General features: G+C 40.9%; 44 protein-coding genes. 27 read left to right on the top strand and 17 right to left on the bottom strand.

Annotated elements, in window-relative coordinates; all coding sequences use genetic code 11:
* Nucleotides 1–135: 135 nt before the first annotated feature.
* The gene (locus HHO41_RS18955; protein ID WP_169101625.1) at nucleotides 136–1,665 is read right to left on the bottom strand and encodes an FAD-dependent oxidoreductase; all 1,530 of its coding nucleotides are present in this window, start codon (nucleotides 1,663–1,665) and stop codon (nucleotides 136–138) included.
* Nucleotides 1,666–1,807: 142 nt separating this feature from the next.
* On the opposite strand from HHO41_RS18955, the gene ybaK reads away from it, so the two are divergent.
* The 5 genes from ybaK (at nucleotide 1,808) to HHO41_RS18930 (ending at nucleotide 5,743) form a co-directional block, all read left to right on the top strand.
* On the top strand, nucleotides 1,808–2,284 hold the full coding sequence (ybaK, locus tag HHO41_RS18950) for a Cys-tRNA(Pro) deacylase (protein ID WP_169101623.1): 477 nt from the start codon (nucleotides 1,808–1,810) through the stop codon (nucleotides 2,282–2,284).
* A gap of 155 nt (nucleotides 2,285–2,439) precedes the next feature.
* Nucleotides 2,440–3,540 carry a PRK06851 family protein gene (locus HHO41_RS18945; RefSeq protein WP_169101612.1) on the top strand — a complete coding sequence of 367 codons (1,101 nt, stop codon included), beginning with the start codon at nucleotides 2,440–2,442 and terminating at the stop codon, nucleotides 3,538–3,540.
* 146 nt (nucleotides 3,541–3,686) lie between these two features.
* Complete coding sequence (locus HHO41_RS18940) at nucleotides 3,687–4,004, top strand: hypothetical protein (RefSeq protein WP_169101610.1); 318 nt, start codon at nucleotides 3,687–3,689, stop codon at nucleotides 4,002–4,004.
* Nucleotides 4,005–4,153: 149 nt separating this feature from the next.
* Complete coding sequence (locus HHO41_RS18935; protein WP_169101608.1) at nucleotides 4,154–4,813, top strand: DNA alkylation repair protein; 660 nt, start codon at nucleotides 4,154–4,156, stop codon at nucleotides 4,811–4,813.
* 69 nt (nucleotides 4,814–4,882) lie between these two features.
* Nucleotides 4,883–5,743 carry an HAD family hydrolase gene (locus HHO41_RS18930; protein ID WP_169101606.1) on the top strand — a complete coding sequence of 287 codons (861 nt, stop codon included), beginning with the start codon at nucleotides 4,883–4,885 and terminating at the stop codon, nucleotides 5,741–5,743.
* Nucleotides 5,744–5,825: 82 nt separating this feature from the next.
* On the opposite strand, the gene HHO41_RS18925 is transcribed toward HHO41_RS18930, so the two are convergent.
* The 10 genes from HHO41_RS18925 to HHO41_RS18880 all read right to left on the bottom strand — a co-directional run bounded on the left by HHO41_RS18925 (nucleotide 5,826) and on the right by HHO41_RS18880 (nucleotide 15,413).
* Nucleotides 5,826–6,476, bottom strand: a complete 651-nt coding sequence (locus tag HHO41_RS18925) for a TetR/AcrR family transcriptional regulator (protein ID WP_169101604.1) — start codon at nucleotides 6,474–6,476, stop codon at nucleotides 5,826–5,828.
* 57 nt (nucleotides 6,477–6,533) lie between these two features.
* A complete protein-coding gene (locus HHO41_RS18920) occupies nucleotides 6,534–7,574 on the bottom strand; it encodes an ABC transporter permease (protein WP_169101602.1) in 1,041 nt (346 codons plus the stop codon).
* Nucleotides 7,571–8,302 carry an ABC transporter ATP-binding protein gene (locus HHO41_RS18915; RefSeq protein WP_169101600.1) on the bottom strand — a complete coding sequence of 244 codons (732 nt, stop codon included), beginning with the start codon at nucleotides 8,300–8,302 and terminating at the stop codon, nucleotides 7,571–7,573. The genes HHO41_RS18920 and HHO41_RS18915 overlap by 4 nt, the downstream gene beginning before the upstream one ends.
* Before the next feature lie 352 nt (nucleotides 8,303–8,654).
* Nucleotides 8,655–9,560: a FixH family protein gene (locus tag HHO41_RS18910; protein ID WP_169101598.1), complete on the bottom strand. Its 906-nt coding sequence runs from the start codon at nucleotides 9,558–9,560 to the stop codon at nucleotides 8,655–8,657.
* A 14-nt stretch (nucleotides 9,561–9,574) separates the two neighbouring features.
* Nucleotides 9,575–10,198, bottom strand: a complete 624-nt coding sequence (locus HHO41_RS18905) for an ABC transporter ATP-binding protein (protein WP_169101596.1) — start codon at nucleotides 10,196–10,198, stop codon at nucleotides 9,575–9,577.
* A complete protein-coding gene (locus HHO41_RS18900) occupies nucleotides 10,195–10,992 on the bottom strand; it encodes an ABC transporter permease (RefSeq protein ID WP_169101594.1) in 798 nt (265 codons plus the stop codon). The genes HHO41_RS18905 and HHO41_RS18900 overlap by 4 nt, the downstream gene beginning before the upstream one ends.
* Nucleotides 10,956–12,302 (bottom strand): nitrous oxide reductase family maturation protein NosD, encoded by a 1,347-nt coding sequence (gene nosD, locus HHO41_RS18895; RefSeq protein ID WP_169101592.1) that lies wholly within the window; start codon nucleotides 12,300–12,302, stop codon nucleotides 10,956–10,958. The genes HHO41_RS18900 and nosD overlap by 37 nt, the downstream gene beginning before the upstream one ends.
* Complete coding sequence (locus HHO41_RS18890) at nucleotides 12,299–12,865, bottom strand: hypothetical protein (RefSeq protein ID WP_169101590.1); 567 nt, start codon at nucleotides 12,863–12,865, stop codon at nucleotides 12,299–12,301. Before HHO41_RS18890 ends, nosD begins: the two co-directional genes overlap by 4 nt.
* Before the next feature lie 187 nt (nucleotides 12,866–13,052).
* Nucleotides 13,053–14,921 carry a Sec-dependent nitrous-oxide reductase gene (nosZ, locus tag HHO41_RS18885; RefSeq protein ID WP_169101635.1) on the bottom strand — a complete coding sequence of 623 codons (1,869 nt, stop codon included), beginning with the start codon at nucleotides 14,919–14,921 and terminating at the stop codon, nucleotides 13,053–13,055.
* Nucleotides 14,922–14,945: 24 nt separating this feature from the next.
* Nucleotides 14,946–15,413: a cytochrome C gene (locus tag HHO41_RS18880; RefSeq protein ID WP_169101588.1), complete on the bottom strand. Its 468-nt coding sequence runs from the start codon at nucleotides 15,411–15,413 to the stop codon at nucleotides 14,946–14,948.
* A gap of 228 nt (nucleotides 15,414–15,641) precedes the next feature.
* On the opposite strand from HHO41_RS18880, the gene HHO41_RS18875 reads away from it, so the two are divergent.
* Nucleotides 15,642–16,391: a Crp/Fnr family transcriptional regulator gene (locus HHO41_RS18875; RefSeq protein WP_248278538.1), complete on the top strand. Its 750-nt coding sequence runs from the start codon at nucleotides 15,642–15,644 to the stop codon at nucleotides 16,389–16,391.
* A gap of 197 nt (nucleotides 16,392–16,588) precedes the next feature.
* Here the strand turns inward: HHO41_RS18875 and bshB2 are convergent, their stop codons facing one another.
* The 3 genes from bshB2 to pdxK form a co-directional block, all read right to left on the bottom strand.
* Nucleotides 16,589–17,254, bottom strand: coding sequence for a bacillithiol biosynthesis deacetylase BshB2 (gene bshB2 / locus HHO41_RS18870; protein WP_169101586.1), 666 nt, complete (start codon nucleotides 17,252–17,254; stop codon nucleotides 16,589–16,591).
* Between the two features lie 151 nt (nucleotides 17,255–17,405).
* On the bottom strand, nucleotides 17,406–17,753 hold the full coding sequence (locus HHO41_RS18865) for a YojF family protein (protein WP_169101584.1): 348 nt from the start codon (nucleotides 17,751–17,753) through the stop codon (nucleotides 17,406–17,408).
* A gap of 179 nt (nucleotides 17,754–17,932) precedes the next feature.
* Nucleotides 17,933–18,772: a pyridoxine/pyridoxal/pyridoxamine kinase gene (pdxK, locus tag HHO41_RS18860; protein ID WP_211171233.1), complete on the bottom strand. Its 840-nt coding sequence runs from the start codon at nucleotides 18,770–18,772 to the stop codon at nucleotides 17,933–17,935.
* 508 nt (nucleotides 18,773–19,280) lie between these two features.
* Between pdxK and fdhD the strand changes: the two genes are divergently transcribed.
* The 13 genes from fdhD (at nucleotide 19,281) to HHO41_RS18795 (ending at nucleotide 32,666) form a co-directional block, all read left to right on the top strand.
* Nucleotides 19,281–20,045, top strand: a complete 765-nt coding sequence (fdhD, locus tag HHO41_RS18855; protein ID WP_169101582.1) for a formate dehydrogenase accessory sulfurtransferase FdhD — start codon at nucleotides 19,281–19,283, stop codon at nucleotides 20,043–20,045.
* A 15-nt stretch (nucleotides 20,046–20,060) separates the two neighbouring features.
* Nucleotides 20,061–23,084 carry a formate dehydrogenase-N subunit alpha gene (gene fdnG, locus HHO41_RS18850; RefSeq protein ID WP_481747105.1) on the top strand — a complete coding sequence of 1,008 codons (3,024 nt, stop codon included), beginning with the start codon at nucleotides 20,061–20,063 and terminating at the stop codon, nucleotides 23,082–23,084.
* Nucleotides 23,084–23,908 (top strand): 4Fe-4S dicluster domain-containing protein, encoded by an 825-nt coding sequence (locus HHO41_RS18845; protein ID WP_169101571.1) that lies wholly within the window; start codon nucleotides 23,084–23,086, stop codon nucleotides 23,906–23,908. The genes fdnG and HHO41_RS18845 overlap by 1 nt, the downstream gene beginning before the upstream one ends.
* On the top strand, nucleotides 23,901–24,620 hold the full coding sequence (locus HHO41_RS18840; protein WP_169101569.1) for a formate dehydrogenase subunit gamma: 720 nt from the start codon (nucleotides 23,901–23,903) through the stop codon (nucleotides 24,618–24,620). The genes HHO41_RS18845 and HHO41_RS18840 overlap by 8 nt, the downstream gene beginning before the upstream one ends.
* Before the next feature lie 246 nt (nucleotides 24,621–24,866).
* Nucleotides 24,867–25,700, top strand: a complete 834-nt coding sequence (locus HHO41_RS18835) for a formate dehydrogenase accessory protein FdhE (protein ID WP_169101567.1) — start codon at nucleotides 24,867–24,869, stop codon at nucleotides 25,698–25,700.
* Between the two features lie 55 nt (nucleotides 25,701–25,755).
* On the top strand, nucleotides 25,756–26,358 hold the full coding sequence (gene mobA, locus HHO41_RS18830; protein WP_169101565.1) for a molybdenum cofactor guanylyltransferase: 603 nt from the start codon (nucleotides 25,756–25,758) through the stop codon (nucleotides 26,356–26,358).
* A gap of 36 nt (nucleotides 26,359–26,394) precedes the next feature.
* The gene (locus tag HHO41_RS18825; RefSeq protein WP_169101563.1) at nucleotides 26,395–27,627 is read left to right on the top strand and encodes a molybdopterin molybdotransferase MoeA; all 1,233 of its coding nucleotides are present in this window, start codon (nucleotides 26,395–26,397) and stop codon (nucleotides 27,625–27,627) included.
* Nucleotides 27,628–27,641: 14 nt separating this feature from the next.
* A complete protein-coding gene (locus HHO41_RS18820) occupies nucleotides 27,642–29,567 on the top strand; it encodes a molybdopterin biosynthesis protein (RefSeq protein WP_169101561.1) in 1,926 nt (641 codons plus the stop codon).
* 70 nt (nucleotides 29,568–29,637) lie between these two features.
* Nucleotides 29,638–30,102 (top strand): molybdenum cofactor biosynthesis protein MoaE, encoded by a 465-nt coding sequence (locus tag HHO41_RS18815; protein ID WP_169101559.1) that lies wholly within the window; start codon nucleotides 29,638–29,640, stop codon nucleotides 30,100–30,102.
* Nucleotides 30,095–30,328, top strand: coding sequence for a molybdopterin converting factor subunit 1 (gene moaD, locus HHO41_RS18810; protein ID WP_169101557.1), 234 nt, complete (start codon nucleotides 30,095–30,097; stop codon nucleotides 30,326–30,328). The genes HHO41_RS18815 and moaD overlap by 8 nt, the downstream gene beginning before the upstream one ends.
* 4 nt (nucleotides 30,329–30,332) lie before the next feature.
* A complete protein-coding gene (locus HHO41_RS18805; RefSeq protein ID WP_169101555.1) occupies nucleotides 30,333–31,364 on the top strand; it encodes a thiazole biosynthesis adenylyltransferase ThiF in 1,032 nt (343 codons plus the stop codon).
* A 155-nt stretch (nucleotides 31,365–31,519) separates the two neighbouring features.
* A complete protein-coding gene (locus tag HHO41_RS18800; protein ID WP_169101553.1) occupies nucleotides 31,520–31,807 on the top strand; it encodes a DUF5327 family protein in 288 nt (95 codons plus the stop codon).
* Nucleotides 31,808–32,294: 487 nt separating this feature from the next.
* Entirely contained in the window at nucleotides 32,295–32,666 is a 372-nt protein-coding gene (locus HHO41_RS18795) for a DUF423 domain-containing protein (protein WP_169101551.1), read from the top strand.
* 49 nt (nucleotides 32,667–32,715) lie between these two features.
* Here HHO41_RS18795 and gerQ read toward each other — a convergent pair whose 3' ends face one another.
* The gene (gerQ, locus tag HHO41_RS18790; protein ID WP_248278537.1) at nucleotides 32,716–33,222 is read right to left on the bottom strand and encodes a spore coat protein GerQ; all 507 of its coding nucleotides are present in this window, start codon (nucleotides 33,220–33,222) and stop codon (nucleotides 32,716–32,718) included.
* A gap of 276 nt (nucleotides 33,223–33,498) precedes the next feature.
* On the opposite strand from gerQ, the gene kduI reads away from it, so the two are divergent.
* The 5 genes from kduI to HHO41_RS18765 all read left to right on the top strand — a co-directional run bounded on the left by kduI (nucleotide 33,499) and on the right by HHO41_RS18765 (nucleotide 37,869).
* Nucleotides 33,499–34,329, top strand: a complete 831-nt coding sequence (kduI, locus tag HHO41_RS18785) for a 5-dehydro-4-deoxy-D-glucuronate isomerase (protein WP_169101549.1) — start codon at nucleotides 33,499–33,501, stop codon at nucleotides 34,327–34,329.
* A gap of 56 nt (nucleotides 34,330–34,385) precedes the next feature.
* Nucleotides 34,386–35,162 (top strand): 2-dehydro-3-deoxy-D-gluconate 5-dehydrogenase KduD, encoded by a 777-nt coding sequence (kduD, locus tag HHO41_RS18780; protein ID WP_169101547.1) that lies wholly within the window; start codon nucleotides 34,386–34,388, stop codon nucleotides 35,160–35,162.
* Between the two features lie 34 nt (nucleotides 35,163–35,196).
* Nucleotides 35,197–35,646 carry a NanQ anomerase/TabA/YiaL family protein gene (locus HHO41_RS18775; RefSeq protein ID WP_169101538.1) on the top strand — a complete coding sequence of 150 codons (450 nt, stop codon included), beginning with the start codon at nucleotides 35,197–35,199 and terminating at the stop codon, nucleotides 35,644–35,646.
* 218 nt (nucleotides 35,647–35,864) lie between these two features.
* Complete coding sequence (gene kdgT, locus HHO41_RS18770) at nucleotides 35,865–36,857, top strand: 2-keto-3-deoxygluconate transporter (protein ID WP_169101536.1); 993 nt, start codon at nucleotides 35,865–35,867, stop codon at nucleotides 36,855–36,857.
* 64 nt (nucleotides 36,858–36,921) lie between these two features.
* Nucleotides 36,922–37,869 carry a sugar kinase gene (locus tag HHO41_RS18765; protein ID WP_169101534.1) on the top strand — a complete coding sequence of 316 codons (948 nt, stop codon included), beginning with the start codon at nucleotides 36,922–36,924 and terminating at the stop codon, nucleotides 37,867–37,869.
* Between the two features lie 134 nt (nucleotides 37,870–38,003).
* On the opposite strand, the gene HHO41_RS18760 is transcribed toward HHO41_RS18765, so the two are convergent.
* Nucleotides 38,004–38,768 (bottom strand): IclR family transcriptional regulator, encoded by a 765-nt coding sequence (locus tag HHO41_RS18760; protein WP_169101532.1) that lies wholly within the window; start codon nucleotides 38,766–38,768, stop codon nucleotides 38,004–38,006.
* Nucleotides 38,769–38,923: 155 nt separating this feature from the next.
* On the opposite strand from HHO41_RS18760, the gene HHO41_RS18755 reads away from it, so the two are divergent.
* A complete protein-coding gene (locus tag HHO41_RS18755; RefSeq protein WP_169101530.1) occupies nucleotides 38,924–39,568 on the top strand; it encodes a bifunctional 4-hydroxy-2-oxoglutarate aldolase/2-dehydro-3-deoxy-phosphogluconate aldolase in 645 nt (214 codons plus the stop codon).
* A gap of 90 nt (nucleotides 39,569–39,658) precedes the next feature.
* Nucleotides 39,659–40,498 carry an aldo/keto reductase gene (locus tag HHO41_RS18750; protein WP_211171230.1) on the top strand — a complete coding sequence of 280 codons (840 nt, stop codon included), beginning with the start codon at nucleotides 39,659–39,661 and terminating at the stop codon, nucleotides 40,496–40,498.
* 45 nt (nucleotides 40,499–40,543) lie between these two features.
* On the opposite strand, the gene hemQ is transcribed toward HHO41_RS18750, so the two are convergent.
* Nucleotides 40,544–41,290, bottom strand: a complete 747-nt coding sequence (gene hemQ / locus HHO41_RS18745) for a hydrogen peroxide-dependent heme synthase (protein ID WP_169101528.1) — start codon at nucleotides 41,288–41,290, stop codon at nucleotides 40,544–40,546.
* 292 nt (nucleotides 41,291–41,582) lie between these two features.
* Between hemQ and pta the strand changes: the two genes are divergently transcribed.
* On the top strand, nucleotides 41,583–42,554 hold the full coding sequence (gene pta / locus HHO41_RS18740) for a phosphate acetyltransferase (RefSeq protein ID WP_169101526.1): 972 nt from the start codon (nucleotides 41,583–41,585) through the stop codon (nucleotides 42,552–42,554).
* Nucleotides 42,555–42,692: the final 138 nt, after the last annotated feature.

Below are 42,692 nucleotides of genomic sequence, written 5' to 3'. Positions count from 1 at the left end.
TTGATAAACATTGTAACATTTGGTAAGCCGTATGCCTTAATAGGGCACGTACGGTTTGATAAGGGGGAAGCCTCGAGAGAGGTTTCCCTACTTTATTATGTTATTTATGGGCCGTATCGATGCCTTTGATATTGGCTAGTCAAGTTTTTGTAGGGGATGTTCCGCTGGACCTTCAACCACATCACCATCGATTGAAAAACGAGAGCCATGGCACGGACAATCCCAAGAGCGGTCGCCATTATTCCACTCGAGCTCGCAGCCCATATGAGTACAAGTCGTATCAACGATGTGCAAACATCCCTGTTCATCCCGATAAGCTCCAGCTCGTTTGCCGTTAACGGTTACGACTGCACCTTCATCATCTGCAAGGTCCTCGGGTTGACGCTTAATCAGCTCCACTTTGCCTTTGATTAGATGCTTAGCCACATCAAGATTATCCTTGACCAGCTGTTTGAGATCAGGAGTGGCATGGAATCGGGTTGGTCGATATAGCGCTTCATAAGGGCTTTCATTACTTAGAATCAGATCGGTCAACAACTGTGCGGCCACTGTCCCATTTGTCATACCCCATTTTCGATAGCCTGTTGCGACGAAAATATGATCATGGTTCTCCGTAATCTTTCCTACATAAGGGACCTTATCGGAAGTCGTTAAATCCTGGGCCGACCAGCGATAGGGGATTTCTTTTATCCCAAATGTTTCTTCTGCAAAGGTCTCTAGTGCTTGATAATGCTTAAAGGTATCAATTCCCTGGCCTGTCTTATGGTGATCGCCACCAAATAGGACAAGCTTGTCACCATTTATCGTCGTATAACGGAGTGAACGTGTCGGCTGCTCGGCGTTGATATACATTCCACCAGGAAATTCTTTCTCTGTTTTAACAGCTAAGACATATGAGCGGTCGGCATGCATTCTTGCAAAATAAAAACCGGTTTTATCCTCGAATGGGAAATGGGTGGCGATAATCATTTGGTCGCAGGAAAGCTTAGCGCCATTTTTCGTCAGCACCTGTGCCCGTGGTGGTCCGGTTGTAATATCAATTGCTGGTGTATGTTCAAAAATAAGTCCGCCTTTGGCCGTAATCTCATTAATAAAATAGATCAAGTATTTCAATGGATGAAATTGAGCTTGATTTTTCATCAGGATTGCCCCGTTTACAGAAAAAGGGAGCGGGGTGGAAGCTACGTATGCACCTTCAATGCCCAATTTTTCGTAAGCGTTCATTTCATTGACTAGTTGTTGAAGATAATCTGCTGACTGAGTATAGATGTATGCATCTTCTTCTTGAAGCTCACAGTCAATTTGCTGTTCAACGTTCTTCACAAAGTCCATTGCGAGTTTATTTGCTTCATAATAAAGCTTTGCGCTGTCGACACCAAGGGTTGTGATCAGTTCATCATAAATAAGCCCATGCTGGGCCGTAACCTTTGCGGTTGTACTGCCAGTTGTCCCATTTAATAGTCTTCCGGACTCGACTAAACCGACCTTTACGCCCTTTTGCGCTAATAAATAGGCACTTGTAATGCCGGTAATTCCGCCTCCGACAATGGCAACATCAACATGTACATCTTCCTCCAAAGCAGGAAACTCGGGAATCGTAACTGATTCGAGCCAGTATGCCTGTGGATATTGGGGCAATCGCCCTGAGCCGTAGCTTTGCACCATTTAATATTCCTCCTAAGTTGTCTTATAAAAGATAATTTTTCCTATTTGTGTAAAATCATGTACAAGTAAGAGGAAATTAAAGTTTGCTCCATTTGATCAATTCGATATACTGTTTTTGTAGAACATTAAAGGAGCGGAAAAAATGGCCCAGCCCAAAACAAATGCAATGAGGATACTCGATTCTCAAAAGATTAACTATCAAACCTATACTTATGATAATAAGGACGGAAAAATTGATGGGGTTTCCGTCGCCGGGAAAATTAATAAAGACGTCATGATGGTTTTTAAAACGCTTGTTGCCAAAGGGACCGGCAAAAATATTTTTGTGTTTGTTATTCCGGTTGAACGGGAGTTAGATTTAAAGAAGGCTGCTAAAGCTGCGGGTGAAAAGAAGGTCGAAATGCTGCCGGTAAAAGATATACAAGCTCACACTGGCTATATCCGCGGAGGCTGTTCACCAATCGGCATGAAAAAGCAATACCCTACCTTCATCGATGCCCATGCGACTAACCTCGAAACGTTGGTCGTCAGTGGTGGGAAAATCGGCATGCAAATAGAGGTTGCAGTTGATAGCTTAACCGAGGTAACATCAGCAACAGTGCTGGATTTAGTTAAATGATCTTTAGGACTTAAGAGTCTCCATTTGGAAGACTCTTATTTTTTTGGAATGAAAATCACATTTAAAATCCTACAGAGTAGGCAATCACCTACAAAGAGGCGTTTGCATAAAGTGAAGGGAATGTAAGTACTTTTGACAACTGAGGGAGTGTGGGTATGACGGCACGGGTATTAAATTACTATGCAGGTGGTAATACAGCACGGGGCTTTCATAGTTTATTTGAATCAAGCTTACAAGACTTAGAAAAATTATTTATTTTAAAAGGTGGTCCTGGCACGGGGAAATCAACATTAATGAAGCGAATTGGTGAGGCATTCTCCACCCAAGGCTATGATGTTGAATATTTACATTGCGCTTCTGACAACGGCTCAATTGACGGTGTTAAAATTCCGGCGCTTAAGGCTGGCATCGTTGATGGCACCGCACCGCACATCATCGAACCGAAGGCCCCCGGGGCAATCGAAGAGTATGTAAACTTGGGTGTAGCTTGGGATACTGCAAAACTAGCAGCACAAAAAGACAAAATACAAGAGTTGTCTAAAAAAAACAGCGCTTCCTATCAAAAGGCTTATAGCACTTTTGCTGAAGCCCTAAGGGTCCATGATGAATGGGAGAAAATCTATATTGAAACCATGGATTTTGAAAAAGCCAATCAGTTTACCGCACAGCTTATTGACGAGTTGTTAGGCAATCGGCGCAGCAGTGGCGAAACCATTGTACGCCATCGGTTCTTAGGTGCAGCCACGCCAAAGGGAGCGGTTGATTTTGTCCAAAATTTAACCGAAGAGATACCTAATCGTTATTTTATTAAAGGACGTCCGGGCTCAGGCAAGTCAACTTTGCTGAAAAAAATAGTTGCTCATGCTGAAAAGAGAGGATTTGATGTGGAGGTTTACCATTGCGGGTTTGACCCGAATAGCCTTGATATGGTAATTATTCGTGAATTAGGCTTCGCTATTTTTGATAGCACCGCTCCACATGAATATTTTCCAAGTCGCCATGGTGATGAAATCATCGATATGTACGCACATTTAATTACACCTGGGACTGATGAAAAATATCATGAAGAAATCACTGAAATATCGGGTCGCTATAAAGCAAAAATGAATGAAGCAATTGGCTATTTAGCGGAGGCAAAGTCGCTTCATGACGAACTTGAAGCCCTCTATCGACCAGCAATGAACTTCAAAATGCTAGACCAAATTACCCAGGAAATACAATCAAAACTATTTGGACTGGTAAAACAGACCAAGTAGACAAAAGGTGTCACCTAAAGCCTAAGGCAGCCTTCCTAAACAAATTTTTTGAGCAGATCAGTCAGTGATGTTATCCGCATCACAGTTTTTTTTTCAAAACGTTTGTAAAATAAAACTGAATCTTAAATGTTTAGGAGGTTGCGCCTTTGTTCAAAATACTGCTGGTCATACTCATCCTGATCACTTTTTTCCTGTTAAGCTTGTTTATTGATGGAATGATGAAGTTACATAATGAAGAAGAGGCAGGGAAAAGAAATGTAATCAGAGAAGGAATCGAAGGATATTTGGACCAAACATTCGGATACGGAGCAGTTAAACTTTTTAACACGCTTATCGATGCAAATGGTAAATTAATTCACGTTGTGTATAAACCAACCTACGAATGGTTTAAAACGCCAACATATCATTGGTATGAAGTCTATGCAACCGATAATGGCTATGAACACGTAGAAATATCAGCTTAAATATTCATAACAAAAAGGAGCATCTCGCACTGTGCAAGGTGTTCCTTTTTAATTTACCAGTATTTGCGTTACTATTTAAACAGGATATGAGAAACTATTACGTTAATTTGGCAAGGTAATTAGCTTCACTTAAGGAGGGAGTAAACATAATGGAATTAGAGACTGTCACAACCGCTCTAGAACAGCGCCGCAATCCAGACCAAGCAGTGCCAATGGCAAAATATATGAAAAATCAATTTCCGTTTCTGGGGATCAAAACTCCTGAGCGAAGAGCGTTAGCTAGGGTAGCATTTAACAAAATTGGCATTAAAAATCAGCCGTTTGATGAAGCATTTGTATTGGCTTTGTGGGAGCAGGCTGAGCGAGAATACCAATATACGGCAATCGATTATTTAACAAAATTTGTGAAGCAGCTAAAGAAGGAACATATTGGATTATTAGAAACCTTAATTACAACAAAATCGTGGTGGGATACGGTTGATTTACTGGCGTCCAATCTCGTTGGTCCGCTTGTTATGCAGAATAAGGAATTAATCCCTCAGGTTATTGAGGGGTGGGCAACTCACGACAATATGTGGCTACGGCGTTCAGCTCTTTTATTCCAACTTAAATATAAACTGGCAACCGATTCGGCCTTGCTTTATCGTTACATTATTGCCAATGGGGACAGCGGTGAGTTTTTTATCCAAAAGGCAATCGGTTGGGCGCTTAGAGAATATTCTAAGACAAATCCTGAATCGGTAAGGCAGTTTATCAGCCACCATACTTTAAAGCCGTTGAGCGTGCGTGAAGGTTCGAAGTATATTTAATAAGTTTTTACTCCTTTTGTGTTATTATATTGAGATAATAATAATTCAGATTGAGGAGTTTATATATATATGATTAAATGCATCGCAAGTGATATGGATGGGACATTATTGACGGGTAAGGGGAGTATTTCTGAGAAAAATCAACAGGCGATTAAGCTTGCTCAAAAGCAAGGGGTTGAATTTGTTGTGGCGACTGGACGTTCTTATCAGGAGGCCCAGTATGCGCTGAAACAAGTCGGAATTACCTGCCCAGTCATTTGTGTAAATGGGGCAATGTTGGTTGACGAGGCAGGAAAAATCTTTGCTTCAGAGGTACTATCTATAGAAAAAGCACTACAGATTGCGAACATTTTGGCTGGGTCAGATATATATTTTGAGATTTACACAAATAAAGGTACGTACACGAATAATTTAGAAAAGGCTGTCTCCGTGATGATTGATGTTTATACTAGTGCCAATCACAACTTTACAAGAGAGCAGGTAGAGGGAGTCGCCAAGGGGCGTATTTCAGAAGGCTTAGTTCATCATGTAGCAAGTTACGATATGATTTTGAGTGATGAAAGCACGGAGATTTATAAATTACTAGCCTTTTCTGCTGATTTGGACAAACTTGTGGGTGTTCGAGAAGGGTTAGCAGAACTTACGGACATTGCAGTTAGCTCATCGGGAGCAGGAAATTTGGAAATTACATCAATTCATGCTCAAAAAGGAATTGCTCTGCAAAAGTTTGTCGCAAGAAAAGGTATTACTCTTAGTGAAACAATGGCAGTTGGCGATAACGATAATGACATATCGATGCTCAAGATCGTCGGCCGGGCTGTGGCGATGGGCAATGCCCCCGAACATATTAAAGCTCAAGCACATTTTGTGACTGACTCGAATGAACATGATGGTGTTGCAAAGGCAATTTATGAAGCATTGGGAATGTAGCTTAAGATATGCAATTTCCAAATGTTTCATGTGAAACAAAGAGAGTCTTAAACCAAATTTGGTTTAAGACCCTTTTTCATTTTTATGCTTTTGCGGCAAGTCCATGCATAATGAATTGAATCGTGCGCTCGATTTCAGCATCTTCGTCCCAATTGACTTCAGTAAAAAGCATGTAGCGACCAATTAAATAGCCGAAAATCGTTGACGCAATTAACCGAACAACACTATAAGGTGGCAGCTCAATAATCTCACCTTTAGCTTGATAATGGATGATGAGCCCTTTCATGCGCTCATAAACCTCGGGTAAAATATGAGTTTTAAATTGTATCTGTAGCTCAGGCTGAAACGGCAGTTCCTGGAGCATGATTTTAAAAAGTGAAAGATTTTGTTGGATAAAGTTTTTGCGATTTTCGACCATTGCTTTAAGGAAATCTTCAAAACATGGATAATCTGTATTAATAACCCTGCTAATATCCTTAATGATAAACGGAGCAAGGAATCTTGCCATGGTAGGTGCAACGATTGCCATTAATAAATCTTTCTTTGTTTTGTAATGGCGAAAAATTGTCCCTTCCGCAACTCCTGCTTTTTTGGCAATCTCACTAGTTGACGTCGCTGCATACCCTTTCTCAGAAAATGAATCAATCGCTGCCAGAAGGATCTGCTTTTGTTTTTCGGTTAAATCATCTGCATCCTCAAACCATTGCGAAAGCAATAAGTCTTGATCATTCATGACGGGCTCTCCTAACTAACAACTTATTTCTCCTTATTTTAACATGTAAGTATGAATCTAAACCTTGCGATACTTTCTTAACGCGAGAATATTAAGCGTAATGAAGAGCACAGAAAAGCCGATTAATACCAAGACATCCTGGTAAATAGATTCCCAGCCCAGTCCGCGCACCATTACATCACGGAGCGCATTAGCTGCATAATAAAGCGGTGTCACCAGGCCAATCCAACTTAACCAATCGCTAATTGTCTCAAGATTAAATAAGCCTGAGAAAAACACCTGAGGCACTACAACAAGCGGAATAAATTGAATCATTTGCAGTTCGTTATTGGCAAATGCTGATAAGAGTGTTCCGAGTGTTAAGGCAGACATCGATAGCAGTAAAATCACGAGTAACACGAACCAAAATGTGCCAACCATCTCCATGTCTAAAATATAAATGGAATAGCTTGCGATAATCGTAGCTTGGAGCATGGTAAAAACCCCGAAGCCCAAAACATAACCAATTACGATTTCCCATTTGCGGAGAGGGCTTGATAGCAAGCGTTCAAGCGTACCGCTCGTGCGCTCACGTAAGAACGACACCCCAGCAATTAAAAAGACAAAGAAGAAGACGAAGAATCCTAAAAGGACCGGACCAAAGTAATCAAATTGGCTTAAATCTGCTGAGCCGTGTAAGTAATCGATATCGGGTTCAATCGCTGGATTTTGCATTCCTTGAGCGGCCTGAAGCGGTTTAAAGGCAGCCTGAACCCAATTCATTACGGCACCATTAATCGATGGATCGCTGCCTTCAAGCATGACTGCAGGAGCACCATTGCTAAGCTCTACATATCCGTCAATTTTGCGATCCTCCAACGCTTTTTCTGCTGCCCCGCTCGAATCATACTGCTTTATTTTTGCATCACCCAAATCAAGCTTTGCTTCAACCTGATCAGGAATGTCGACCAAACCGACATTTGGGATATAATCATCACCGTTAAAGACTAAATCCATCATCGTTAAAATTAAAATTGGAGCCATAATCATTAATGCCATCGTCCGTTTATCGCGAACGATTTGCCGTAAAATCCGTATCATTAAGGCTTTAATTCTCATAATTGAGCACCTCCGTAAGCAAGGAATGCGTCTTCGAGTGTTGAGGTATTGGTGTCATTTCTAAGTTCAGCTGGTGTTCCAACGGCAATCAGCTCACCATTTCGAATCATCCCAAGGCGGTGGCATTTTTCTGCTTCATCCATCACGTGAGTCGTTACAATAATTGTGACGCCCTTTTGGTTGAGTTCGTAAAAGCTATCCCAAATGCTTTTTCTAAGCAATGGATCAATCCCGACCGTTGGTTCATCAAGGATAAGGAGCTCAGGCTCGTGTAAGAGCGCAGCTGCCAGCGAGAGGCGTCGCTTCATGCCCCCAGAATAATTGAAAACGAGCTTATTTAAATCATCGTGGAGGTTGACGATTTCCATCACTTCTTTAATTCTCGCCTCCTGTTGTTTTCCTTTCAGACCGTAGAGGGAAGCAAAAAATTCTAGATTTTCCTTAGCGGTAAGCTCACCGTATAATGCGTCAGACTGAGCCATATAGCCAATCCGTTGCATAAGCGCGAGTGAAGGCATTTTTTTATTAAAAACAAAATTCTCCCCGGTGGTCGGTATATCGAGGCCAGCAAGCTCTTTGACTAATGTCGTTTTACCGGCACCTGATGGACCGAGGAAACCAAAAATTTCCCCTTTCACAATCTCGAGGGAAACATGTTTTAATACCTCTTGTTTACCAAATGATTTTGAGACGTCTTTGATACTAACAATACTTTCTTGTTTGCTCATGGTTTGTCACCTCGTTTTATTTGGGAGTGAGTAATCACTCACTAAGATAATAAAATAAAAATGATGGTTTGTAAAGTGAGTAATCACTCACCGAGTTAATGAGGCTCGGGTTTCGGTTACGGACATTGGTTCCGCTATTTTAATGAAACCTGTATTATTTGTGATGTTATCGGACATCAGGTTCGTTATCCATTGAATAATGGGGATGTTTCGGTAGATTATATGTCAATAAGGTCATCTGTGTCCGCTAAATGTAAAAAACAGCTGAATTTAACAAAATAAGGTCATCCATGTCCGCTTAGCACCCTACCCGGCATCCCGCACCCGGCACCCCACACCCCACACCCAAATCTTACAAAATCACAATATCCAACGAGCTTACTTGTGAGACTAGTAGATCTTCGTATTCCTTTTGTGCCAAGAAGTTGATCTCCTGCTCACCGACATTCGGATTTTCTTTTTTCACCTTTTCGGTAACATCCTTCTGGACCTTTTGCGTCAATACAATATATTCATATTGGCTTTGTTCCTTGCGCCAAAATTTATCCTCGCCAAACTTGCTGATCAAGTCTTTGGCAACCTCGGATTGTTCGTACTTTGACCGAATTGCATCAATTTCTTTGGTAATTTCTTCAGCTGAAGCGGTATGGCCTTTATCTTTTGCAAGCATCGCCATTGAGCGCAATCGGATAATTTGCGTTAGCAGCTGATTTTGATTTTCTGATTGCTTTTCCTGCTCGTCCCAGTGAGCCATCCGTTGCTCGAGCTCAGCCCCTTTGTAACTCTCTTGGTCGGCCTCGCGATTAATCGCGATGTGGAGCTTATTGATAAAGCGGTAAAACTCCACATCGTCAGTATTTATCGGCTCGCCGTTGATGGTTGCAACGCCTTGTACTTTTTCAACTTCAACCTCGACGACCTTCTCGATCGTATAGCCTTCTTTTTTCATAGTGAACGTTGCTTCGAATTTTCCAGACATCGGGAATTCAGCCTTACCGGAATAAACCCCGTCACCCTGCTCCTCAAGCTTCATATCTACGCTGCCATGGCTCATGGAGGTCATCTCCATATGTACTCTCATATTTAAATCAGTCACAGGCTTATTATCCTCAACTACCTTCACTTCAATCGGAGTTTCAGCACCTTTTGTATAGCGGAGTGGCTCAGTGAAAGAAACGGTCCAATCATCACCTTCACTACAAGCACTTAACAACATTACCAATCCTAATAAAATAAAGCTTAATATTCTTTTCTTCATAAGCGTTAGCCCTCCTAGGCATTCATGGCCATAAATTCTTCAACTGTATATTTTTCAAGCTTTTGGTTTTCTAAAAATGCAACATGAGTACAAATTTGGTTGATTTCATCGAGATGATGGGAGGAAAGCAAAATGGTTTTATCAGTCAATGATTTTAATACCTCAAGAATTTCCTTGCGCCCAATCGGGTCAATGCCACTAGTTGGTTCGTCCAAAATTAAGATTTCACTGTTCTGATAAAGCGTAATTGCCAGCCCGAGCCGTTGCAGCATACCTTTTGAATAACCCTTCACCTGAATGTGACGGTCCTCCCATAATCGGACTGACTGCAAGAGCTGCTCAACTCGCTCAAAATCTATTTTTTTATCAACGGCTTCTGCAAAAAATTTCATGTTCTCTAGACCCGTTAAGGATGGATATAACATGAATTTTTCGGGAAGATAGCTTATTTTTCCGCTAATCGTAATTTTTCCTTTATGTACAGGCAGTAGCCCCAATAGGCTATTTATCAGGGTCGATTTGCCAGCGCCATTTCGGCCAACCAAAGCCGTTATTTCATTCTTTTCTATTCGCAAATTTACATCATTTAAAACCTGTTTATCTCCGAACGATTGGTGTAAGTTTTGAACTACGATCATTCTGCAGCCTCCTTCCGGTGGAACACAACGGCCAAAATATATGAGAGCAATACTAGCATAGTGGTATTGATCAACAAGAACACACCAGGTTTTAGCCACATAAACGATTTTAAAAGCTTTGACATATGCTCAAATGAGTATACCCCAAGTGACGATTCCAAGAAGATTCTAGATGCTTGAAGCGGATTAAGGAAATAGATGCTTGAGAACACCTTAACATTTTCATAAGAAACATCAGAAAGAAATGATAATAAAATAAAGTCGTTTAGGAAGAAAAAGTAAAACCAAAGCGCTATCGTAAACCCGACGATTTGCATTTTGGAACGGCTTATACTGCCAATCATGATTCCTATTTGGTTGTAAATCATCAATAAACAGATTAGTGAAATTAAGAATGTAAAATAGCTTGCAAACTCCAGTTCAAATAAGAACTTGAGCGGGACAAGATAAATTAAAAACCATAAAAAGATCGGCCCGATTAGACATGCATGTATGGCCAAACTTTTCTTTAATAAGAAGCTTTTGTAGTCATCGCGCCGTGTCAGCAGCATGATGAGTGTTTTTTGTTCCTTTTCCTGAAAAACCGCAAACGCCCCTAAAAACAAACAAAGTATCGGAATAAAGTAAATGAAGGCATCAAACAAATTGATTAAGAGTACATAAAAGCCTTGCTCAAAGGAAAGAGTGGAAGCATTAAACAATAAACTGACCGACACAAGCAAGATAATTGCCAATGAGAGCCAGAAGCCCTTTCCTCTTATGTTTTCCTTCCATTCCTTCCAAATATAATGCATAGTGGATATCTCCCTTTTAGTAAAATAACCGCTACAATCACGACTCCTAGAGCTAACAGCCATTGCCAGTGACCTGTAGTTTTATCATCACTTACCAACGGATGTGGGTCCTCAAACATTGTTTTTGATTGATTAAAGTATTGATTGATTTTTTCATAGATACCAATCGCAGGGCTTTTTAAAAATAAATAAGTCAATTCCTGATCTTCAATGAGCTCATATAATGAAGATTGATAAGTAACCGGTCCATCACCCAGCCCATCCTGATTAAGATCGAGAACAGGAAATTCATCTCCCCAAGCGTTGCCTTTATTGTCCTTTGTCCAAACGTTGTTTTGACCCTGGCCGCCAAGTGTGAACACGGGAATCGTATTTTTAGTAATCTTATTTAACGTAAAGGTCTGATCATTGGAGCTGGCCCAGAGCTCGATCCCGATTTGGTTGCGCATAATCGTATTATTTTGGATTAAGTTATTGGTGGATTGATCGATATATAGCCCACGCTGATTAAGGATAAACGAATTATCAGTAATTTTTGTATCAATGGCTGATAGTAAAAATAGCCCAAATGACTTGTGACCATAGTTGAAAATAAAACGATTATGTTTTAGCGAGTTACCGCTGGACTCCATAATTGCTGCCCCGCCAGTATTAAAGGTGAACGTATTTCCTTGGAAATCATTATTGTTGGAATACATAAAATGCAAGCCGTAGCGCGTTTCACTCAATTGGTTATTTACGATGGAATTATGATTGGCATAGTCAAAAAACATGCCATCGCGTGTGCCGTTAACTGTATTATTTTTCAAAAGATTATCGTTTGAGTAATAAATATGTAAGCCGTTGCCTTGCTTGGCGATGACGTCGTGACCAAGTCCCGTTATGGTGGAGTTCGAGATAGTATTGTGGTGGGACTGGCTCAAGTAAATGCCATGAAATGAGTCGGTAACTGTAATATGATCGACAAGATTTCCGTTGCTGTGCAGTTTAATTGCCGCATATTCCTCTGCCGAGTTGCGGTTCATGCTGCTATTGGTAACGGTTAAGTTGCGCAGGATAACGTTTGGAGCGGTAACAGAGATGACATTCCCCGTACCGTCTCCTTTAATAACCGTCTGCTTTTTGCCGTTGATCTCGATTGGTTTATCAATGACAATATTTCCTTCATATGTCTTGTTGTCAAGCTGGAGTACTGCCCCATCCTCAGCAGAATCAATCATGGCTTGCAAACTTTCAGCAGCAAAGCTCTCCGTTGGCATTGCAACGATTAGTATTGAAATGAAGATGAGGAGGAGCAGATAGTTTTTCATTTTTTTCGATCCTTCCAGAGCGGTATTAAAATCATGATAAATGCCGCAACAATTAGATATGATCCGATTTGTAGCAAACTGTGGGTCGTGAAATTTGCGACGATATTATCGCCAATGATTGGCGGAATGAATGGATCCATTGCGATTGGAGCTTTTGGATCGAGTTCTGTCCCGAAGCTCACAAGCCAACGTCGTAGGTCCCACACGCCCAATGCACCGCCTACAGCAAATAATATGATGGTCCCATATAAATAAGCCCGTTTGCGGATTAACGCTGCAGATAATACGATAACAGCTAAACCGCCAATGAGAAAACGCAAATATTGTAATTCCGGAAAGCTTTCTTCGCTAAATTTTTTCATTCCGATATAATGGTTCAAGGCATTGATATTATCAATTTGCCCATCAAGCTTATCTGGATAAACAATAATATTTAAGCCTTCAGGATATTGCGGTGCGTAAAACTCCATTTTCCACCATGGGAAAAATAGTGAAGCAGCAATTAGTAATGCTGAAATAGCGATCATGATACTTGAAACCAGTGATAATTTTTTCCCGTTCATAGTCAAAATGCCTTCTTTCTTTATCATTCATCCACTTTTCTAGAGAGAAAAAAGAGGCTGGTCTAACTATGGTTATTTCCCTTTAAGTAAGTCAACGATAGAGCTCCTGTTTGAGCTATGAGTAAATCGACTTATTTGTGGGTCTAACCTTAATAGTTTTGAGCCAGCCTCTTTGCTTTATTCATACTTATTTTGGTTTAACTAAAAGATATCCTGACATTTCTTGGTGTAATGCTGAACAGAAGTTTGTGCAATAAAGTGGGTAAGTCCCCGCTTTATCGGCAGTAAAGACTAGTGTATTAGTTTGTCCAGGCTGGACTTCCATATTTAAATCGTATTTGTTAATTCCGAAACCATGGGTAATATCTTGGTCCATGTCAATATTGGTTAAGTGTATAAATACTTTATCACCTTGGTTTACTTCGATTGCATCAGGACGCTTCGCTTTTGCATCAAAGATGAATTTTGAGCGCATTGCGATGCCGTAAACGTGTACTTCATTGCCTTTACGTTCGATTCTTGTATCTTCTTGTTTGTAAACTGCTAAGTTATTTTTCTCATTCTTCGGATAAACCGTAATCGTCTTAATTTTGTCAGCCTTAATCATTTGCGCGTAGTGCGGTTCAGGGTCTACCGGTGCAGACTGGATTATCTTCATTTTTGAACCGGATAAATCAATTAATTGCATGGACTCTGGATGTGAAGGACCTACAGACAAATAGGAATCCTTAGCAATTTTATTTAGCGCAACTAAATATTTTCCATCTGGAGAAGCGGTATCTCCTTCAGCGGCTGCTGAATGACCTGGTGAATATTGAACTGGAACACGGTCTAACGTTTCACCTGTTTTTGGATTCCACTTCACAATTTCAGAAGAAATGAACATGGTTGTATAAGCCATACCTTTATCGTCAAATTGCGTATGAAGTGGTCCAAGTGCGTTTTCTGGATCAACTTCGCGTTCCATTACAGATTCATAATTTAAAACAGGAATACCGTTACGTTCTCCGTCAAAGTCACCCTTTTCAACGGCTTTGAATGCTTTTTCAAAAGAGAACACTGTCATCGCTGGTGCTAATTTTCCAGAAGCAATAAAGTATTTACCGTCTGGAGTCACATCAACACCGTGTGGAGATTTTGCAACTGGTACTAGGTAGATGCCGCCTTTGTGCTTTTCTGGGAAAATCATTTTTTGACCAGTGACTTCATCGTACTCACCGTTAGCTACTTTCTTCTCTAGTTCTTTCCAGTTAAAAAGAACGATATAGTCACGGTCTGCTTGAGATGCATTGATTTCAAGATTTGTTGTTGATTCTTCAGTATTGTAAGTGGTCATAACAGCCCAGTCTTTAGAAACCTTTTTACCAGCATCTGATAAATCATAAGACCAAGGTGGAAGAGCCACCTGATAAGCAATACTTAATTTTTCTTTTTCTTGATCAAATGTTACAGCGGACATGACCCCACGGTATTTCTCACTGTAATCATCCAAGCTTGCATATTCACTGCCGATTGGAACAGCAAAGCGAGTCGGTAGGAACATATACTCAGTGTTTTCTGTAACAAACGCTGCACAGTGTGGACCACTTGTATTAGGAACATTGATAATGTCTTTCGTTGTGAACGTTTCCAAGTTTACTGCAGCTGCACGACTATTTGCTACGTCTGTTGCGAACAAGTATTTACCATCATATTCACCGTTTGTTTCAGAAATGGCTGGGTGATGGAGGTCGCCCCAAGTGTAGCCACCAAGCATTTCTTTAGAATGTTCATCATAGCCATAACCTGTTGCGGAATCTGGTGAGAATACTGGAATCGTTCTGATTTTACGCATTGATGGAACTCCGTAAACGAACATTTGACCAGAGTGACCACCAGAAGCCATTAAATAGTACTCATCTTTTTCACCAAAAGGAACATACACTTTTTCAGCATTTGATTTATTATCTGCTGATGTTACTTCTGTTTTAGCTCCTGAAGAAAAGTTACCAAACATGACGGTTGCTGCGAGTATTCCAGCAACGAGTCCAGTTGATATGGGAATCCAGCTTTTCATCAATTAAGCACCACCTTTAGTTGATTAGTTTGCTTCTGCTGCTTTTTGAAGTAATTCAGTAATTTTATTAATTTCATCATCTGTTAATGGATTTCCGCCAATAACACCGGACATGACGGCAGATGTTGGTTCTTTTAAGAATTCATTAATTGGTTTACCATGCTTTCCTTCAACATTATTAAAGGCTTGTGAAAGGTCTGGTCCTGTAGCACCACCGCTTAAATCAAGAGATGAAATGGAATGACAGCCAATACAGCCTTTTTGCTTTAGGATTTCTGCTTCAGCAGGTACGGTTGTTGCAGTGCTAGTCGGTTCTTCCTTTGTTGCTTCTGTTGATTCCTTTGTGTTGCTAGCTTCCTCTCCGCTTGTGTCGTCGGAGCTTGCGGTTGCTTCGGTTTGGCTATCCTTACCGAGCATGACATCAAAGACTAGATATCCTATTCCAAGCCCAATTAAGGCACTAATAAGAAAATAGATTGAAGCTTTTTTCAAGTTGTTCTCCCCCCTAGACTTAGTTACATGAATCATCTTAACGCGCAGATGGGTGAATTATTGTGACGTAGTTCACAGTAAAGCAGGGGATATATGACATTTCTGTGACCGTTTGACTATTCGGACAAATCACTAAAAAATTTTCAGAAATTACAAAAATGTGAACAACGTCACTTTTTCACAATTAGGATTTCGTTACAATAAAGAAAAATGTGGTGGATGGAAGGAATGGGGAATATGAGCCATGATTTAATTGACTCGGCTTTATCTGTCCAAGAGAAAACATCGGTTGAAGAATTTTTAGGTAAGGTGGAAGTGTTTAAGAAGCTTCCAAAAAAGTCTTTTAATCTTCTAGGTAATCGGATCATTAAAAAAGCGTTTCGAAAAGGAGAACAAATCATCTCGGAATTTGAAGAAGCGCAAGGGGTGTATTTTGTTCATTCTGGAATTGTCAAATTGACCAAGCAGGACGATCAAGGAAATGAAATCATCGTTTGTATAAAGAAAAATGGTGAGATTTTTGCGGAAGCTTGTCTTTTCAATCAATCAGGTGCGTTTTATCCGGCGACGGCGCGGATGGTTCAGGCTGGGGAGGTTTATTTTCTCAATACGATTGACCTAGAAGCTGAATTAATGAAATCACCTGAAATGGCAGTGCAAATTATTGGATATATGAGCGAAGCGTTGCGGGATATGACAACGATTATGCGTGATATTGCCTTACTTGACGTTTACACCAAAACCATGCGGACGCTTGAACGACTTGCGCAGAAATTTGGGGCAAACTCGTGTAATCGGATGTACATTGAAATTCCGTTAACGGTACAGGAGTTTGCGTCGTTGGTTGGAACGTCTCGGGAAAGCATTAGTCGCGTCTTTTCTAAGTTGAAAAGGGACGGTATTATTGATATTCAAGGCAAGAAAATCATCATCTTAGATTGGTGCCATTTTTGTGCGCTGACACATAATCGGGGTTAGGGCTAGGTAAACACAGAAGTACCCAATTCATTTACCTAAGAGGAGAAAAGGGAGTCTAGGTAAATGCAAAGTGGTGTGTTTGTTTACCTAGAGCCAGAATGATTGTTCCAGGTAAATGCAAAAGCCCGATTCATTTACCTAGTACACAAAAATATCTCTAGGTAAATGAACGGGCTTCAGGAAACGCCAATTCTCATTTAAAACTGATAAGTCCAAAATCGTTCAGTCAGCATTCTGGCAATGACCTCCGGATCATTTTCATTGAGTTTATCAGACATGGTCGCAGCTGTTAGTTGCGTTTGGGACAAATGGGCTTTAATGGCGTTTATTTTGATATCTGCCACCGAACTTACATTGTTGACAATATCTGGTTCGCCAATTTCCTGCTCGCAGTTTTTCGAAAAGGCAACACAGTGGAGCTTTGGTCGCTCCTTGGCTGGCAGCTTTCCAACAGCTCGGACAACAGCAACTCCTGTTGCATCGTGATCGGGATGGACAGCGTAGCCAGGATAGAAGCTTATCACAAGAGACGGTTCCACCTCAGCTATCAATGAAGTCATCATCTCCGTAAGCATGTCATCATCTTCAAATTCTATCGTTTTATCCCGCAGGCCCATCATTCTTAAATCCTTGATTCCAAGCACATTGGCTGCATTGATTAATTCTTGTTTGCGGATTTTTGGTAGTGATTCCCGCGTCGCAAAAGGAGGGTTTCCCATATTCCGACCCATTTCCCCAAGCGTTAAGCAGGCGTAAGTAACGGGGGTTCCGTTCGCAACATGCTGGGCAATCGTCCCTGATACGCCAAATGCTTCATCATCTGGGTGCGGAAAAATCACTAATAATTGACGCTCTTTTTCCATTTGGAAAACTCCTTTCTATTATATTTAGATGTCTAGCTCCAGCGGCTAGGGGCTCGGGGTCACAAGCCAATCAGTCCAGAAGGTCAAAGAACGACCTTCTAGCCTGCTCGTCTTGTGCCTGTCGCCCCTGAGCAAGCCGCTTACGCTTTTCTTATTCAAAAGGTATTTTGCTTAGCTCGAGCGCTACGGCAAGCTTGCCTTCGTTATCATGACCGGCTAGCAAGATGCGCCCCTCGCTATCAATTTCAAAATGAGTTAGTCCCTCTCCGTAAACCCAACCGATTCCTATTTTGAGACCGACTCGGTACGGACCGGTTCCAACGATTTTCCCATGTTCATATTGTACTAAGGCATTACGAATGTAGGCACCAGCAGAAAGAAAAGATTCATTATAATGGGAGGCGTATGCTCCGTTCGTAGTTTCAAGATGGAGATAGACCTCTTGATTCGCGAGGTGGTCAATCGCTTCTTGAACCTTTTCTGCATTGATTGGTTCCATAAGTTCAACTCCTTCCTGTTCCCTTTCAAAACAACTGATGATTCAGCTTCATTAATTTGACATATTTACATCTTACTAAAAACAATATCGATTTGCGAAAAATAAAGCATCGACGGGTAAAATTTCCAAAGTAAAACAGGACCTCACATCAGGTCCTGTCCCAAAATATATAATTGCAATTATTTACTTAATTGCTCAGCCTCTGAAGCTCCGGCACCATATAAGCGATAGGCTTTGTGCATCGTTGGCCCGACATATTCATTTAGCTTGAAGCCGTGGCGAATCGCTTCTGTAATGAAGTCTTTAGCGATTTTTACCGCTTCCTCTACGGATTTCCCTTTAGCTAACTCGGCAGTAATCGCAGCGGAATATGTACAGCCGGCGCCATGAATATAGGTAGTGTTAATTCGGTCAGACTCTAATAATTGATAATTAACCCCGTCAAACAATAAATCAACTGCGTTCTCATGTGCAAGCTTGCTGCCGCCTTTGATTAACACATACTTGGCACCGAGCTCGTGAATCTTTGCTGCCGCTTCTTTCATCGCCTCAATTGAGCGAATCGGGCTCACTTTTGCTAATTGACTTGCTTCAAATAAGTTAGGTGTGACGACTGTTGCCCGAGGGACAAGGACTTCCCGCAAAGCTTCTGCTGTTTCCGGATGGAGAACTTCATCCTCGCCCTTGCAAACCATCACGGGGTCGATAACCACTCGATCCATTTTACTTTCATCTATTTTCTTTGCTGCTAATTCAATAATTTCAACTGAGCCAAGCATTCCTGTTTTCATAGCATCGATGCCAACGGACAATGCCGTCTCAAGTTGCGCTTCCAATGTTTGTAAAGCAATTGGGAATACATTATGATGCCAATGGTTTTTGGGGTCCATTGTCACAATTGTCGTTAGGGCAGTCATACCATATACGCCACGTTCCTGGAACGTTTTTAAATCCGCCTGAATCCCCGCGCCTCCGCTCGTATCTGACCCTGCAATTGTTAATACTTTTTTCATCACCATATTCAAAATCCTCCTTAAATCAGCCACAATCATATCGTTTTTATTATATCAGTATTATTTACTGCTAATAAAATTTCCTTTCGCTCATATGGGGGTCTTTGAAAAAAAATCTTCAAAAACGAAATAAAAAATTGCGCAAAATGTCAATATTTTAGGATAAGCGTGAGAAAAGTTACTGTGATAATTTGGAACTGATATTAAGATTAAGAGGCAAGTAGATATCATTATTTCCATTAAAAATATGGTAAAGATTATTATCGTGACAGTTCACGAAATATCCAAATAATTGTCACGAAATTGATAAGTTCTTGTCACATTGAAACCGTTGCCACAACTTGTTATTGCTGTACATTAAGACTAAGGGATTGGTTTTTTCTATTGCACCAGTGGTTAAGGTTGTTGTGTGTGACTTTTATCGCAGTCATCCAAATTGCTAATCTCTATGATGGAAAAGGGAAACCAAATCAGCATATCCCGTCGGTGTTATGTGCCATAAAGGGGTGAAGTTATGAACAGAAAAGGCTGTCCAGAGGAATATCCGATTACCTTAACTGTAAACGGATATGAAATCGCTGTATTTCAATTAACAAGTTTCGACTTAATTGATTGGGCTTATGGATATTTATTTTCTGAAGGTTTAATTGACAAGGTTGAAGACGTAGAAGACGTTACAGTGAATGAAGAAATGGGTACGATTTATGTAACCCTCAACGAGGCATTTGATAGTGAAGTGTTTTTTACAAAAAAGAAACACTATACAGCTGGCTGTGGTAGAGGTGTGACTTTCTTCTCGATGACAGATGTCAAAAGCTTTGACAAAGTAAATTCACATCAATCCTATCAATTAAGCTATCTATTAAAAAAGCGAAGTCAATTCGCACAAGAGTCACCAATGTATTTAGTTTCCGGCGGAATGCATGGAGCTTGTATCGTCAATGAGGATGGCAGTATTGTCGTTCGCGAGGATATCGGGCGCCATAACGCTGTTGATAAAATAATCGGTCATGCATTACGAAATCGATTGGATCCAAAGAAACTTATTCTATTAACGACTGGCAGAGTCTCCTATGAAATGCTGTCCAAAGCAGCGAAATTTGGCTTTGCGGTAATTGGCTCGCGTACAGCTGCAACAAAGCAAGCGGTTCAGCTCGCCAAATATCTAAACATTGAAGTCGTTGGCTATTTAAGAGGAAAAATGGCAATTGCCTATACTTCTTTTGGCAGAGTGATCAATGATCTTGAGAAATTGAAAGTTGGGGGTTCTTCCTATTAATTTAGGGTTTTATAGATGTTCTACAACAGTAGTAGAGGGGGCAGAAAGATGGATTTTACAAGAAGACAATTTTTGAAGTTGTCTGGTGCTACAGCCCTTACAATGGCCGTAGTCGAGCTTGGCTTTGATGATAAAAAAGCTAAAGCTAGCACAAAAGAATTTAAAATTGCAGCATTAAAACCAACACCAACCATTTGTCCATTCTGTGGAGTAGGCTGCGGTATCTTGGTATATGCCAATGAGACTGACGTTGTCTACACAGAAGGGGATCCAGACAATCCGATCAACGAAGGAACCCTATGTAGTAAAGGTACGACTGTTCGCCAGATTTTTACTTCAGACAAGCGTGTTAAGAAACCTATGTATCGTGCGCCAGGTGCTGATAAGTGGAAAGAAGTCGAGTGGGAGTGGGCGATGGAGGAGATTGCGAAGAAAATTAAAGATACTCGCGATCGCAGCTTCATCACACAAGAAAATGGTATTACTGTAAATAAGGTAGAAACAATTGCTAGTATGGGTGGAGCAGCATTGGATAACGAGGAAGTTTATCTTCTAAGTAAACTTATGCGTGCTGGATTAAACCTAACCTATATTGAACACCAGGCTCGAATATGACACAGCTCAACGGTTGCCGGTCTGGCGCCTACAGTTGGTCGTGGAGCAATGACAAACCATTGGATCGACCTTAAAAACACAGATGTAGCTTTAATCATGGGTGCAAACCCAGCTGAAAACCATCCGATTAGCTTTAGATGGTTAACTCAAGCCAAAGAACGCGGCGCTAAAATCATTTCTGTAGACCCTAGATACACAAGAACATCTAGCCAATCTGATATTTATGCACCAATTCGTTCTGGAGCAGATATCGCGTTCTTAGGTGGAATGATTAATTACATTATCGAAAATAAGTTATACCATGAAGAATACGTAGTAAATTACACTAACGCTTCTTTAATCGTTACAGATGATTATTCATTTGAAGATGGTATCTTCAACAGCTACGATGAAAAAACAAGAAGCTATGATAAAACAAAATGGGCATTCAAGAAGGATGCGGAAGGTAAGCTAATTCGCGACAATACGCTTTCTGACCCTCGCTGTGTGTTCCAATTAATGAAAAAGCATTATTCACGTTACGATGTTAATACAGTTGTCGAGGTAACAGGTACACCGAAAGAAGATTACTTGAAAGTTGTTAAAGCGTTTGCTGAAACAGGTAAGCCAGGCAAAGCAGGTACCATCCTCTATGCAATGGGTACAACTCAGCATACTGTAGGTTCACAGAACGTACGTTCATACGGTATTATCCAGCTATTACTTGGAAACCTTGGTCTTCAAGGTGGTGGTATCAACGCAATGCGCGGTGAATCAAACGTTCAAGGTTCAACTGACTTCGGTTTACTATATGGTAACGTTACAGCATATATGGAAACTCCAACTGCAACACCTGAAGAAGCTACTTATGCGGGCTTCTTGAAGAAGGTAACGCCAGCTGCGGGTTACTGGACTAATAAACCAAAATTCTATACAAGCTTGTTGAAAGCTTACTATGGCGACAACGCACAAGCTGCAAATGAATTTGGATATCATTACATGCCGAAATTAACACCTAAGAAAGATTATTCTCACATGAGAATTTTCGATGCAATGTATGAAGGTAAAATGGAAGGCTTAATGATGTTTGGTACAAACCCAATCGTTGGTGGACCAAACGCAGGAAAAGAACAAGAAGCAATGAGCAAGCTTAAATGGTTGGTTGCCATTGACCTTTGGGAAACTGAATCATCTGCTTTCTGGCAAAAAGAAGCAGGCGCCAATCCGTCTGAAATTGATACAGAAGTATTCTTCTTACCAGCATGTTCATCATTTGAAAAAGAAGGATCTATTTCAAACAGCGGACGTTGGATGCAATATCGTTGGCAAGCAATTAAGCCAAAGCACGAGTCAAAAGGCGACCTAGAAATTATTCATGAATTAGCACTAAAGTTAAAAGAGCTATACAAAAATGAATCAGGTCCAGCTGCTGCATCATTAAATGCGATGACTTGGGATTATGGAACTGGTAAACACATTGACATCGATTTAGTATGCCGTGAAATTAACGGATATGAAATGGGTACTAAGAAGCTTGTTCCAGGTTTTGCAGCGCTTAAAGATGATGGTACAACTGCAAGTGGTTGCTGGATTTACTCTGGTTTCTACCCGGATGAAACCAAAGGAAATCTTGCGAAACGTCGCGACAACAAAGATACCGGAAATGGTAACTATCTAAATTGGTCATTCGCATGGCCAGCAAACCGTCGTATTTTAGGAAACCGTTGTGCGGCTAAGCCAGATGGAACTCCATGGTCAACTGAAAACAACAAAGCTGGAATTTGGTGGGATGCTGTACAAAATCTTTGGGTTGGTAATGACGTACCTGACTTCCCGAAAGATCGCGGACCAGAAGCACCAGGTGGTAAAGATGCATACTTCATGAATCCAACAGGATTAGGCGGATTATTTGCACCAATGAACGATGGTCCATTCCCAGAGCACTATGAGCCATATGAAAGCCCTGTTTCCAATGGACTCTCTAGCGTTCAATTGAACCCTGCTACTAAGTTCGGTGTGAAGGAGTTCATGACACAAGGTGATGCTTCGAAATATCCAATTATCGCTACAACTTACCGTGTTTCTGAACACTGGCAAGCCGGTGCAATGACTCGTAACCAGCCTTGGTTATCAGAATTAGCACCACACATGTTCGTCGAAATTGGTGAGCAACTTGCTAAAGAAAAGGGTATTAACAATAAAGACAGAATCGTAATTACAACAGCACGTGGTGAAATAGAAGCATACGCAATGGTTACAAAGCGCTTCAAGCCGTTCAAAGTTAAAGGTAAAACGGTTCACCAAGTCGGTATGCCTTGGCACTTTGGTTTCAAGGGAATCGCAACAGGCGGAACAGCGAACCGCTTAACACCGCATATCGGGGACGCTAATACCAACATCCCTGAATATAAAGCATTCCTTTGCGATGTTAGGAGGGCAAAATAATGGCTAAAGAATATACAAAGTTAGTCGATGTTACGAAATGTGATGGTTGCCGTGCCTGTATGGTTGCTTGTAAAAACTGGAACGACCTTCCGGCTGAGCCAGAGGATTTCCTAGGAAGCAATCAATCGCATGCAAAGGTTACTGCTCATACTTGGAACGTCCTTCAATTTATCGAGCATGATAATTCTAAGGGTAATTTGGATTATTTATTCCGTCACTCAGCTTGTTTCCATTGTAAAGAAGCTGCTTGTGAAAAAGTTTGCCCAGAAAATGCGATTAGTTATACAGAATTTGGAACAGTCGTGGTTGACCATGAAAAGTGCGTTGGCTGTGGTTATTGCGTCCAAAACTGTCCATTTGAAGTCATTTCCTTAGCAACATATAAGGACAAAGAAGGTAAAGAATATCGCAAAGCATCTAAATGTACAATGTGTACAGATCGTATCGAGGAAGGGTTACAGCCAGCTTGCGTAACTACTTGTCATCCAGGTGCGATGTCATTTGGTGAAAGAAGCGAAATGATGGCTAAAGCTGAAAAACGCTTGAGCGAAGTAAAAGATCGTTATCCAAATGCAATGGTTTATAATCCAGACGGCGTTGGCGGAACGAATACTATTTATGTATTAGCTGAAAAGCCATCCGTTTACGGCCTTCCTGAAAAACCAAAAGTACCAACATCAGCAGTGCTTTGGAAGGATTATGCACAGCCACTAGGAAAAATGATGATTGGTGCTACAACAATGGGCGTTCTTGGAATGTTCGTGTCTTACAGATTATTTAACAAAGACAAAGAACATGCGGGCGGAGGTGATAGCCATGAGTAATCCAAAAGGACCTGAAGTGAAAGTAAGACGTTTTTCGAAGGCGTTTGTTGCGGCACATGCTATCAATTTCATTTCATTCATGGTGTTATACATTTCGGCATTGCCTATGTATACTGAATTCTTCGACTGGCTCTATCCTGTCTTTGGTGGACCTGAAAACGCACGTTTAGTGCATAGAATTTTTGCAGTCATTTTCTGTACGCCAACGGTTATTTGGTTTATCTTTGATCGCAAAGGCTTGTTCCGTTGGTTCAAAGAGATTGTTACTTGGAAAAAACGTGATGTTGAATGGTTCAAACAATCTGGTAAAGAACTTACTGGATTCAAGTTTGAGCATGTTCCACAATCATTCTTTAATGCCGGTGAAAAAATTAACTCTTGGATTCAAATTGTGACAGCAACTTTGATTATCGTATCAGGCTTCACAATGTGGTTCCCTGCATATTTCCCACGCTGGGCAGTACAATGGGGCTTCTTTACTCATAGTGCCAGCATTGGGCTTGCTATCGCAGTAGTAGTTGGTCATATTTACATGGCAGCTGTTCACAAGCACTCAGCTCCTGGTTTTAAAGGTGTTGTTACAGGTATCGTACCTGCTTGGTGGGCAAAGAGCCACTATACTGACTGGTATAATGAAGAAGTGAAAAAGGGTAACTTCCCTGATGTTCCAATTCACGGCCATGATGACGACAAAAAAACAAAAGGTGCTTAAGTTTAGATAATTTTTGATTGGAGCGGAAGGCACGAAGACTCCTGCGGGAGTAGCTGGTATGGGAGACCCCACAGGCGCGAATGCGCCGAGGAGGCTCCCAACTAGCCCCGCGGAAAGCGAAGTGCCTGGAGCGGAAATCAAAAATACATTACCTTAATAAAAAGCGGAAACGCAGATAACAATAATCTAAAATGGCTGTCTGTAAAAGGACAGCCATTCCCTTTAAAAACGAAAGAGGTGCAGCTCATGAAGACATCTGTGGTATCAAAAGAATATTTAAATCTCCAAAAAGAAATCATCAAACTTCAAGAGCAATGGAAAAAAAACATTAACCCAGATACAGTTAAACCAAACTATGATCAAGCAGTCCTGGAAGCAGGTGCTCCAATTGCTGCGTTTACGGCGATAGATTTCGATATATCACTATTTTTACAGTGGATAGACGAATTAAAAGGTGTTTTATTGAAAAATAACCCTCAACTAGAGGTTGAATTTGATAAATTAGTAAAGTTATTAAACGAAAAAACTGCAGTCCTTTGGTTAGAGGAAGCATATGCTTTAAATCATGTTTATTTTAATGAATTTGCTGAACAGCATGGTTTAGTTGCTTGGCTACCGCCATTTTTAGCTGAAACAGCCCTTCGTCCATATTTACAATTGATTGCCGAAAAGGTTCAACCGAGATTAAATGCAGCTGAAAAAGGGGCTGCTGTGCCAGGCTGTGGTTGTCCAGTTTGCGGAGAGCCGGTTCGCTTAGGTCAAATCGAGGGCAAAGGTCAAAAGGTATTACACTGCCCACGCTGTACAGCATATTGGTTAGATAAGAAAATCTCCTGTTCACACTGTGGAAATGACGACCATACAACGATTCAATTCCTAACAATTGAAGGAGATGCTTCCTCACAAATTCATGTTTGTGATAAGTGTAAAGGCTACACGAAAGTAATTGATACTAGACAGCACCTTGAAAAGCCGTCGACATCATTACTAGATCTTAAAACGATTCATTTGGATTATATCGCTCAAGAACAAGGATATAGTGTAACGGGTAATATACAATCCGATGATAAAACAAATTAATAAACCTATTGATAGTATTTAGGTTATAGTAAAGATAGAAAAGCAGGTGTTGTTCATGAAAGCAGGAGGGATTATTTTATCAGGTGGAAAATCAAGCCGAATGGGAGCCAATAAATCACTGCTTAAAATAAACCAAAAGCCCAATATTGAACGAATTAAAGACGAGTTAGCAAAGCTTGTTTCTGATATTGTCATAGTTTCGAATGATCCGGAAACTTACCAATTTTTAAAAATAAAAACAGTTTCGGATGTTTATCCGGGGCAAGGACCACTTGCTGGAATCCATGCGGGTTTATTGGCTTCACCGTTTGCTGTAAATTTGGTTGTAGCCTGTGATATGCCGTTTATATCAACGGAATTGGGAGGCTTCCTCCTAGAATCCTCTGAAAACTATGATGCGGTGCTACCGGTTATTAATGGAAAACATCAACCGCTATTTGCTGTTTACAAGAAAAGTATTTGTGCAGAAGTTGAAGCAAGCATTAGGCACGAAGAGCTTACAGTGAGGGGCTTATTGAGTAAGTTGAATGTTCGCTATATCACTGAAGCAGATATACCGGAGCATCTACTGCATCAATTAGATAAATATTTTTATAACATGAATCGACCAGAAGAGTACGAAGCCGCCATTAGGATGGCGGGCACTGAACATTATTAGCCTCTTTTCATCGTCAGAGAAAGGGTGTACAAGACAATGGAATTTTTCAAAGTGAAGACAGTGGAGGAGACCTTCTCCTTAATCGATGAAATGATCTTAAGTATCAAGGATACTGAAATTCGACCGATTAAGGATGCCCTCCACTATGTACTTAGTGAGTCAGTATTGGCAAATGAAGATGTTCCTGGTTTTGACCGTTCTACTGTAGACGGTTACGCCGTGAGGGCAAAGGATACCTTCGGGGCGTCTGAAACGATGCCAGGATTTTTAAACGTTGTCGGGGAAGTGAAAATGGGTGAAGCTGCGATAAAGCCAGTTGGCCCAACTGAGGCCGTTTATGTTCCGACTGGCGGGATGATTCCACCAGGTGCTGATTCGGTCATTATGATTGAGCATTGTGAAGATATCCATGGTCTGTTAAATACATACAAGCAAATCGCTCCCGGTGAAAATATCATCAAGCGGGGCGAGGATATTAAATCTTCTGCCATTGTCCTTGAAGCCGGCACTAAACTAAGGCCACAAGAGCTTGGTGCTCTTGCTGCTCTCGGAATTACCGAAGTGAAGGTGTACCGCCGCCTTACAGTTGGCTATCTTTCCTCAGGCGATGAAATAGTCCCATACGATACTGAAAAACTTGAAATTGGTCAAATCCGCGACATTAATTATTTAACGGTCGCAGGTTTGTTAGAGAATTGGAATATCAATTGTATCTATGGTGGAATTGTGAAAGACGATTACATACAGTTTGCGAAGCAAGCAAAGCAATTATTTGATTCTGTTGACTGTTTAATTTTATCAGGAGGCAGTTCGGTTGGTGCCAAAGATTATACAACCGATGTGATTCAATCGCTCGGTGATCCTGGTGTATTTGTCCATGGCATTTCGATCAAGCCGGGTAAGCCGACGATTCTATCTGTTGCCTCAGGCAAACCAGTCATAGGCTTACCTGGTCATCCTGCTTCCGCGATGATTATTTTTCAATTATTTGGCGAACGAATTCTTCGCCGCCTTAAAGGGGAAAAAATCACGCAAAAACCGGAGCGTATCTTTGCTAAGATTACCAAAAATATTGCTTCAGCCCCAGGTCGAGCTGATTATATCCGGGTAAGCTTGTTTCTTCAGGATGGCGAATGGTGGGCTGAGCCGATCATTGGAAAATCAGGTTTGATTACGACACTTGTGAAGAGTGACGGGATTGTCGAAATTGTTTCTGCTAAGGAAGGAATTTTTCAAGGGGAATATGTGCCCGTACTACCAACAAGATAAAGGGGAGCGGCTACGTGGAACGACAAGGATATAAACGTAAAATTTATTTAGAAGATAAACCGCGAAATCAGGCAAAAGAAGAGATTTTGTCTGCATTTAACCTACCGATTGTAACAGAGGCGATTGCAACGAACAAAGCGCTTGGACGAGTTACTGCTGAGCCCGTTTTTGCAAAAGTTTCAGTGCCACATTATCATGCTTCGGCAATGGATGGTATTGCAGTAATGGCTGAAGAGACTTTCACAGCACACGAGCAAAATCCGCTTCGCTTAACGAAGGATGAGCAATTTGTTTACGTTGATACCGGCAATGCGATTCCGTCACCATTCAACGCAGTGATTATGATCGAGCATGTCGATGTGATTGATGAATTGACGATTGAAATCATTGAGCCAGCCACACCTTGGCAGCATATCCGCCCGATAGGAGAGGATATTGCTCAGGAAGAAATGCTATTCCCACAAGGGCATACCTTGCGCCCGGCTGATTTAGGAGTACTGCTTGCCGCACGAATCTTAGAAGTAAAGGTAACAAAAAAACCAGTAGTGGCGATTATTCCAACCGGTAATGAGCTGGTAACCCCAGATTCGGCAACTGCTCCAGGTCAAATTATCGAATTTAATGGCACTGTATTTTCTGGTTTTGTTGAGGATTGGGGCGGTGAACCAGTGCTTTATGGTATCGTTCGTGATCAGCCGGAAAAAATTAAAGAAGCATTGCTTACTGCTACAGAGACTTCAGATATTGTTGTGATTAATGCCGGCTCTTCAGCGGGATCGAAGGATTATACGGTACATATTTTACAAGAACTCGGCACAGTATTTACTCACGGTGTTGCAGCTCGGCCTGGTAAACCGGTTATTTTGGCGCAAATCAATAACAAGATTGTTGTTGGAGTTCCGGGCTATCCTGTTTCAGCTTATCTAGCGCTTGAATGGTTTGTTAGACCACTCATATGTAAGTACTTGCAAATTCCTGAACCGAAGCGACAAACGGTAGAGGTTAAACTCGGACGCCGGATTGTTTCCTCAATGGGAGCGGAAGACTTTATTCGTATGAATATCGGCTATGTGAATGGTCAGTACGTAGCCAATCCGTTGACACGCGCAGCGGGTGTGACGATGTCATATGTCCGCGCCGATGGCTTGCTGATTGTTCCGACTGAAGTGGTTGGCTATGAACAAGGCGATTTAGTCGAAGTTGAGTTGTTAAAGCCTTTGGCAGAAATAAAAAACGCATTACTTTTCACTGGAAGTCATGATTTAACTATTGATTTGTTATCCGCCGACTTAAAACGTCAGAATAGTGAAATGAAAATCGTCTCAGCACATGTCGGCAGCATGGCGGGAATTATGGCGATAAAAAAAGGCGAAGCGCATGTTGCTGGAATTCACCTATTAGATCCTGAAACACGCGAATATAATATTTCTTACGTTAAGAAGCTCATGGCCGGACAGGACGTTGTTCTATATCCATTTTTAAAAAGAACCCAAGGTTGGATGTTACCAAAAGATTGTCAAATTGCTGACATGTCGGTTGAGGACTTGGTTGATAAAGAACTACATTTCGTTAATCGTCAAAAAGGGGCCGGCACGAGAATCTTGTTTGACATGCTGCTTCGTGAATCGGGCGTTTCCGCCGATGATATTATCGGTTATGAGCGCGAAATGTTCTCGCACCTCGCTGTTGCCGCTGAGGTAAAGGGTGACGAGAAGGCGTGTGGTTTAGGAATATATTCGGCAGCGAAAGTGATGGATTTAAATTTCCAGCCAGTTGCTGATGAATCTTATGATTTGTTAATGTCTCAAGCTTTCTTTGAAAGTGAGCAATGCCGATTGCTGCTTAAGGTGATTCAAAGTGAGGATTTCAGACTTGAGGTTGAAAAAATTGGTGGTTATACGGTAGAGATTAACCCTGAGCCTATTTACTTTGAGGCATAACGCGCCGTAAGCCCATTCTTATGTGGCAAACCTATTAATCATACAACGAAACATAATGAGGTGACCATCAATGAATTTTGCTATTTCCAAAGATCCTATCGATATTGGGTCAATAATTGATAAAGTAGTTCAACGAGATGCAGGTGCAATCACGACCTTCATCGGAACAGTTCGTGAGCTTACGAAGGGTAAAAAGACCCTTTATCTGGTATATGAAGCTTATGAATCGATGGCTGTGAAAAAGCTAGAACAAATTGGAACAGAAATCGCTGAGCGCTGGCCTGGAGCACAGGTGGCGATCACTCATCGCGTCGGTAGGCTGGAGATTACTGATGTCGCTGTCGTTATAGCTGTCTCAACTCCACATCGTGCTGATGCCTATGATGCTAATCGATATGCGATTGAACGCATTAAAGAAATCGTACCTATTTGGAAAAAAGAACACTGGGAGGACGGCGAAGAATGGATTGGCAACCAGCTCGAAACCGTAGCTTATCCGACCGGAAAACCAGAAGAAGGTGATTTGCATGAATAAAGTCATGTTTTTTGCCCACCTCCGCGATGTAGTTGGCGAGGAGTTTTTAAGTATTGAGTTGGAGGGAAAGACAGTTGCTGAAGCCAAAAGCTTAATCAATGAAAAATATCCAGCACTTAATCTCGATACAGTTATGACTGCAGTGAATGAAGAGTTCGCCGGGAATGATGAAATCCTTAATGACGGTGATGTGATTGCGTTTATTCCACCAGTAAGCGGAGGGTAAATGTATGAGTGAGCGATATTCAAGGCAGGTGTTATTCGCTCCAATCGGTTCGGATGGTCAAAGTAAGATTGGAAAAAAGCATGTGCTGATTATTGGTGCTGGTGCACTTGGCTCAGGCAGCGCCGAGATGATGACAAGAGCAGGAGTTGGACGATTAACGATTATCGACCGCGATTATGTAGAAGCTAGTAATTTGCAGCGACAACAGCTCTACACAGAAGATGATGTTCTTGAAAAATTACCAAAGGCTGCAGCAGCCGAAAAGCGACTTCGTGCAATTAATTCTGAAGTTGACATTCGCGCACTTGTTGCTGATGCGACACCAGAATTATTGGAGGAGCTTGTTGGAGCCGGTGCAGGTAACATCGACCTCATTTTAGATGCAACTGATAATTTTGAAACGAGAATGATGTTAAACGACATCTCGCAAAAATACAAGATTCCTTGGATTTATGGCGCCTGTGTTGGCAGCTTCGGTATGAGCTTTACGATTATCCCAGGGGTGACTCCTTGCTTAAATTGTTTGTTAAAGACGGTTCCAATTCAAGGGATGACCTGCGATACCGGTGGAATTATAGCTCCAGCTGTTGGGATGGTGATTGCCCATCAGGCGGCAGAAGCTATGAAAATTCTCGTTGAAGATTGGGAGGCTGTACGTCCGGGCTTTGTCAGCTTTGATTTATGGCGCAACCAGTATTCGACGATGAAAATGTCCAAAGCAAAGGATCCAGGCTGTTTGTCCTGTGGTAGTGGACCGACTTACCCATACCTTGACGTGGAAAATATGACTAAATCAACGGTCTTATGCGGCCGCGATACCGTTCAAATTCGTCCGCCTAAGCAAGAAGGTCTAAATTTATCGGTGTTAGCGGAAAGTCTTGTTTCCTTAGGTTATGAGGTGAAGGCCAATCCTTATTTGCTCTCAGTTGAGTACGAGGGTACAAGAATGGTTATTTTCGCTGATGGGCGTGCGTTAATTCATGGTACAAAAGATTTAAATCAGGCAAAATCAATCTACCAGCGTCTGTTGGGTTAACAAGGCTCGTATCTTTTTGATACGGGTTTTTTGTTTTTAAGCTAACTATTATGATTTCATATAAAATTTCGGGTATGATAGAAGCAGTATTTTAACAGATTACGACGAATCCTGACAAAACTTTAAACTAACAATAAGTGCTGAGGTGAGGAAACGTGAATATTCCATTACACAAGCTGCTCCAAAAAATGGAGGAAGAAATCCGCAAAGCACAAACGACTTCTTCGGAAGCGAATATACGAGAAAGAGTCCAAGCCATTAAAACATTATGCGAGTTGGTTTTGGATGAAGCAGGAAGTGATGTGCAAGTGAAGGCAATTCCGGCGCTTGGGGTTGGCGTGAGCTCATCAATGTTTCAGGCCCAATCTCAACCAGTTCGGCAGCCGCCAGGGCGAAAACTAGATGAAGACGAGGCAAACGGCGATTCATTGTTTGATTTTTAAACCCGACAATGGTTTCGTTCGTACTAAGTGCCCTGTTTTCGTGGGAAACCAAAAAACAGGTAACCTATGATGGCCATAAGTGCCCTGTTTTAGAGAATGATTAGAAAAAAGGTAACTTAAGAGGGCCATAAGTGCCCTGTTTTAGAGAATGATTAGAAAAAAGGTAACATAAGAGGGCCATAGGTGCCCTGTTTTGGAGAATGATTAGAAAAAAGGTAACTTAAGAGGGCTATAAGTGCCCTGTTTTAGAAAATGATTGGAAAAAAGGTAACTTAAGAGGGTCTTAAGTGCCCTGTTTTAGAAAATTGTCAGCAAAAAGGTCACTTAAAAAAGTTTTAGTGCTCCATTTTGAAAAAATCAAAAGAAAATGGGTACTTAAAGAGGTTCAAGATGTGTCAGCTAATTAATGAACCGGACTATCAAAGCAATTTTGGGGAGTGAGAGCTTAACATTTAGCTCTTAAATCATAAAGAGGATGGGGAAGAAAGTGAAGATATTTATTATTTTAGGGGCAATCAATGCCTTTATGTCAGTGGCATTAGGTGCATTTGGGGCACACGGGCTAAAGGGGAAGCTCGACCAGTATTACATTGATATTTGGAATACAGGCTGCCAATATCAAATGTATCATGCCCTAGGGTTATTAATCGTTGGAATTCTTGCGGCAAAGCTGCCACAAAGCTCTCTTGTCACGACATCAGGCTGGTTAATGTTGGCGGGAATTATCCTGTTTTCCGGAAGCTTATTTGTATTGGCATTAACAAAAATCAGTGTGCTTGGGGCGATTACTCCATTTGGAGGGGTAGCGTTCCTTATCGCATGGGTATTAATTATCGTTGCCGCTGTTAAACATTTTTAATAACCACACAAAAACTCCGCAGGTTCGTGAACCTGCGGAGTTTCTTTGTTTAACGTGGCGGATAGGTGGCCAGTTGTGGAGCACCGGCAAATGGATACTCGTACTCAAGCTCCTCATCAAACGTCGCATAATCAAAGTAAACCATCGGCAGTAAGATTCGCATCCCGGTTTGCGGGTCTGAGAGAATAAGATGATCTCGCCCAGCTGCTTCGATAATGCCTTTGAACACTTTAGCATTCCATTGGGTGTTATTTTCAAACGTCGCATAAACAGTCGCCAGCTTCCCTTTATTGAGACGGAAAATATTTTCAATGTACGATTCTTCTAATGGGAGCATGCCCGGAATGGCTGAAACCGGGGCTTGCTGTTGCGGGAATTGCTGCTGCTGAAATCCAGCTGGTGGAACTCCGCCTGCTGTAGACGGTGGAAAAGCACCTTGAGCACCAAAGCTAGGCAATTTACTTGGAGCGCCTTGCATTTGTCCTCCACCTGTAGCGTAGGGATTATAGCCCTGAGGATATGATCTGTAATCCAAATATGGATTTATATAGCTCAAATTAATTCCCCTCCTGGAAACACATTTTTATAAAACAAAATCACTAATTAAATAATATGAGCCAATTGGAAAATTATGATTGCTACTTCTTTTCAGCCCCTCTTTAAACCATAGCTCTTCTGACTTCACATAAATTTGTCACAGTTATAGAAAAATAATATCTAGAAATAATTTAAATCATACTCTATAATTAAATTATGAAACACCGTTCCACAATACGGAACAACAAAAAGCGCGCTTTAAAATTTCTTTTACGAATGAGGAGATGTAGTGTTCATGGAGATAAGATACTCAACACATCCAGATCATGCAAAAACGTTTACAACTGAAGAACTTCGTAAACATTACCTAGTTGATGAGTTATTTGTACTTGGTCAAATTAAGCTTGTATATTCCATGGAAGACCGCACGATTATTGGAGGTATTACTCCGGCAGAAGAGACGATTTCTTTACAAGGCTATGATGAAATAAAAGCAAAATATTTCCTTGAACGCAGAGAAGTTGGAATTTTTAACGTTGGTGGTAAAGGGAAAATAAGTGTTGATGGAAATTCCTATGAAATGGAAAATAAAGACTGTTTATACATTGGACTTGGAAAACAAGAGTTGATTTTCTCAAGTGAATCTGTTGAAAATCCAGCAAAATATTATTTGTTTTCAGCACCAGCACATAAGGAATATCCAACTCAACATGTAGCCTTCAAGGATGTTGAAGGGGACCAACTGGGCTCGTTAGAAAATGCTAATGATCGAGTGATTCGTCGAATGATTCATCTTGAAGGCATTCAAAGCTGTCAGGTTGTGATGGGAATGACACAGCTAAATACTGGAAGTGTTTGGAACTCTATGCCAACTCACACTCATAACCGTCGATCAGAAGTATATCTATATATCGATTTAGACGAAAACGCTAGAATGTTCCACCTAATGGGAGAACCAACTGAAACGAGACATCTAGTGATGAAAAACGAAGAGGCAGTTATATCCCCACCATGGTCGATTCATTGTGGTAGTGCAACGAGTAATTATACATTTATCTGGGCAATGGCAGGCGAAAACAAAACTTATACCGACATGGATGCTGCACCGATGGATGTATTAAGGTAGGCAATAACACAACAGATATAAAAAGAAATTTCAACAGCAGGAGAGGGGCAAAAATAATGGGTTTAGAGGACTTTTCATTAGATTATTTTAAATTAACAGATAAGGTTGCAATTGTGACGGGAGGAAATACCGGACTTGGCCAAGGTTACGCTGTCGCTTTAGCAAAAGCTGGTGCAGATTTATTCATCGTAACGCATGACCGGGTTTGGGACGAGACCAGAGCTTTAATAGAAGAAACAGGCAGAAAGGTTCAATTTTGCCAAGCAGATCTAACTGTAAGAGAAAATATCAGCAGCATCGTTGATGAGTGTTTAAGTGCTTATGGAAAAATCGATATTCTTGTCAATAATGCTGGAACAATTCGCCGCACTCCGCTCCTTGACTATAAGGCAGAAGATTGGGATGCAGTAATGGACATCAATTTAAATGCTGTCTATTTCCTAAGTCAAGCGGTAGCTAGAGTGATGGCTGAGCAAAAGAGCGGCAAGATTATTAACATCGGATCCATGTTGTCATTCCAAGGTGGAAAGTTTATTCCTCCATACACAGCAAGTAAGCATGGGGTTGCCGGACTTACAAAAGCATTTGCAAACGAATTAGGAATTCATAATATCCAAATCAATGCAATTGCTCCTGGATATATTTCAACTGCAAATACTGCTCAGATTCGTGCAGATGAACAAAGAAATGCAGAAATCCTTTCACGTATTCCTGCGGGAAGATGGGCTGACCCATCTGATTTAATGGGAATCGTTGTATTCCTATCAAGTAAGGCATCGGATTATATGAATGGACACATTTTAGCTGTAGACGGTGGCTGGTTAGCCAGATAATGCAAACGTTACCCATATATGGAGGCTGAGAGCATTGATTGTTGGCAAGTTAACTGATTTAGCAGGTAGTGGAGTTTATTCGGAAAAGTTGCAAACAACATTTGAGCTTTTAAAAGAAGTAGACTTCAGTCGATACTCTGCCGGACGTCATGAATTGGACAATGGATTATTTTTCTTCGTGAACGAATACGAAACAAAGGAAGCAAGTGAATGCTTTTGGGAAGCACACCAGAAATATCTTGATTTTCACTACATTCTGGTAGGCACTGAAAACATTGCGGTCGATCATATAAATAATCAGCAGGTTACTGAAATCTATGATGAAGCTAAGGATGCCACCTTTTTCAAAGGTGATGTCAGCACTCTTGTTACCTTAAATCCTGGCGATGTGATGATTTGTTTTCCAGAGGATTCACATATGGCAGGAGTGGTTGCTGGAGAAAAACAAAGTATTAGAAAAATTGTTATGAAGGTTATCGTTTAAAGGATATTATTCAGTCTATCATTCTTCCTCCGCGTTCCCCCCGATTTTTTCGGGGGAAGATATAGGCTGCTAATGCGTGTAATATTAGCTGATTTGTTGCACAAAATGGAAACGCTTATATTTAGAATATTCAAGGAACTTAAACAGCAATCATTTTATTAATCTACCAATAGAAACAAAATTATCCAATTAGAGTCAGAAAGGTAAGGTAGACAACTATGAAAATTATGAAGACGATCGAAAAGATCCCTGGCGGTCTTATGCTGGTTCCACTATTCCTTGGGGCGCTAATCCACACTTTTGCTCCAACCTCCGGTGAGTATTTTGGTTCATTTACTAACGGATTAATGACTGGTACTGTGCCGATTTTAGCCGTTTGGTTTTTCTGTATGGGTGCCGGTATTAACATTAAAGCAACGGGTACTGTACTAAGAAAGTCTGGAACACTTGTTTTAACAAAAATAGCGGTTGCTTGGGGAATTGCTTTAATTGCTTCTCAATTTATGCCTGAAAATGGAATTCAGACAGGTTTCTTTGCTGGATTCTCCGTTCTAGCTCTTATCTCAGCAATGGATATGACAAACGGTGGTTTATATGCTTCAATCATGCAACAATATGGCTCAAAAGAAGAAGCTGGCGCATTTGTCCTAATGTCACTTGAATCAGGTCCGCTTGTAACTATGTTAATTCTTGGCTCTACAGGATTAGCAGCTTTCCATCCACAAGCATTTGTAGGTGCGGTTTTACCTTTCTTAATTGGTTTTATTCTTGGTAATTTAGATGGCGATTTACGAGTGTTCTTTAGTAAAGCGACACACACAATGATTCCGTTCTTTGGTTTTGCTTTAGGGAACTCAATAGATCTTGGTGTCATTGCTAAAACAGGTCTTGCAGGAATTCTTTTGGGTGTCTTGGTGATTTTTGTTACTGGTATTCCGTTAATGTTAGCAGATAAATACCTTGGCGGCGGAAATGGTACAGCAGGCCTTGCAGCATCAAGCACAGCTGGGGCTGCCGTAGCTAACCCAATGATAATTGCAGAAATGAAACCGGAATTCCTTCCTGTTGCTCAAAGCGCGACAGCTCTTGTGGCAGCATGTGTAATCGTAACAGCTATATTAGTGCCTATTTTAACTGCATATTGGTCTCAATATATGAAAAAGAAAAATGGTGGAGAGCAGGTTACGGAAGAAAGTAAGGCCATCGCTTGATAATCAAATCAAGGGAGACATATACGTATGTCTCTCTTTCAATTAATAGAATAGGAGAATGGCTATGAGCAGAATTATTACTGTTGGTGAACCTATGGCATTGTTTGTAGCGGATCGCGAAGGTTCTCTTGAGAATGTGGAACGGTATGACCGCTATGTAGCGGGTGCTGAGGTAAACTTTGCAATCGGAATGTCACGCTTAGGGCACCAGGTTACCTATATTACTCAAGTTGGAAATGACCCTTTTGGAAGACACATTGAAACTTTTCTTTGCCAAAACGATATTGATACAACTTACTTAACCTATAAACCAGAATATTTAACAGGAATGATGTGGAAGCAAAAGGTACTGACCGGGGATCCAGAGGTATTTTCTGCACGTAAAAATTCTGCAGCTTCTCATATGGGTCTTGATACAATTGCCAATTTAAACTGGGATGGATTTGATCACATTCACTTAACAGGAATTCCGCCAGCTTTATCACCAAGCTGTCGTGAAATGGTTTACGAGCTGATGAGTCAGGCACGAAAAAGAGGGGTGCAAATCTCGTTTGACCCTAATCTGCGTCCAGGACTTTGGCCTGATAAAGTGGAAATGGTCAATGTAATTAATGATTTGGCCTGTCATTCAGACATTGTATTTCCTGGTATAGAGGAAGCAAGACTGATTACTGGCCGAGAGGATGTTAAGCAAATTGCTGAGCACTATCATCAAGCCGGTGTAAAAACAGTAGTAATCAAGCTAGGTCCAAAGGGAGCCTTCACAAGCTCGGAGGGCGAACAGTTCTATACTTCTGGTTTCCCTGTTGAAAAAGTCGTTGATACGGTTGGTGCAGGCGATGGTTTTGCTGTTGGAGTTGTCAGCGGTATTCTTGAGGGACTTCATTTGAAGGAAGCTGTTAAGCGCGGCACAGCAATTGGTGCACTAGCAGTAATGTCACCTGGAGATAACGACGGATTACCTAACCGAAATGGGCTTGAGGCTTTTTTGAAAAGTGAACTTGTCAAATGATAACTTAACAAAATGATGAGGGATGAAAGTAAAGAAATTAGCGTCACGGATTTCTTTACTTTCGTTTTTTCGTATCATGTCGGAGGATTTGAATAAAAAAGGTATTCTCGTTAAAGAATACCTACCTGGAAAAGCTAAGCGCCAGTATAGCCCAAATTTCTTGAAATGGCATTACTATATTGCTTAACTAATTCAATTAATCTCTCATCGACTAAATCCATCGTCACGCGGTTTGCTGGTCCGGAAATACTGAAGCTCGCAATAATTTTACCTCGATGATCAAAGATTGGAGCGGCGATACAACGCAATGATTCTTCATTCTCTGAATTATCTAAGGCAAAGCCTTGCCGTTTAACTTGATCGATTTCTTCTATAAAAGCTTCTTTAGATGTAATCGTTGTGGCTGTTTTCGGAACGAACGAAATGCTTGAAACTATTTCATTGAAATCATCCGAATTCTTGCCTGAAAGCAGGATTTTTCCCACCGCAGTACAGTACATCGGTGCACGACTTCCGATTCGGGAATACATTCGGATGGTTTGATTGCTCTCAATTTTATCGACATAGATGACTTCACCGCGATCCTCAATGCATAAATGGACAGTTTCATTTACGTCTTGGCTCAATTTTTCCAAGTATGGCTTTGCAATTGAGATAATATTGGAGTTATTTAACATATTTCTAGAGAGGAAAAGGATTTGTAATCCAAGCTTATACTTGTCCGTTTCTTCTTCCTTTACGACATAATTCATGCTCGCTAAAGTCGTTAATAATCGATGAATCGTGCTTTTTGTTAATCCTACCTGCTCGGCGAGACGAGAGATTTGAATTCCCTCTGGATATTCAGAAAGCTTGTTTAAAATCGTAAGTGCGCGTTCCAATGATTGAACAGTAGACATTTTCTTCTCCTCTTTATCTAGATGTTTAAATAATCATATTGATATAATATTTTTTTGAAACATTGTTCTATTATCATGATAATGGAAGTTAAACCTTTTGTAAAATACTAATAATGGAAAAATAAGGGACGAATCTCAGTTAAATGGAGGACAACATGAAAAAAATAAACATATTATCAAAGTTAACTGAATGTGGTGTTGTGGCAGTTGTAAGAGCAGAATCAAAGGAAGAAGCGGTGGCTATATCAGAGGCATGTGTTAATGGGGGTGTAAATGGAATTGAAATCACTCTTACAGTCCAAAATGCTGATGAAGTAATTAATGAACTATCTTCATTATATAAAAATAATGATAAAGTGGTTGTCGGAGCAGGAACTGTTCTGGATTTCGCGACAGCAAGGATTGCAATATTATCAGGTGCGGAATTTATCGTAAGTCCAGCTTTTGATGAGGAAACTGCTAAGCTATGTAATCTTTATGGAATTCCATATATGCCTGGTTGCATGACCATTACTGAGATGAAAAGGGCTTTAGAGGCTGGAGTTGATATTGTAAAACTATTCCCTGGAAGTGCATTCGGTCCTGATTTTGTCAAGGCGGTTAAAGCTCCACTTCCACAAGTGAACATCATGCCTACGGGCGGCGTCGATTTAGATAATATTGGTCAGTGGATTAAAAATGGATGTGTCGCTGTGGGTGTTGGAGGAAACTTAGTAGCTCCAGCGAAAAATGGCGATTTTGAGGCAATTACCGAATATGCAAAACAGTATATTGCAAAGGTTCAAGAGGCAAGAAAATAAAGAGGTTGTGTTCGCCCTATGTGCTCGTGAGTGGGGATACCCACGCACAGGCACAAGGGGTGAATTTTTTGAAAAATTGGAGGACAAAAAATGGTGCCAACAAAATTAAGAGATACAGTGACTTTACATAATGGTGTGAAAATGCCTTGGATGGGATTAGGAGTTTTTAAGGTAGCCGACGGGGATGAGGTTGTTCATTCTGTAGCAGCTGCGATTAGGAATGGATACAAAAGCATAGACACAGCTTCTTTTTATCAAAATGAGGAAGGTGTAGGTCAAGGAATAAAGGAATCAGGTGTTCCTCGTGAGGATTTGTTTATTACAACTAAACTTTGGAATGCAGATCAAGGTTATGAATCAACGTTGACAGCTTTCGAAACAAGTTTAAATAAGCTTGGTCTTGAGTATTTGGATCTCTATTTAATTCACTGGCCAGGTAAGGATAAATATAAAGAGACTTGGAAGGCGTTTGAGAAGCTTAACAAAGATGGACGTGTTCGAGCGATAGGTGTTAGCAACTTCCAAATTCACCATTTAGAAGATTTAATGGGTGAGGCAGAAATCAAGCCGATGGTTAACCAGGTTGAATACCATCCTCATTTAACCCAAACCGAGCTTCATGCTTTTTGTAAAAAAGAAGGAATTCAATTGGAAGCATGGTCGCCTTTAAAACAAGGACAACTCCTGAACGAACCAGTTCTTCATGAGATTGCTCAAAAATATAATAAATCGATTGCTCAAGTCATTTTGCGTTGGGATCTCCAAAACGGAGTCGTGACGATACCAAAGTCCATTAAAGAGCATCGTATAATTGAAAACAGTCAGGTATTTGATTTTGAATTGACCCTTGAGGATATGGAGCGAATTAGTAGATTAAATCAGGATAGCCGTGCAGGATCGCATCCCGATACAATGAGTTTTGGTTTTTAATAAAGGAGGCTGTCATCTAGTTTGGATGACAGCCTCTTTTTGTAATTAGTTCACATGTAGGAATTTAGCGACGCCTTCTTCAGTTAGAAGATTTCCAACGAAGAATGCTCCGAATTCGCCGTAGCGTGCGCTTACTTCATCAAAACGCATTTCGTAAACTAGCTTTTTAAATTGAAGCACATCATCAGCGAATAATGTTACGCCCCATTCGTAATCATCAAAACCAACAGAACCGGTAATGATTTGCTTCACCTTGCCTGCATATTTGCGGCCAATCATGCCGTGGCTGCGCATCATATCGCGACGAGACTCCATTGGGAGCATGTACCAGTTGTCATTGCCTTGGCGACGCTTATCCATTGGATAGAAACATACATATTTATTTTTTGGTAAAATCGGGAAAAGTCGTGCAAGAACCTGTTGATTTTGATACGGATCTTCATCAGCAGGAAGATAGTTACTTAATTCTACAACAGACACATAGGAATGTGCTGGAATCGTATATTCAGCCAATTTTGTTTTGTTGAATTCGGTTTCAATTTCGTTTAACTCTTCCATCGTTGGACGCAAAATCATCATCATAAAATCTGCCTTTTGGCCAACAACCGTATAAAGAGCATGGCTGCCTTCTTTATTCGCCTGTGTTTGGTTCCACTTTTCAACAAGCGCTAAAAATTCATGAATCGCTGTTTGGCGCTCATCGCTTGATAACATTTTCCAAAGTGTCCAATCGACGGTACGGAAGTCGTGTAAACAATACCAACCATCAAGAGTTTGTGCTGCTTCACTCATTACTTAATCACTCCTAAAGTGTTTCTAAAATTCTCAACATTACTATAACATAGTTTAGCCATGACACCTACGAATAAACTCTGATGATGGTATAATTTGTCATAGTTTGTAAAATAGTGATTAGCTTATGTATAATATTTAAAGGTGAATGTCTTAGGGAAAATAATTCTTACAATTTAAAAATTAAGAATAGAACAACTTTTAGTTTGTAAGCGCTACCATTATCGTAGAATATTGATTTTTATTTTGGGTAAAGTATTCTAGAGAAAGAGTGTTTATAAGGAGGGTATTTATGGCTGATTTATTTACAGATTTGAAAGCAAAAGTAAGCGGGCGTGACCTGAAAATTGTGTTTCCAGAAGGTTTGGATGAACGCATTTTGAAAGCGGCTGCAAGATTAGCATCTGAGCAAGTATTAACACCTGTATTAGTGGGAGACATCGAACAGATTCAAGCTAAAGCTGCAGAATTGAATGTTTCCGTTGAAGCTTGCGAAATCTATGATCCGAAAAACTATGCTGAAATGGACGAGCTAGTATCATCGTTTGTTGAGCGTCGCAAAGGCAAAGCAACTGAGGAGGATGCTCGTAAAATTCTTCTTGACGAAAACTATTTCGGAACGATGCTTGTACATACAAACAAAGCAGTTGGACTAGTTAGTGGTGCTGCGCACTCAACAGCTGATACAGTTCGCCCTGCCTTGCAAATCATTAAAACGAAACAAGGTGTTTCAAAAACTTCTGGCGTATTCATCATGGTTCGCGGCGATGAAAAATACGTATTTGCCGATTGTGCAATCAACATTGCTCCAGATAGCAATGATTTAGCTGAAATCGCAATCGAAAGTGCGAAAACAGCGCAAATGTTTGATATTGACCCACGTGTGGCGATGCTAAGCTTCTCTACAAAAGGCTCAGCAAAATCACCGGAAACTGAAAAGGTTGCTGCAGCGCTTGAAATTGCTAAAGAGCGTGACCCTGAGCTTGTCATCGATGGAGAATTCCAGTTTGATGCAGCATTTGTTCCGTCTGTAGCGAAAGCAAAAGCGCCTGGCTCAGTGCTTCAAGGTGATGCAAATGTATTTGTATTCCCAAGCTTAGAAGCAGGAAATATCGGTTATAAAATTGCCCAACGTTTAGGCAACTTTGAAGCGGTAGGCCCAATCTTACAAGGTTTAAACCGTCCAGTAAACGACCTATCTCGTGGATGTAACGATGAAGATGTATACAAGCTTGCGTTAATTACAGCTGGTCAAGCGCTGTAAGCTGATGATAAGTGAGTGACTCGAGCCAGTTTTCGGACTGGCTTTTTGTGCGACGGGCAGTCGCATGGAGTGTTGATCCAGTCAGCACTCTTCTTTTAATTATCTGACAGAGACGTCATTTCGATGAAACGACTGGTT

This window comes from Bacillus sp. DNRA2 (assembly GCF_012843265.1).
In the GTDB taxonomy this organism is placed as follows: domain Bacteria; phylum Bacillota; class Bacilli; order Bacillales; family Cytobacillaceae; genus Bacillus_BU.
The sequence above is the reverse complement of the archived record's forward strand: the minus strand, read 5'-3'. Positions and strand labels throughout refer to the sequence as shown.

What these genes read in the sequence shown, in the direction of transcription:
- HHO41_RS18955 (WP_169101625.1), bottom strand. Translation starts at nt 1,665, where the DNA reads ATGGTGCAAAGCTACGGCTCAGGGCGATTGCCCCAATATCCACAGGCA.
- ybaK (WP_169101623.1), top strand. Translation starts at nt 1,808, where the DNA reads ATGGCCCAGCCCAAAACAAATGCAATGAGGATACTCGATTCTCAAAAG.
- HHO41_RS18945 (WP_169101612.1), top strand. Translation starts at nt 2,440, where the DNA reads ATGACGGCACGGGTATTAAATTACTATGCAGGTGGTAATACAGCACGG.
- HHO41_RS18935 (WP_169101608.1), top strand. Translation starts at nt 4,154, where the DNA reads ATGGAATTAGAGACTGTCACAACCGCTCTAGAACAGCGCCGCAATCCA.
- HHO41_RS18930 (WP_169101606.1), top strand. Translation starts at nt 4,883, where the DNA reads ATGATTAAATGCATCGCAAGTGATATGGATGGGACATTATTGACGGGT.
- HHO41_RS18925 (WP_169101604.1), bottom strand. Translation starts at nt 6,476, where the DNA reads ATGAATGATCAAGACTTATTGCTTTCGCAATGGTTTGAGGATGCAGAT.
- HHO41_RS18920 (WP_169101602.1), bottom strand. Translation starts at nt 7,574, where the DNA reads ATGAGAATTAAAGCCTTAATGATACGGATTTTACGGCAAATCGTTCGC.
- HHO41_RS18915 (WP_169101600.1), bottom strand. Translation starts at nt 8,302, where the DNA reads ATGAGCAAACAAGAAAGTATTGTTAGTATCAAAGACGTCTCAAAATCA.
- HHO41_RS18910 (WP_169101598.1), bottom strand. Translation starts at nt 9,560, where the DNA reads ATGAAGAAAAGAATATTAAGCTTTATTTTATTAGGATTGGTAATGTTG.
- HHO41_RS18905 (WP_169101596.1), bottom strand. Translation starts at nt 10,198, where the DNA reads ATGATCGTAGTTCAAAACTTACACCAATCGTTCGGAGATAAACAGGTT.
- HHO41_RS18900 (WP_169101594.1), bottom strand. Translation starts at nt 10,992, where the DNA reads ATGCATTATATTTGGAAGGAATGGAAGGAAAACATAAGAGGAAAGGGC.
- nosD (WP_169101592.1), bottom strand. Translation starts at nt 12,302, where the DNA reads ATGAAAAACTATCTGCTCCTCCTCATCTTCATTTCAATACTAATCGTT.
- HHO41_RS18890 (WP_169101590.1), bottom strand. Translation starts at nt 12,865, where the DNA reads ATGAACGGGAAAAAATTATCACTGGTTTCAAGTATCATGATCGCTATT.
- nosZ (WP_169101635.1), bottom strand. Translation starts at nt 14,921, where the DNA reads ATGAAAAGCTGGATTCCCATATCAACTGGACTCGTTGCTGGAATACTC.
- HHO41_RS18875 (WP_248278538.1), top strand. Translation starts at nt 15,642, where the DNA reads ATGGGGAATATGAGCCATGATTTAATTGACTCGGCTTTATCTGTCCAA.
- bshB2 (WP_169101586.1), bottom strand. Translation starts at nt 17,254, where the DNA reads ATGGAAAAAGAGCGTCAATTATTAGTGATTTTTCCGCACCCAGATGAT.
- HHO41_RS18865 (WP_169101584.1), bottom strand. Translation starts at nt 17,753, where the DNA reads ATGGAACCAATCAATGCAGAAAAGGTTCAAGAAGCGATTGACCACCTC.
- pdxK (WP_211171233.1), bottom strand. Translation starts at nt 18,772, where the DNA reads ATGGTGATGAAAAAAGTATTAACAATTGCAGGGTCAGATACGAGCGGA.
- fdhD (WP_169101582.1), top strand. Translation starts at nt 19,281, where the DNA reads ATGAACAGAAAAGGCTGTCCAGAGGAATATCCGATTACCTTAACTGTA.
- HHO41_RS18845 (WP_169101571.1), top strand. Translation starts at nt 23,084, where the DNA reads ATGGCTAAAGAATATACAAAGTTAGTCGATGTTACGAAATGTGATGGT.
- HHO41_RS18840 (WP_169101569.1), top strand. Translation starts at nt 23,901, where the DNA reads ATGAGTAATCCAAAAGGACCTGAAGTGAAAGTAAGACGTTTTTCGAAG.
- HHO41_RS18835 (WP_169101567.1), top strand. Translation starts at nt 24,867, where the DNA reads ATGAAGACATCTGTGGTATCAAAAGAATATTTAAATCTCCAAAAAGAA.
- mobA (WP_169101565.1), top strand. Translation starts at nt 25,756, where the DNA reads ATGAAAGCAGGAGGGATTATTTTATCAGGTGGAAAATCAAGCCGAATG.
- HHO41_RS18825 (WP_169101563.1), top strand. Translation starts at nt 26,395, where the DNA reads ATGGAATTTTTCAAAGTGAAGACAGTGGAGGAGACCTTCTCCTTAATC.
- HHO41_RS18815 (WP_169101559.1), top strand. Translation starts at nt 29,638, where the DNA reads ATGAATTTTGCTATTTCCAAAGATCCTATCGATATTGGGTCAATAATT.
- moaD (WP_169101557.1), top strand. Translation starts at nt 30,095, where the DNA reads ATGAATAAAGTCATGTTTTTTGCCCACCTCCGCGATGTAGTTGGCGAG.
- HHO41_RS18805 (WP_169101555.1), top strand. Translation starts at nt 30,333, where the DNA reads ATGAGTGAGCGATATTCAAGGCAGGTGTTATTCGCTCCAATCGGTTCG.
- kduI (WP_169101549.1), top strand. Translation starts at nt 33,499, where the DNA reads ATGGAGATAAGATACTCAACACATCCAGATCATGCAAAAACGTTTACA.
- kduD (WP_169101547.1), top strand. Translation starts at nt 34,386, where the DNA reads ATGGGTTTAGAGGACTTTTCATTAGATTATTTTAAATTAACAGATAAG.
- kdgT (WP_169101536.1), top strand. Translation starts at nt 35,865, where the DNA reads ATGAAAATTATGAAGACGATCGAAAAGATCCCTGGCGGTCTTATGCTG.
- HHO41_RS18765 (WP_169101534.1), top strand. Translation starts at nt 36,922, where the DNA reads ATGAGCAGAATTATTACTGTTGGTGAACCTATGGCATTGTTTGTAGCG.
- HHO41_RS18760 (WP_169101532.1), bottom strand. Translation starts at nt 38,768, where the DNA reads ATGTCTACTGTTCAATCATTGGAACGCGCACTTACGATTTTAAACAAG.
- HHO41_RS18755 (WP_169101530.1), top strand. Translation starts at nt 38,924, where the DNA reads ATGAAAAAAATAAACATATTATCAAAGTTAACTGAATGTGGTGTTGTG.
- HHO41_RS18750 (WP_211171230.1), top strand. Translation starts at nt 39,659, where the DNA reads ATGGTGCCAACAAAATTAAGAGATACAGTGACTTTACATAATGGTGTG.
- hemQ (WP_169101528.1), bottom strand. Translation starts at nt 41,290, where the DNA reads ATGAGTGAAGCAGCACAAACTCTTGATGGTTGGTATTGTTTACACGAC.
- pta (WP_169101526.1), top strand. Translation starts at nt 41,583, where the DNA reads ATGGCTGATTTATTTACAGATTTGAAAGCAAAAGTAAGCGGGCGTGAC.